This window comes from Streptomyces violaceoruber, from assembly GCF_033406955.1.
GTDB lineage: Bacteria > Actinomycetota > Actinomycetes > Streptomycetales > Streptomycetaceae > Streptomyces > Streptomyces violaceoruber.
Genome location: NZ_CP137734.1, coordinates 3,419,974 through 3,477,644, shown reverse-complemented (window position 1 = coordinate 3,477,644; position 57,671 = coordinate 3,419,974). Strand labels below are relative to the sequence as shown.

Genomic DNA, 57,671 nt, shown 5'->3' with positions numbered 1-57,671 from the left:
GCCCGCGACCCGGCTGCTCACGGCCACCACCGACGCCGAGGTGATCGCCGCCGTCCGCGAGGCCGACGACACCGGGACCCCGCTGCTGCTCATCGGCGGCGGATCCAACCTCGTCATCGGCGACAAGGGCTTCGACGGCACCGCCCTGCACATCGCCACGCGCGGCTTCCGCCTCGACGGCACGACGCTGGAGCTGGCGGCCGGCGAGATCTGGACCGACGCGGTCGCCCGCACCGTCGAGGCGGGCCTGGCGGGCGTCGAGTGCCTGGCCGGCATCCCCGGCTCGGCGGGCGCGACCCCGATCCAGAACGTCGGCGCGTACGGCCAGGAGGTGTCCGCCACGATCACCGAGGTCACGGCGTACGACCGCCGGAGCGGCGAGACGGTCGCCCTCTCCAACGCGGACTGCGCCTTCTCCTACCGCCACAGCCGCTTCAAGGCCGAGCCCGAGCGGTACGTGGTCCTGCGGGTCCGCTTCGAGCTGGAGAACGCCGACGGGCTCTCCGCGCCCCTCCGGTACGCCGAGACGGCCCGCGCCCTCGGTGTCGAGGCGGGCGACCGGGTGCCGCTGACGGCCGCCCGGGAGACGGTGCTGAGGCTGCGTGCCGGGAAGGGCATGGTGCTGGACCCGGAGGACCACGACACGTGGTCGGCCGGGTCGTTCTTCACCAACCCGATCCTCACGGACGAGGAGTTCGCCGCGTTCCGCTCCCGCGTCGCCGGACGCCTCGGTGCCGCCGTGGAGCCACCCGCCTTCCCGGCCGGGGAGGGCCGGGTCAAGACCTCCGCGGCCTGGCTGATCGACAAGGCGGGCTTCACCAAGGGGTACGGCACGGGCCCCGCGCGCATCTCCACCAAGCACACCCTCGCGCTCACCAACCGCGGCGAGGCGACGACCGAGGACCTGCTCGCGCTGGCCCGCGAGGTCGTCGCCGGGGTCCACGAGGCCTTCGGCGTCACGCTGGTCAACGAACCGGTGACGGTGGGCGTCGCCCTGTAGCCCCGCGGCCACGTGCCGCCGTTAGGTCGCGCGCCCGGCGTTACCGGGGCCCCCGGGGTGGGTGCGGGCGCGAGGGTGACGCGGCCCGGCGTTGCGGGGTGCCGCTGCGCCCACCCGTGCCGCCCCAGCGGCACGACTGCCCGCAGCTGAGCGGGATTGGACGGTCAGCCGCGTACGGCGGGGGCGGGGGATGCGGAGTGTGGGCGGGGGGGAGCCGCGTACGGCGAGGAGGGGGCGTGTCGGGGGGTGTCCGCCCGCAGCGGTTGGCGCGTCAACGCCCCGAGCCTTTTCAAGTGACCGATTCCGCGCCGTTCCGAGGACGGACACCCCCCGACGCGCCCCCGACCCACCCACCGGACAAGCCGCGCAACGTGCACCCCCACCGAACCCGCACAGGCCGCCGCAGGCACCCGCAGGCACCCCGCGCACCTACGCCACAAGCCAGTCGTCCACCCCCGCCAACAGCTTCCCCTTCACCTCCTCCGGCGCCGCCGACCCCCGCACCGACTGACGCGCCAGCTCCGCCAGCTCCGCGTCCGTGAACCCGTGGTGCTCGCGCGCGATCTCGTACTGGGCGGCCAGCCTCGACCCGAACAGCAGCGGATCGTCCGCGCCCAGCGCCATCGGCACCCCCGCCTCGAACAGCCTCCGCAGCGGCACGTCCTCCGGCTTCTCGTACACGCCCAGCGCGACGTTCGACGCCGGGCACACCTCGCACGTCACCTGCCGGTCCGCGAGCCGCTTCAGCAGCCGGGGATCCTCCGCCGCCCGCACGCCGTGCCCGATCCGGTCCGCCTCCAGGTCGTCCAGGCAGTCCCGCACCGACGCCGGACCGGTCAGCTCACCCCCGTGCGGCGCGCTCAGCAGCCCCCCGTCCCGCGCGATCGCGAACGCCCGGTCGAAGTCCCGCGCCATCCCGCGCCGTTCGTCGTTCGACAGCCCGAACCCGACCACGCCCCGCTCCGCGTACCGCACCGCCAGCCGCGCCAGCGTCCGCGCGTCCAGCGGATGCTTCATCCGGTTCGCGGCGACCAGCACCCGCATCCCGATCCCGGTGTCCCGCACGGTCGTCTCCACCGCGTCCAGGATGATCTCCAGCGCCGGAATCAGCCCGCCCAGCCGAGGCGCGTACGACGTCGGATCGACCTGGATCTCCAGCCACCCCGACCCGTCCCGCAGGTCCTCCTCCGCGGCCTCCCGCACCAGCCGCTGGATGTCCTCCGGCGTCTGCAGGCACGACCGCGCCGCGTCGTACAGCCGTTGGAAGCGGAACCAGCCCCGCTCGTCCGTCGCCCGCAGCTTCGGCGACTCCCCGCGGCCCAGGGCCTCGGTCAGCGTCTCGGGCAGCCGCACCCCGTGCTTGTCGGCCAGCTCCAGCAGGGTGGTGGGCCGCATCGACCCGGTGAAGTGCAGGTGGAGATGGGCCTTGGGCAGTTCAGAGACATCACGTACACGCTCCATTCCGTGATCCTGCCGTACGACACGCCCGGCCGGACAGCACTTTCCCCGTACGTGGTCTTGCTCGCACAAACAAACAGGGCCACCCCTCAACGCTGAGGGGTGGCCCCGCGGGACAACGGGACGGGTCAGTCCCGCGCCTCCGCCAGCAGCTTCTGGATCCGGCTCACGCCCTCGACGAGGTCCTCGTCCCCGAGCGCGTACGACAGCCGCAGGTACCCCGGCGTGCCGAACGCCTCACCGGGCACCACCGCGACCTCGGCCTCCTCCAGGATGAGCGCGGCCAGCTCGACCGAGTCCTGCGGACGCTTGCCGCGGATCTCCTTGCCGAGCAGCGCCTTCACCGACGGGTAGGCGTAGAACGCGCCCTCGGGCTCCGGGCAGAGCACGCCGTCGATCTCGTTCAGCATCCGCACGATCGTCTGGCGGCGCCGGTCGAAGGCCTCCCGCATCTTCGCCACGGCGTCCAGGTTGCCGGAGACCGCGGCCAGCGCCGCCGCCTGCGACACGTTGGCCACGTTGGACGTGGCGTGCGACTGGAGGTTGGTCGCGGCCTTGACGACGTCCTTCGGCCCGATGACCCATCCGACCCGCCAGCCGGTCATCGCGTACGTCTTCGCCACGCCGTTGACCACGATGCACTTGTCGCGCAGCTCGGGCAGCAGCGCCGGCAGGGACACGGAGACGGCGTCGCCGTACACCAGGTGCTCGTAGATCTCGTCGGTCAGCACCCACAGCCCGTGCTCGACGGCCCAGCGGCCGATGGCCTCGGTCTCGGCCTCGCCGTACACCGCCCCCGTCGGGTTCGACGGCGACACGAACAGGACGACCTTGGTCTTCTCGGTGCGCGCCGCCTCCAGCTGCTCCACCGTCACCCGGTAGCCGGTCGTCTCGTCGGCGACGACCTCGACGGGCACACCGCCGGCCAGCCGGATCGACTCCGGGTACGTCGTCCAGTACGGCGCCGGGACGATGACCTCGTCGCCCGGGTCGAGGATCGCGGCGAACGCCTCGTAGATGGCCTGCTTGCCGCCGTTGGTGACGAGGATCTGCGACGGGTCGACCTCGTAGCCGGAGTCGCGCAGCGTCTTCGCGGCGATGGCGGCCTTCAGCTCGGGCAGCCCGCCGGCCGGCGTGTAGCGGTGGAACTTCGGGTTCTTGCACGCCTCGACGGCGGCCTCGACGATGTAGTCCGGCGTCGGGAAGTCGGGCTCACCCGCGCCGAAGCCGATCACGGGACGTCCGGCGGCCTTGAGGGCCTTGGCCTTGGCGTCCACGGCGAGGGTCGCGGACTCGGAGATCGCGCCGACTCGGGCGGAGACCCGGCGCTCGGTGGGAGGGATTGCAGCGCTCATGACCCCATCGTTCCAGACCGGAAACCTCACGGGCACAGGGGTTTCACGGACTGAACCGGACCGGTCCAGGACCTGAACGCCAGTCCGGTCCCCGGCCTGAACATCAGTCCGGACATGCTTTCTGTTCGACGCCCGGCCCGTGAGCACGTACACTCTCACCTCGTTGGCCTTCAGCGGCCCGCGATCATCCGGTGCACACCAAGCATCCGGGCGGATGCGGTACGTTGGGGGACGAACAAAGGGTCGTAGCTCAATTGGTAGAGCACTGGTCTCCAAAACCAGCGGTTGGGGGTTCAAGTCCCTCCGGCCCTGCTACACACACCATCGCCAGGATGTGTGCGCATGTACGTACAGCAATGCACCGCCGTGCGGCTCCAACCGGGCGCGGCACGGCCACGACCCGGAATCAGGTGAGGACGAGTGACGGACGCCGTGGGCTCCATCGACATGCCTGATGCCCAGGACGAGGCGCCGGACTCCAAGAAGTCCCGCAAGGGCGGCAAGCGAGGCAAGAAGGGCCCGCTGAAGCGGCTCGCGCTCTTCTACCGCCAGATCGTTGCGGAGCTGCGCAAGGTCGTCTGGCCCAGTCGCAACCAGCTGACGACGTACACCACCGTGGTGATCATCTTCGTGGTCATCATGATCGGCCTGGTGACTCTGATTGACTATGGCTTCTCTCACGCCGCCAAGTACGTCTTCGGCTGAGTCGAGAGCGAAGGGCGCCGAGGTACCCGGCGCCCCTTTCGCGTGTTCCACCCCTATGTATCCAGGAAGAAGCAGCCACAGTGTCTGACCCGAACGTGAACGACGCCATCGAGCCGGTCGAGTCCGTCGAGGACGAGCTCGGCACCGTCGAGGGCGCCGACAACGAGGACACCGAGGCCTCCGCCGAGGCCGAGGCTGCCGACGACACGGTCGTCGCGGAGACGGACGAGGACGCGACGGACGCGGAGGCGGACGAGACCGCCGAGGCGACCGACGCGGAGGCCACCGAGGCCGAAGCCGACGCCGACGCAGACGCGGCGGAAGCCGAGGAGTCCGAGGAGGAGCCCGAGGCCGAGGAGCCCGAGCTCGACCCGATCGAGAAGCTCCGCCAGGAGCTGCGCGTCCTCCCCGGCGAGTGGTACGTCATCCACACCTACGCCGGTTACGAGAACCGCGTGAAGACCAACCTCGAGCAGCGCGCCGTCTCGCTCAACGTCGAGGACTACATCTTCCAGGCCGAGGTGCCGCAGGAAGAGGTCGTCCAGATCAAGAACGGCGACCGCAAGACGATCCGCCAGAACAAGCTCCCCGGCTACGTGCTGGTCCGCATGGACCTCACCAACGAGTCCTGGGGCGTCGTCCGCAACACCCCCGGCGTCACCGGCTTCGTCGGCAACGCCTACGACCCGTACCCGCTGACGCTGGACGAGATCGTCAAGATGCTCGCCCCGGAGGCCGAGGAGAAGGCCGCCCGCGAGGCCGCCGAGGCCGAGGGCAAGCCGGCGCCGCAGCGCAAGGTCGAGGTCCAGGTCCTGGACTTCGAGGTCGGCGACTCGGTCACCGTCACCGACGGCCCCTTCGCCACCCTCCAGGCCACGATCAACGAGATCAACGCCGACTCGAAGAAGGTCAAGGGCCTCGTCGAGATCTTCGGCCGCGAGACCCCGGTCGAGCTGAGCTTCGACCAGATCCAGAAGAACTAGTACCCCACCGGTACTTCGTCCTCCTCTGGACGTACTGCTTCCGACCAGGTCAGGCGCCCGCTCGCGCGGCGTCTGACCTGCTCGGTTTTTGGCCGCGCATCTATACCCGTTATCGTTGTGCGGTATGCCTGTGTCCGGGTAGCTCCCGAACGCGGGCAGGACCCGAATCGAAAGGACCCGGAGAGCTATGCCTCCCAAGAAGAAGAAGGTCACGGGGCTCATCAAGCTCCAGATCCAGGCCGGTGCCGCGAACCCGGCTCCGCCGGTCGGCCCCGCGCTGGGTCAGCACGGCGTCAACATCATGGAGTTCTGCAAGGCCTACAACGCCGCGACCGAGTCGCAGCGCGGCTGGGTCATCCCGGTGGAGATCACGGTCTACGAGGACCGCTCCTTCACCTTCATCACCAAGACGCCGCCGGCCGCCAAGATGATCCTCAAGGCCGCGGGCGTGGAGAAGGGCTCCGGCGAGCCGCACAAGACCAAGGTCGCGAAGATCACGCGTGACCAGGTCCGTGAGATCGCCACCACCAAGATGCCCGACCTCAACGCCAACGACCTGGACCAGGCGGAGAAGATCATCGCCGGTACCGCCCGTTCCATGGGCGTCACGGTCGAGGGCTGACCTCCACCCCCCGTAACCAAAGCAGTAGTGGCAGGGCCTGCTCGGCCCGCACCACGACTCCTCAGAAGCCACCAGGAGCAGTAGTGAGCAAGCGCAGCAAGTCTCTCCGCGCTGCGGACGCCAAGATCGACCGGGACAAGCTCTACGCCCCGCTCGAGGCCGTCCGTCTCGCCAAGGAGACCTCCACGAGCAAGTTCGACGGCACCGTCGAGGTCGCCTTCCGCCTGGGTGTCGACCCGCGCAAGGCCGACCAGATGGTCCGTGGCACCGTGAACCTCCCGCACGGCACCGGTAAGACCGCCCGGGTCCTGGTCTTCGCGACCGGTGACCGTGCCGAGGCCGCGACCGCCGCGGGCGCCGACATCGTCGGCTCCGACGAACTGATCGACGAGGTGTCGAAGGGCCGTCTGGACTTCGACGCCGTCGTCGCCACCCCGGACCTCATGGGCAAGGTCGGCCGCCTCGGCCGCGTGCTCGGTCCCCGTGGTCTCATGCCGAACCCCAAGACCGGCACCGTGACCCCGGACGTTGCCAAGGCTGTCAACGACATCAAGGGCGGCAAGATCGAGTTCCGCGTCGACAAGCACTCGAACCTGCACTTCATCATCGGCAAGACGTCGTTCGACGACACCAAGCTGGTGGAGAACTACGGCGCGGCGCTGGAGGAGATCCTCCGTCTGAAGCCGTCCGCCGCCAAGGGCCGCTACATCAAGAAGGCCGCCCTCAGCACCACGATGGGCCCGGGCATCCCGCTCGACTCCAACCGCACCCGCAACCTCCTCGTCGAGGAGGACCCGGCCGCGGTCTGAGCGAGCAGCTCGCCCCACCGGTTCACGGGCCCCGCACCTTCCGAGGTGCGGGGCCCGTCCCCTTTGGCCGTCCCTTTTGGCCCGTCCCCTTTTCCGGCGCCCTGGGTTAGCGTGCGGGCAACGGGTCCGCGCATGGGGCGCAGGGGCCGTACGGGGCGCAAGGGGTGGGCGGATGACGGGCACGACGGCACGCCGTACGGTCGTCTCGGTCGCGGTGTCGGCCGCGCTGGCGTGCGTCACCGCGTGCACCGGCCCCGGGGGATCCGACGACGCCGGCCATTCCACCGGCCCCACCGGCTCGGCCCGCCCGTCCGCCTCGGCTCCGGCGTCCTCCCGCGCCCCGGCCCTCACCGGGCCCTCGGCCGATGCCCTGCGGAAGGTCGAGCGGGCCACCGGGCGGGCGGGTTCGGCGCGGGTGGAGTCCACGACCGTGATGGGCCGCGAGCTGTCCCTGGAGGCCGCGGGCGCCCTCGGCTGGGACGACGGCCTCACCGGCACCCTGACGATCACCTACACGGGCGGCACGACCGCCGAGACCATGCGCCGCCTCGGCACCACCGCGATGGAGGCCCGGTACCTGCCCGACGCCTACTACGCCAGGATGGGCGACGAGTTCGCCGAGCGGGTGGGCGGCCGGCACTGGATCAAGTACGTGTACGAGGACCTGGAGGACCTCGGCGGCGGCGCGGGCGCCGGATTCGCCGACCAGATGCGCAACACCACGCCCAACCAGGCCGTGAAGCTGCTGCTGTCGGCGCAGGACGTGCGCAGGGTGGGCGAGGAGACGACGCGCGGCCGGCGCACCACGCACTGGTCCGGCACGATGGGCGGGGCCACCGCCCAGAGCGTCGACATCTGGGTCGACGACCGGGACCTGCTGGTCAAGAAGGTCGAGCGGGGCCGCACGGAGACCGGGGAGCTGACCCAGACCGCGTACTACAGCGACTACGGCGTCAGGGTCCTGGCCGAACGTCCGCCGGCCGCGGACACGGCGGACTTCAAGGAACTGCTGGCGTCACAGGGAAGCTGAAGCCCGGGCGGCGGAGAAACCACAAGATCGTTCGAACCGTTTCGGCTACGCTCGCGTCCTTGTCACAAACGAATGCTGTGGAGCGGCGGTGCGACTCCTGTGCCCCTCATGCTCCTGTGCGCACCTTGAATCCCGTGGGGGGATATCGATGAAGACTTCCGTACGTGTGCCCGTGGGCGCCGGACTCGCCGCGCTGCTGCTCGCCGCCGGGGCGGTGGGCTGCGCCAAGGAGGACAAGGCCTCCGAGTCCCCGGAGATGACGCCCGCGGCCGCCGTCGCCAAGGCGGCGAAGAACACGGAGGAGATCAACTCCCTCCACTACCGCATGACCGGCAAGGTCCCCGAGGAGGGCCGGGTCAAGGCCGAGGCCGAGATGCAGATCAAGCCGACGCTCGCGATGAGCATGAAGATGACGGCGCTCGACCAGGGGGCCGAGGGGACCGCGGAGATCCGGCTCGTCGACAAGGCCATGTACATCGGGGGCGGCCCCGAGGCGGCCAAGGAGATGGACGGCAAGAGCTGGATCAAGTTCGACCTGGCCGCGATGGGCGCCGGCGACGAGCTGAACCAGCTGGGCGGCGCCTCCCAGGCCGACAAGAACCCGGCGACCGAGTCCACCTTCCTCACCGGGGCCAAGGACGTCGAGAAGGTCGGCACCGAGACCGTCGAGGGCGTGAAGACCACCCACTACAAGGGCACGGTCACCCTCGCCGACCTGGAGAAGTCCCTCGCGGACGAGGACAAGGCCACCCGGGACAAGCGGCAGAAGAGCCTCGAGCAGTACGAGAAGATGGGCGTCGACAAGCTCACGATGGACATGTGGGTCGACGGCGACGACCAGACCAAGCAGTTCCGCATGCGCGGCGACGCCAAGAAGGGCCCGCTGGACATGACCATCACCTTCCTCGGCATCAACGAGCCCGTGAAGGTCACCGCCCCTCCGGCCGGGGAGGTCGCCGACCTGGCCGAGATGATGAAGGAGAGCCAGCAGGGCTGAGGCGCCGCGCGCCCGGCCCGCTCCGGTCGCCGCGGGGGCGGATTTGCTTGACACTGCCCCGTTCACGTACGCTTCCACAGAAGCCAAAGACCGCTGGTCGTTGCCGTGTGTTCGAAAGAGGACACGGTGGCCGAAGGATCCGCTGAACTGCGGACGACCCGCGCAGGTGACTGTGGATGAGCTCCCGGAAGTCCCCGCCCCGTGCGGATGACGATCGGTCGAGCCACGCCCCGTGCGCCTGCGCCGGGGCGTTTCGTTTTCCCCAGTCCTCCTTCGGGTCCGCGCGGTCCGAATCACCCGGAAGGAGGCCGAGGCTCTATGGCGACGCCCGAAAAGGCTGCCGCGGTTGCCGAGCTGACGGACAAGTTCCGCAGCTCCAACGCCGCCGTGCTGACCGAGTACCGCGGTCTCACCGTGGCGCAGCTCAAGACGCTGCGCCGGTCGCTCGGTGAGAACGCCCAGTACGCCGTGGTGAAGAACACGCTGACCAAGATTGCGGCCAACGAGGCCGGGATCACGCTCGACGACCAGCTCTTCGCTGGTCCGACGGCCGTCGCCTTCGTCACCGGTGACCCGGTGGAGTCGGCGAAGGGTCTGCGCGACTTCGCCAAGGACAATCCGAATCTCGTCATCAAGGGCGGTGTCCTTGACGGCAAGGCGATGTCCGCCGACGAGATCAAGAAGCTTGCGGACCTCGAGTCCCGCGAGGTTCTGCTCTCCAAGCTGGCGGGTGCCTTCAAGGGCAAGCAGTCCCAGACTGCTCAGCTCTTCCAGGCGCTTCCCTCGAAGCTCGTCCGCACCGTGGACGCGCTCCGTGCCAAGCAGGACGAGCAGGGCGGTGCCGAGTAACTCGGCTCGCTTTCTGGTCCGGGCCGCCTGAGCGCGGCGCGGATCGCAGCGGGCCGACGTACGCCCGCCACACCCCGTACATCCGGCACCTGCCGAATTAGTGGAAGGACCGCCATCATGGCGAAGCTCAGCCAGGACGACCTGCTCGCCCAGTTCGAGGAGATGACCCTCATCGAGCTCTCCGAGTTCGTGAAGGCCTTCGAGGAGAAGTTCGACGTCACCGCCGCCGCCGCGGTCGCCGTGGCCGGCCCCGCCGCCCCGGGCGCCCCGGTCGAGGCCGCTGCCGAGCAGGACGAGTTCGACGTCATCCTCACGGGTGCCGGCGACAAGAAGATCCAGGTCATCAAGGTCGTGCGCGAGCTGACCTCCCTGGGTCTCAAGGAGGCCAAGGACCTCGTGGACGGCGCCCCGAAGCCCGTCCTCGAGAAGGTCGCCAAGGACGCCGCCGAGAAGGCCGCCGAGTCCCTCAAGGGCGCCGGCGCCTCCGTCGAGGTCAAGTAAGACCGCACCGGCACCACGGATCCGGCAGGGTCTGTAACGCCGTAGCACCGAAGAGCGATCATCCATCCGGGTGGTCGCTCTTCGGCGTATCCGGGGTCCGGCGGCGGTCGCCTTGCACGAGTGGCGGTGAAGAGTAGGGTGATCTTCGTCGTGCCGTCGCCGGGGCCCTGAGAGCCCCCTGGCGACAACCGGTTTGGGCAAGGGGGGCCTTGACGAACCGCACGCAGCGCGCAATTCTCAGGGCGTCGTCACAAGGATCCGAATCCGAGGCATGGATCGACGGCGAAGAGGGCAGTATCTGGGTGCGTTGAGGGCGAGGCCTTGCCGCACAGGTGGTGAGAACAACGAGGAGCGAACACGGTCCCCGAGAACCGCACTGGACATCAGTGTGCCAAGTGGCTACACTGACCCTTTGCGCTGCCTGTTAGCTGCCCCCTGCCCGTCACCAGGGGTCTACCCTCGCCCGAGCACTGACGACCAGAGCATGTCTGACCTGGCTCTTTAGCCACATCAGGCACCCCCTGTCTCCGTGCACGGAAGAGGGGCCGGTACGCGCGTAGTGAGTCCGAGCCCTCGGAAGGACCCCCTCTTGGCCGCCTCGCGCAATGCCTCGACCGCGAATACGAACAACGCTGCCAGCACCGCCCCGCTGCGCATCTCCTTTGCAAAGATCAAGGAGCCCCTCGAGGTTCCGAACCTCCTGGCGCTGCAAACCGAGAGCTTCGACTGGCTCCTCGGCAACGACGCCTGGAAGGCTCGCGTCGAGTCGGCTCTGGAGTCCGGTCAGGACGTCCCCACCAAGTCCGGTCTGGAAGAGATCTTCGAGGAGATCTCGCCGATCGAGGACTTCTCCGGGTCGATGTCGCTGACGTTCCGCGACCACCGCTTCGAGCCTCCCAAGAACAGCATCGACGAGTGCAAGGACCGCGACTTCACGTACGCGGCCCCGCTCTTCGTCACCGCCGAGTTCACCAACAACGAGACCGGCGAGATCAAGTCCCAGACGGTCTTCATGGGCGACTTCCCGCTCATGACCAACAAGGGCACCTTCGTCATCAACGGCACCGAGCGTGTCGTCGTGTCGCAGCTGGTCCGCTCGCCGGGTGTCTACTTCGACTCCTCCATCGACAAGACGTCCGACAAGGACATCTTCTCCGCCAAGATCATCCCGTCCCGGGGTGCCTGGCTGGAGATGGAGATCGACAAGCGCGACATGGTCGGTGTGCGCATCGACCGCAAGCGCAAGCAGTCCGTGACCGTCCTCCTCAAGGCCCTCGGCTGGACCACCGAGCAGATCCTCGAGGAGTTCGGCGAGTACGAGTCCATGCGCGCCACCCTGGAGAAGGACCACACCCAGGGCCAGGACGACGCGCTGCTCGACATCTACCGCAAGCTGCGTCCGGGCGAGCCCCCCACGCGTGAGGCCGCGCAGACGCTGCTCGAGAACCTCTACTTCAACCCGAAGCGCTACGACCTCGCCAAGGTCGGCCGCTACAAGGTGAACAAGAAGCTCGGCGCGGACGAGCCGCTGGACGCCGGCGTGCTCACCACCGACGACGTCATCGCCACCATCAAGTACCTGGTGAAGCTGCACGCCGGTGAGACCGAGACGGTCGGCGAGTCGGGCCGGGAGATCGTCGTCGAGACCGACGACATCGACCACTTCGGCAACCGCCGCATCCGCAACGTCGGCGAGCTGATCCAGAACCAGGTCCGTACGGGTCTCGCCCGTATGGAGCGCGTCGTGCGCGAGCGCATGACCACCCAGGACGTCGAGGCGATCACGCCGCAGACCCTGATCAACATCCGGCCGGTCGTCGCCTCCATCAAGGAGTTCTTCGGCACCAGCCAGCTGTCCCAGTTCATGGACCAGAACAACCCGCTGTCGGGGCTGACGCACAAGCGTCGTCTGAACGCCCTCGGCCCGGGTGGTCTCTCCCGTGAGCGGGCCGGCTTCGAGGTCCGCGACGTGCACCCGTCGCACTACGGCCGCATGTGCCCGATCGAGACGCCCGAAGGCCCGAACATCGGTCTGATCGGCTCGCTCGCCTCGTACGGCCGCATCAACCCCTTCGGCTTCATCGAGACGCCGTACCGCAAGGTCGTCGAGGGCCAGGTCACCGACGACGTCGACTACCTGACCGCCGACGAGGAGGACCGCTTCGTCATCGCGCAGGCCAACGCCGCCCTGGGCGACGACATGCGGTTCGCCGAGGCCCGCGTCCTGGTCCGCCGTCGTGGCGGCGAGGTCGACTACGTCCCCGGTGACGACGTCGACTACATGGACGTCTCGCCGCGCCAGATGGTGTCGGTCGCGACCGCGATGATCCCGTTCCTCGAGCACGACGACGCCAACCGTGCCCTCATGGGCGCGAACATGATGCGTCAGGCGGTGCCGCTCATCAAGAGCGAGTCCCCGCTGGTCGGCACCGGCATGGAGTACCGCTCCGCCGCCGACGCCGGTGACGTGGTCAAGGCCGAGAAGGCGGGTGTGGTCCAGGAGGTCTCCGCGGACTACATCACCACGACCAACGACGACGGCACGTACATCACGTACCGCCTGGCCAAGTTCTCCCGGTCCAACCAGGGCACCTCGGTCAACCAGAAGGTCATCGTCGCCGAGGGCGACCGGATCATCGAGGGCCAGGTCCTGGCCGACGGTCCGGCCACCGAGAACGGCGAGATGGCGCTCGGCAAGAACCTGCTGGTCGCGTTCATGCCGTGGGAGGGTCACAACTACGAGGACGCGATCATCCTGTCGCAGCGCCTCGTGCAGGACGACGTCCTCTCCTCGATCCACATCGAGGAGCACGAGGTCGACGCCCGTGACACCAAGCTCGGCCCCGAGGAGATCACCCGGGACATCCCGAACGTCTCCGAGGAGGTCCTCGCCGACCTCGACGAGCGCGGCATCATCCGCATCGGTGCCGAGGTCGTCGCCGGCGACATCCTCGTCGGCAAGGTCACGCCCAAGGGCGAGACCGAGCTGACGCCGGAGGAGCGCCTGCTCCGCGCGATCTTCGGTGAGAAGGCCCGTGAGGTCCGCGACACCTCGCTGAAGGTCCCGCACGGCGAGATCGGCAAGGTCATCGGCGTCCGCGTCTTCGACCGCGAGGAGGGCGACGAGCTTCCCCCCGGTGTGAACCAGCTGGTGCGCGTGTACGTGGCGCAGAAGCGCAAGATCACCGACGGTGACAAGCTCGCCGGCCGCCACGGCAACAAGGGCGTCATCTCCAAGATCAACCCGATCGAGGACATGCCGTTCCTGGAGGACGGCACGCCCGTCGACATCATCCTGAACCCGCTGGGTGTCCCGTCCCGAATGAACCCGGGACAGGTCCTGGAGATCCACCTCGGCTGGCTCGCCAGCCGCGGCTGGGACGTCTCCGGCCTCGCGGAGGAGTGGGCGCAGCGCCTCCAGGTGATCGGCGCCGACAAGGTCGAGCCCGGCACCAACGTCGCCACCCCGGTCTTCGACGGTGCGCGCGAGGACGAGCTGGCCGGCCTGCTCCAGCACACCATCCCGAACCGCGACGGCGAGCGCATGGTGCTCCCGTCCGGCAAGGCGCGGCTGTTCGACGGCCGCAGCGGTGAGCCGTTCCCGGAGCCGATCTCGGTCGGCTACATGTACATCCTCAAGCTCCACCACCTGGTCGACGACAAGCTGCACGCCCGGTCGACCGGCCCGTACTCGATGATCACCCAGCAGCCGCTGGGTGGTAAGGCCCAGTTCGGTGGCCAGCGCTTCGGTGAGATGGAGGTGTGGGCGCTGGAGGCTTACGGCGCCGCGTACGCCCTCCAGGAGCTGCTGACCATCAAGTCCGACGACGTGACCGGCCGCGTGAAGGTCTACGAGGCCATCGTCAAGGGCGAGAACATCCCTGAGCCCGGCATCCCCGAGTCCTTCAAGGTGCTCATCAAGGAGATGCAGTCCCTGTGCCTCAACGTGGAGGTGCTGTCCTCGGACGGCATGTCCATCGAGATGCGTGACACCGACGAGGACGTCTTCCGCGCAGCGGAGGAGCTCGGCATCGACCTGTCGCGGCGCGAGCCGAGCAGCGTCGAAGAGGTCTGACGGGAGTCAGGCGGGGCCTGTCCTCCACAGGCCCCGCCGATCCCGCGACCCCCGTTTCAGACCACAGACTTACAACCCTGAGAGGGATTGACGCATAGTGCTCGACGTCAACTTCTTCGACGAGCTCCGGATCGGTCTGGCCACCGCTGACGACATCCGTCAGTGGAGCCACGGCGAGGTCAAGAAGCCCGAGACCATCAACTACCGCACCCTCAAGCCCGAGAAGGACGGACTCTTCTGCGAGAAGATCTTCGGTCCGACCCGGGACTGGGAGTGCTACTGCGGCAAGTACAAGCGCGTCCGCTTCAAGGGCATCATCTGTGAGCGCTGCGGCGTCGAGGTCACTCGCGCCAAGGTGCGCCGTGAGCGGATGGGCCACATCGAGCTGGCCGCTCCCGTCACCCACATCTGGTACTTCAAGGGCGTCCCGTCGCGCCTGGGCTACCTGCTCGACCTGGCGCCGAAGGACCTCGAGAAGGTCATCTACTTCGCCGCGTACATGATCACCTTCGTGGACGAGGAGCGCCGCACCCGCGACCTGCCGTCGCTGGAGGCCCACGTCTCCGTCGAGCGCCAGCAGATCGAGCAGCGCCGCGACTCCGACCTGGAGGCCCGCGCCAAGAAGCTCGAGACCGACCTGGCCGAGCTGGAGGCCGAGGGCGCCAAGGCCGACGTGCGCCGCAAGGTGCGCGAGGGTGCCGAGCGCGAGATGAAGCAGCTGCGCGACCGTGCGCAGCGCGAGATCGACCGCCTCGACGAGGTGTGGAACCGGTTCAAGAACCTCAAGGTCCAGGACCTGGAGGGCGACGAGCTGCTCTACCGCGAGCTGCGCGACCGCTTCGGCACCTACTTCGACGGCTCGATGGGCGCCGCCGCGCTCCAGAAGCGCCTGGAGTCCTTCGACCTCGACGAGGAGGCCGAGCGCCTCCGCGAGATCATCCGCACCGGCAAGGGCCAGAAGAAGACCCGTGCGCTCAAGCGCCTCAAGGTCGTCTCCGCGTTCCTGCAGACCAGCAACAGCCCCAAGGGCATGGTGCTGGACTGCGTGCCGGTCATCCCGCCGGACCTGCGTCCGATGGTGCAGCTGGACGGTGGCCGCTTCGCGACCTCCGACCTGAACGACCTGTACCGCCGCGTCATCAACCGCAACAACCGCCTGAAGCGGCTTCTCGACCTCGGCGCGCCCGAGATCATCGTGAACAACGAGAAGCGCATGCTCCAGGAGGCCGTGGACGCGCTCTTCGACAACGGCCGCCGCGGCCGCCCGGTCACGGGCCCCGGCAACCGTCCGCTGAAGTCGCTGTCCGACATGCTCAAGGGCAAGCAGGGCCGCTTCCGTCAGAACCTGCTCGGCAAGCGTGTGGACTACTCCGCGCGTTCCGTGATCGTCGTCGGTCCGCAGCTGAAGCTGCACCAGTGCGGTCTGCCGAAGGCCATGGCGCTGGAGCTCTTCAAGCCGTTCGTGATGAAGCGCCTGGTCGACCTGAACCACGCGCAGAACATCAAGAGCGCCAAGCGCATGGTCGAGCGCGGCCGCACGGTCGTGTACGACGTCCTCGAAGAGGTCATCGCCGAGCACCCGGTTCTGCTGAACCGTGCGCCGACGCTGCACCGCCTCGGCATCCAGGCCTTCGAGCCGCAGCTGGTCGAGGGCAAGGCCATCCAGATCCACCCGCTCGTCTGCACCGCGTTCAACGCGGACTTCGACGGTGACCAGATGGCCGTGCACCTGCCGCTGTCCGCGGAGGCGCAGGCCGAGGCCCGCATCCTGATGCTGTCCTCGAACAACATCCTCAAGCCGGCCGACGGCCGTCCGGTGACGATGCCGACCCAGGACATGGTCCTCGGTCTGTTCTTCCTCACCACCGACTCCGAGGGGCGCAGCCCCAAGGGCGAGGGCCGTGCCTTCGGCTCCTCCGCCGAGGCGATCATGGCCTTCGACGCCGGAGACCTGACGCTTCAGGCGAAGATCGACATCCGCTTCCCGGTGGGAACCATCCCGCCCCGCGGCTTCGAACCCCCGGCCCGCGAGGAGGGTGAGCCGGAGTGGCAGCAGGGTGACACCTTCACCCTGAAGACCACGCTGGGCCGTGCGCTCTTCAACGAGCTGCTGCCCGAGGACTACCCGTTCGTCGACTACGAGGTCGGCAAGAAGCAGCTCTCCGAGATCGTCAACGACCTCGCCGAGCGCTACCCGAAGGTCATCGTGGCGGCGACGCTCGACAACCTGAAGGCGGCCGGCTTCTTCTGGGCCACCCGTTCCGGCGTCACCGTCGCCATCTCCGACATCGTCGTTCCCGACGCGAAGAAGGAGATCGTCAAGGGCTACGAGGGCCAGGACGAGAAGGTCCAGAAGCAGTACGAGCGCGGTCTGATCACCAAGGAAGAGCGCACGCAGGAGCTCATCGCGATCTGGACCAAGGCGACCAACGAGGTCGCCGAGGCGATGAACGACAACTTCCCGAAGACCAACCCGGTCTCCATGATGGTGAACTCGGGTGCTCGCGGAAACATGATGCAGATGCGTCAGATCGCCGGTATGCGCGGTCTGGTGTCGAACGCGAAGAACGAGACGATCCCGCGTCCCATCAAGGCCTCCTTCCGTGAGGGCCTGTCCGTGCTGGAGTACTTCATCTCCACGCACGGTGCCCGTAAGGGTCTGGCGGACACCGCGCTGCGGACCGCCGACTCGGGTTACCTCACGCGTCGTCTGGTCGACGTCTCCCAGGACGTCATCATTCGCGAGGAGGACTGCGGCACCGAGCGCGGTCTCAAGCTGCCGATCGCCACGCGCGACGCGGACGGCACGCTGCGCAAGGCCGAGGACGTCGAGACCAGCGTGTACGCCCGCATGCTCGCCGAGGACGTCGTCATCGACGGCAAGGTGATCGCGCCGGCCAACGTCGACCTCGGTGACGTCCTGATCGACGCCCTGGTCGCCCACGGCGTCGAGGAGGTCAAGACCCGCTCGATCCTGACCTGTGAGTCCCAGGTCGGCACGTGCGCCATGTGCTACGGCCGCTCGCTGGCCACCGGCAAGCTGGTCGACATCGGTGAGGCGGTCGGCATCATCGCCGCCCAGTCCATCGGTGAGCCCGGCACCCAGCTGACGATGCGTACCTTCCACACCGGTGGTGTGGCCGGTGACGACATCACGCAGGGTCTGCCGCGTGTCGTCGAGCTCTTCGAGGCCCGTACCCCGAAGGGTGTCGCCCCGATCTCCGAGGCCTCCGGCCGCGTCCGGATCGAGGAGACCGAGAAGACCAAGAAGATCGTCGTCACCCCCGACGACGGCAGCGACGAGACGGCGTTCCCGATCTCGAAGCGTGCCCGTCTGCTGGTGGGCGAGGGCGACCACGTCGAGGTGGGCCAGAAGCTCACCGTGGGTGCCACCAACCCGCACGACGTGCTGCGCATCCTGGGTCAGCGTGCCGTCCAGGTCCACCTGGTCGGCGAGGTCCAGAAGGTCTACAACTCGCAGGGCGTGTCGATCCACGACAAGCACATCGAGATCATCATCCGGCAGATGCTGCGCCGCGTGACGATCATCGAGTCCGGCGACGCCGAGCTGCTGCCCGGCGAGCTGGTCGAGCGGACCAAGTTCGAGACCGAGAACCGTCGTGTGGTCCAGGAGGGCGGTCACCCGGCCTCCGGTCGTCCGCAGCTGATGGGTATCACCAAGGCCTCGCTGGCGACGGAATCCTGGCTGTCGGCCGCCTCCTTCCAGGAGACGACCCGAGTCCTGACGGACGCGGCGATCAACGCCAAGTCCGACAGCCTCATCGGCCTCAAGGAGAACGTCATCATCGGTAAGCTCATCCCGGCCGGTACGGGTCTGTCCCGCTACCGCAACATCCGGGTGGAGCCGACCGAGGAGGCCAAGGCCGCGATGTACTCGGCCGTCGGCTACGACGACATCGACTACTCGCCGTTCGGCACGGGCTCCGGCCAGGCCGTTCCGCTGGAGGACTACGACTACGGTCCGTACAACCAGTAAGCGGGCAGCTTGATACGACCGAAGGGCGGTCACCCCGAGCGGGTGGCCGCCCTTCGGCGTGCCGCCCCCCGCCGTCGGTTGCTCGGGTGCGGAGCACCTGGGGGGGGAAGTGTCTGACGACAAGCCAGTGCCGAACAACCTGCTCGTCTCCGGAGTCGCCGTGCTCCTTCTGAACCTGCTGATCTGGGGCGGGGCAGGCAGCTTCGCCGCGGCGGGAGGGCGTCCGAGGCTCCATGCCGGCCGCCGCCGTGCCCTTCGTTCTGGGCGCGGTCCTCGGGGCCCGCTTCCTGTGGTCCGCCGTGTTCTTCGCCGACGACTCCGAGAGCCGGATCGTCATGGCGGTCGTAGGACTGCTGCTCGGCGGCCTGCCGGGCGCGCTCTACGGGCGCTGGCTGTTCGGCAGGTGGGGTGCCGCGCTGCTGCTGTGGGGGGTGCGGCTGGACCGCGGTGGTCCGGTGCCGGCCTCGGGGCCCGCGCAGGAGGGCGCCCGCAACGTACTTCTCGCGCTGAGCCTGACGGGCGCGGTGCTCGGCTGTGCCGGCGGGGCGGCGCTGGTCTGACCGCCCCGCGGCTCCCCTACGGCACGCCGAGTTCGAAGATGACGTAGTGGGCGTACCAGCCGGAGGCGATCGAGGCCGTGGTGAAGAAGACGATCAGGCTCGGCAGCTTCAGGCGGCTCAGGGCCGCGGCCGGGGCCAGGAGGAGGGGGAAGGCGGGCAGCAGGTAGCGCATGGTGTTGCCGAACATCTGCTGGGTGCCCAGGACCGTGACGATCGTCGCCAGGGTGTAGGCGACCAGGACCAGCGGGGGCCTCCTGCGCAGCATCAGGGCGATGAGGAAGGGCAGCGCCAGGACCAGCTGGAGGGAGAGCAGGTCCGGGGTGGAGAAGGCGAAGGGGTAGTCGCCCCGGCCCACCGCGAGGTTGCGCAGCACGTCCCAGGTGTAGGCGCCGTAGTCGAAGAAGTGGGCCCAGCCCTCGCGCTGGAGGGTGAAGTAGGCCGTGGCCTCGCCGGTGCTCCAGCCGACCCAGGCGATGTAGGAGAGCAGGCCGAGCGGCGCGACGAGCATCGCGTACACGGGGCCGCGTACGCCGTGCTCGCGCCGGGAGGCGGGGCGGGCCAGCGTGACCAGGGCGGCCAGACCCACCGCGCCTATGAGGACGGCGGACGTGGGCCGGTTCAGGCCGGCCGTGAAGGCCAGCAGGCCCGCCGTCACCCAGCGGCCCTTCATCACGGCGTAGCAGGTCCAGGCGGCGATGGCGACGAACAGCGACTCGGAGTACACCGCCCACTCGACGCCCGCGCCCGGCGCCACCGCCCACAGCCCGGCCGCAACGGTGCCCGCCCGCGCTCCCGCGAGCAGCGAGATCACGGCGTAGATCCCCGCCGCCGCGACGAAGGAGGAGACGACGGAGACCAGGATGCCGGAGCCGTACAGGCCGAGGCCGGTGGACTCCGAGACCATGCGGATGAGCGCCGGGTAGAGCGGGAAGAACGCGACCGAGTTCTGCTGGACCGTGAACAGGCCGTCGGAATCCAGCCGGACCAGGGCGGGGCTGTAGCCGTGCTCGGCGACCTGGAGGTACCACCAGCCGTCCCAGGTGGCCAGCACGTCCCACCAGTGGGCGCCGCCGCCGAAGCGCGGGTTCTTCCCCCGGAAGTCCCCGGCGTGGGTGAGGAGGGAGGCGAAGACCCCGAGGCCGACGAGTTTCGTGACGCCGTAGAGCGCCAGCGGGGCGAGGTAGGGCCGGGCCCCGGGCGGGAGGGCGGGGAGCCGGCTCCGCCAGGAGCGTGCCGCCCCCTCGCCGCCGGCCGGCCGTTCGCCGGTGCCGTCCGGCCCGTCCGTCACCGTGTCGTCGGCAGCCGTGTCCATGGCTGTCATCCCCCTCGGGCCACCCTCAAGCGTCAATTGCTGCCATAAGATCGCACAAGAGTCGCACATCTGTACTCAAGGTCATGAGGAGGGAGGCGCGGTGCCCGAGGGACGGGACGCGGAGCGGCACGCACCGGTCGTGCTGTCGGTCGTCATTCCGATGTTCAACGAGGAAGACGTCCTGCCCGCGCTGGTCACCAGGCTCCGTCCGGTCCTCACGGAGCTGGGCGTCCCCCACGAGGTCGTCGCCGTCGACGACGGCAGCGGCGACCGCACGGCGGAGCTGCTGGACGCCTTCCGGCTGGGCTGGCCGGAACTGCGCGTCGTCGCGCTGCGGCGCAACTCCGGCCACCAGGCGGCCCTCACGGCGGGCCTCGACCGGGCCCGCGGCGCCTACGTGGTCAGCCTGGACGCCGACCTCCAGGACCCGCCGGAGAAGATCCCCGACATGCTGGCGCTGGCCCGCGCGGAGGGCCTCGACATCGTGTACGGGGTCCGTGCGGACCGCAGCAGCGACTCCGGGTTCAAGCGGTGGACGGCGGGCGTCTACTACCGGCTCATGCGGCGCCTGGCGGGCCCGTCGGTCCCCGCCCAGGCGGGCGACTTCCGGCTGCTCAGCCGGGCCGCCGTGGAGGCCCTCAAGGCCCTGCCCGACCAGCAGCGGGTGTACCGGCTGCTGGTGCCCTGGCTGGGCTTCCCGAGCGGGCAGGTGACGTACGAGCGCGCGCCGCGTACGGCGGGCCGCACGAAGTACCCGCTGGGCCGGATGATCCGCCTGGCGGTGGACAGCGTCACCGGCTTCTCCGCGGCCCCGCTGCGCATCGCCACCTGGCTGGGCGCCGGCGCCTTCGTGGTCTGCCTGGGGCTGCTGGTCTACACGCTGACCGCGTTCGCCCTGGGCCGCACGGTGCCCGGCTGGACCTCGCTGTTCACCGGCATCGTCTTCATCGGCGCCGTGCAGCTGGTCTGTGTCGGCCTGCTGGGCGAGTATGTCGGGCGCATATACACGGCGGTGCAGAACCGGCCCACCTACTTCGTCCGCCACGACACGGCGGCGACCGTACCCGTGCCCGGCCCCGCGCCCGGCTCCGCCGACACGCTCGCCGAACAGGACAAAGTGGGATAGAGCGGGCGCCGATGCCGGTGTCGCCCATTTGTTTTGACCGCAGCGAATGCGCTAGGTACGCTCATACCTTGTGCCTGGGGTGTGCCCTGGCCCCCGTGCGTGTCTACAGCCGCACCGGGGGCCGTGTGTGGCCACCGCATTTCGCGTCTCCTTCCGCCTCGCGGCGGGAGTTCGCGGCTTCGACACACCCGACCGCGTGGGTCGGTGACGTTCCAGGTTAGCTTCACCATTCGGCACACAGAAACCGGAGAAGTAGTGCCTACGATCCAGCAGCTGGTCCGGAAGGGCCGGCAGGACAAGGTCGAGAAGAACAAGACGCCCGCACTCGAGGGTTCGCCCCAGCGCCGTGGCGTCTGCACGCGTGTGTTCACGACCACCCCGAAGAAGCCGAACTCGGCCCTGCGTAAGGTCGCGCGTGTGCGTCTGACCAGTGGGATCGAGGTCACCGCTTACATTCCGGGTGAGGGGCACAACCTGCAGGAGCACTCCATCGTGCTCGTGCGCGGCGGCCGTGTGAAGGACCTGCCGGGTGTTCGCTACAAGATCATCCGCGGTTCGCTTGACACCCAGGGTGTGAAGAACCGCAAGCAGGCCCGCAGCCGCTACGGCGCCAAGAAGGAGAAGTAAGAATGCCTCGTAAGGGCCCTGCCCCGAAGCGCCCGGTCATCATCGACCCGGTCTACGGTTCTCCTCTGGTGACCTCCCTGATCAACAAGGTGCTGCTGAACGGCAAGCGCTCCACCGCCGAGCGCATCGTCTACGGCGCCATGGAGGGTCTGCGCGAAAAGACCGGCAACGACCCGGTCATCACGCTCAAGCGCGCTCTCGAGAACATCAAGCCGACCCTCGAGGTCAAGTCCCGCCGTGTCGGTGGCGCGACCTACCAGGTCCCGATCGAGGTCAAGCCGGGCCGTGCGAACACGCTCGCCCTGCGCTGGCTGGTCGGTTACTCCCGCGCCCGTCGCGAGAAGACCATGACCGAGCGTCTGCTCAACGAGCTCCTCGACGCCTCCAACGGCCTGGGTGCCGCTGTGAAGAAGCGCGAGGACACGCACAAGATGGCCGAGTCCAACAAGGCCTTCGCGCACTACCGCTGGTAGTCGCTACCCACATCGAGACCGAGAGAAGACTGAAGCCTTATGGCTACCACTTCACTTGACCTGGCCAAGGTCCGCAACATCGGGATCATGGCCCACATCGACGCGGGCAAGACGACCACCACCGAGCGGATCCTGTTCTACACCGGCGTCTCGTACAAGATCGGTGAGGTCCACGACGGCGCCGCCACGATGGACTGGATGGAGCAGGAGCAGGAGCGTGGCATCACGATCACGTCTGCTGCGACCACCTGTCACTGGCCGCTCGAGGACAACGACTACACGATCAACATCATCGACACCCCGGGGCACGTCGACTTCACCGTCGAGGTGGAGCGGTCCCTGCGTGTGCTCGACGGTGCCGTGACCGTGTTCGACGGTGTCGCCGGTGTCGAGCCCCAGTCCGAGACGGTGTGGCGTCAGGCCGACCGTTACGGCGTGCCCCGCATCTGCTTCGTGAACAAGCTGGACCGCACCGGCGCCGAGTTCCACCGCTGCGTGGACATGATCTCGGACCGCCTGGGCGCCCAGCCGCTGGTCATGCAGCTCCCGATCGGTGCCGAGGCCGACTTCCAGGGCGTCGTGGACCTGGTCCGCATGAAGGCGCTCGTGTGGTCCGCCGACGCGGCCAAGGGCGAGATGTACGACGTCGTCGACATCCCGGCCACGCACACCGAGGCCGCCGAGGAGTGGCGCGGCAAGCTGGTCGAGGCCGTCGCGGAGAACGACGAAGAGGTCATGGAGCTGTTCCTGGAGGGCCAGGAGCCCACCGAGGAGCAGTTGTACGCCGCGATCCGTCGCGTCACCATCGCCTCCGGCAAGTCCAGCGACACCACGGTCACCCCGGTGTTCTGCGGCACCGCGTTCAAGAACAAGGGCGTCCAGCCCCTGCTCGACGCGGTCGTGCGCTACCTGCCGACCCCGCTCGACGTCGAGGCCATCGAGGGCCACGACGTCAAGGACCCCGAGGTCGTCGTCAAGCGCAAGCCGTCGGAGGACGAGCCGCTCGCCGCGCTCGCGTTCAAGATCATGAGCGACCCGCACCTCGGCAAGCTCACCTTCGTCCGGGTGTACTCCGGCCGCCTGGTGTCCGGCACCGCGGTGCTGAACTCCGTCAAGGGCCGCAAGGAACGCATCGGCAAGATCTACCGCATGCACGCCAACAAGCGTGAGGAGATCGAGTCGGTGGGCGCCGGTGACATCGTCGCCGTCATGGGCCTGAAGCAGACCACCACCGGTGAGACGCTGTCCGACGACAAGAGCCCGGTCATCCTGGAGTCCATGGACTTCCCGGCCCCGGTCATCCAGGTCGCCATCGAGCCCAAGTCGAAGGGCGACCAGGAGAAGCTCGGCGTCGCGATCCAGCGCCTGGCCGAGGAGGACCCGTCCTTCCAGGTCCACACCAACGAGGAGACCGGCCAGACCATCATCGGTGGTATGGGCGAGCTGCACCTCGAGGTGCTGGTCGACCGCATGCGCCGTGAGTTCAAGGTCGAGGCCAACGTCGGTAAGCCCCAGGTCGCCTACCGTGAGACGATCCGCAAGACCGTCGAGCGCGTGGACTACACCCACAAGAAGCAGACCGGTGGTACCGGTCAGTTCGCCAAGGTGCAGATCGCGATCGAGCCGATCGAGGGCGGCGACGCCTCGTACGAGTTCGTGAACAAGGTGACCGGTGGCCGCATCCCGAAGGAGTACATCCCTTCGGTGGACGCCGGTGCGCAGGAGGCCATGCAGTTCGGCATCCTGGCCGGCTACGAGATGACGGGCGTCCGCGTCACGCTCATCGACGGTGGCTACCACGAGGTCGACTCCTCCGAGCTCGCCTTCAAGATCGCCGGTTCGCAGGCCTTCAAGGAGGCCGCGCGCAAGGCTTCGCCCGTGCTGCTCGAGCCGATGATGGCCGTCGAGGTCACCACGCCCGAGGACTACATGGGCGACGTCATCGGCGACATCAACTCCCGCCGTGGCCAGATCCAGGCCATGGAGGAGCGGATGGGTGCCCGCGTCGTGAAGGGCCTCGTGCCGCTGTCGGAGATGTTCGGCTACGTCGGAGACCTCCGCAGCAAGACGTCGGGTCGCGCAAGCTACTCGATGCAGTTCGACTCCTACGCCGAGGTTCCCCGGAACGTCGCCGAGGAGATCATCGCGAAGGCCAAGGGCGAGTAACGGGCTACTCCGTTTAACGGACCCCGTTCTCACGCTTTAGGCTTGACCCCGGAGCCTGCATGGGGCATTCCGCCGTGAACCCGGTGGAATGCCCCCGGCACCCGGGCTTTCCAGCAAAGATCACCTGGCGCCGATGAGTAAGGCGTACAGAACCACTCCACAGGAGGACCCCAGTGGCGAAGGCGAAGTTCGAGCGGACTAAGCCGCACGTCAACATCGGCACCATCGGTCACATCGACCACGGTAAGACGACCCTCACGGCCGCCATTACCAAGGTGCTGCACGACGCGTACCCGGACATCAACGAGGCGTCGGCGTTCGACCAGATCGACAAGGCTCCCGAAGAGCGCCAGCGCGGTATCACCATCTCGATCGCGCACGTCGAGTACCAGACCGAGGCGCGTCACTACGCCCACGTCGACTGCCCCGGTCACGCCGACTACATCAAGAACATGATCACGGGTGCCGCGCAGATGGACGGCGCCATCCTCGTGGTCGCCGCCACCGACGGCCCGATGCCGCAGACCAAGGAGCACGTGCTCCTGGCCCGCCAGGTCGGCGTTCCGTACATCGTGGTCGCCCTGAACAAGGCCGACATGGTGGACGACGAGGAGATCCTGGAGCTCGTCGAGCTCGAGGTGCGTGAGCTCCTCTCCGAGTACGAGTTCCCGGGCGACGACGTTCCCGTCGTCAAGGTCTCCGCTCTGAAGGCCCTCGAGGGCGACAAGGAGTGGGGCAACTCGGTCCTCGAGCTCATGAAGGCCGTGGACGAGGCCATCCCGGAGCCCGAGCGCGACGTCGACAAGCCGTTCCTGATGCCGATCGAGGACGTCTTCACCATCACCGGTCGCGGTACGGTCGTCACCGGCCGCATCGAGCGTGGTGTCCTCAAGGTCAACGAGACCGTCGACATCATCGGCATCAAGACCGAGAAGACCACCACCACGGTCACCGGCATCGAGATGTTCCGCAAGCTCCTCGACGAGGGCCAGGCCGGTGAGAACGTCGGTCTGCTGCTTCGCGGCATCAAGCGCGAGGACGTCGAGCGCGGCCAGGTCATCATCAAGCCGGGCTCGGTCACCCCGCACACCGAGTTCGAGGCCCAGGCCTACATCCTGTCGAAGGACGAGGGTGGCCGTCACACCCCCTTCTTCAACAACTACCGTCCGCAGTTCTACTTCCGTACGACGGACGTGACCGGCGTCGTGACCCTCCCCGAGGGCACCGAGATGGTCATGCCGGGTGACAACACCGAGATGAAGGTGGAGCTCATCCAGCCCGTCGCCATGGAAGAGGGCCTGAAGTTCGCCATCCGCGAGGGTGGCCGGACCGTGGGCGCCGGCCAGGTCACCAAGATCAACAAGTAAGCTCCGCTTGCTTGTCGGTCGACCCGACCTGACATGGGCTGATGCCTGAAAGGGCCCGTACGACTTCGGTCGTACGGGCCCTTTCGCCATGTGCGGTCGGGTCCAGGCCGCTGAGGCAGTCGCCCTGCCAGAGCGCCGCGGCCGTGCGCAGCCGGGCCACCGCCTCTTCCCGGCGGCCCTCGGGGCCGAGCCGTCTGGCCCCGGCCACGAGGCCGGTGAAGAGTACGGCGTCCACGGTGCCGGGCTCCGTAGTGAGAACCTTGCCGGAGGGCCGGGTCGCGATGGTCGCCGGGCGGGTCGCCCGGCCGAGGAGGGTGCGCAGCCGGGAGACGCGGATCTGCACCTGGGCGCGAGCCGTCTTCGGCGGGGCGTCGCCGCCGTTTCCCGAGTGTTCGCCTCCCCCCCCGCCTTCCCTCGCTGCCCGCGCCGTGCTTCCGCCGCACGGCCCGCCGCCGCAGCGCCCGCTTCGCCGTGTCACCCGCCGGGGCGCCCGCCGCGCCGCCGCAGCGCCAGCGCGGCCGGGACGACCGACGCGGTGGCCGCGAGTACCGCGCAGACGCCCGCTACCGTGCCGGCGGCCGCCCACGGCAGTACCGGAGGGGCGGGCACCGAGAGAAGGGCGAGCGCCGCCCACATCCCGGCCAGGTCGAGCCCGGCGACGGCCAGGCCCAGGAGGGTGCCGACCGCGACCACCGTCAGGGACTCGGCGGCCACCACGCGCAGCACCTGCCCGTCGGTGGCCCCGGCGAGGCGCAGGACCGCCTGCTCGCGGATCCGGGCGGGCGCCGCCATCAGCACGGTGTTGACCACCGAGATCCCGGTGTAGAGCAGCGCGATGCCGAGGACCAGGAGGAGGCCCGCCCGCGTCGCGCCCTCGGAACCCGGGGACGCCGCGTCGGCCCACGCGTGCCCGCTCGACACCCGCCCGCCGGACGGCGCGACCGCCGCCCGCAGCCCGGCGGCGACCGCGTCCGGGTCGGCGCCGTCGGCGAGCGCGACGTCCACCCGGTCGACGGGGGCGCCGACCGCGTTGGCCGCGGTGACGTAGACGCCGTTGTCACCGGTGCCGGTCTCCAGCACGGCCGCGATGCGCAGCACCCGCTCGGTGCCGTCCCCGAGCCAGACCCGCACGCTCCGGCCGACCGTGTGCTCCCGCCACTCCTCGTTCACGATGATCGAGCGGTCGTCGAGGTCGGCGACCCGGCCCTTTGCCACCGGCAGCCGGGCGGTCGCCGCGAGGGCCCCGGGGTCGGCGACGGCACGCGCCTGGGACCGGACGAGGGCCACGCCGTCCTCCAGGACGTACACCTCGCCCGCCGCGCTCGGGGAGATCCGCGCCCCGGGGACCGCGCGCAGGCGGTCCAGCGTCGCCGGGTCGAAGCCCGCGTCGGACGGTGCCGCGGCCACGTAGGCCGCGGTGGTCCGGGCCCGGGTCTCGGCGGCCTTCGCCCCGTCCAGCGTCGCGACGGCGCCGAGCAGGGAGCCCGTGAGCGCGACCGTGACCAGCACGGGCGCCGCGAGGGCCGCGGTGCGGCGGACCCCGGTCGCGGCGTTCTCCCGGACCAGCAGGCCCGTGGCACCCGGCAGGCGGGCCGGCAGCCGGGTGAGCAGCCGCGTCAGCGGGCGCACCACGACCGGCGCGAGCAGCGCGGCCGCGGTGATCAGCAGCATCGGCCGGGTGACGTAGGTCTTGCGGTGCAGCAGGTCGCCGGGGTCGTCCGCGAGGGCGAGGACTAGCGTCACCAGCGCGGTCAGCAGCAGCGCCAGCCCGGACAGCCACCGCCCCCGGGTCGTCGCCCCGGCGTCCGCCGCCGCCTCCCGCAGCGCTTCGACGGGGCCGGTGCGCCCCGCCCGCCAGGAGGCGGCGGCCGCCCCGCACAGGGCGACCAGGAGCCCGGTCCAGAAGGCGAGGTGATACGGCCAGGTGTGGTCGCCGAGGGTGAACCAGGCCGGGGCGAGGCCCTCGCCGACGACCCAGTGGGTCAGCGGCGGCGCCCCGTACGCGCCCAGCACGCAGCCCGTGCCGGAGGCGAGTACGCCGACCACCGCGGCCTCGGCGAGCACCGTCCGGCGCAGCTGGCCCGGCGTCGCGCCCGCGGTGCGCAGCAGCCCGAACTCCCGGCGGCGCTGGGCGACCGCGAAGGCGAAGGTGGAGGACACGACGAACACCGACACGAAGGCGGAGACGCCGCCGGCCGTGCCGAACAGGGCGTTGAGGGCGGTCAGCGCCTCTTCGTCCCGGTGCGGGTCGGCGTCCGCGTACCGCCGGTCGGCGCCGGTGAGCACCCGGACGCCCGCACCGCCCGGCACCCCGTCCCGTACGGCCTCCCGCACCGCCTCCCGTACGGCGGAAGCTTCCGCGTCCACCGCCAACTGCACGCTGAGCGGGGCGAGTTCGGCGGCCCGTGCGTCGGTGAAGAAGACGGCGTCCTCGAAGCCGAGGCCGGGTACGGTCCCCACCACCCGCAGGGTGCCCCGGTCCGTGCGCACCCGCTCGCCCGGCGCGGCCCAGCCGCCGGTGACGACGACCTCGTCGGCGGCGCGGGCCGCACGGCCGGCGTCGATCCGGTACGGAGCGAACGCGGCGGTGGACCAGGGGTGGCCGACCGGAGCGCCGGGCCCGCGTCCGCCCCGCACGCGCACCGGGAAGGACCGGTCCTCGACGACGGTGCCGAGCCGCTCCAGCCGGGCCACGACCGGCGTCGGCACGGGGCGAACCCGCGCCTGCTCCGCCGTACGGTCGCCGGAGGGCGTCGGCACCCGCAGGGTGTCCTGCCCCCGGACCACCACCGGCGCCGCGGCGAACCGTTCCGGTGCCCGCTCGGGGGCGTCCAGCGAGGCCGCCAGGGCCCGCCCCGTCACGGCCAGCAGCGCGACCCCCAGCGCCAACGCGACGAAGCTCCCGGTGAAGGTGACCCAACGGGTGCGCAGCGTGCACAGGGCGACGGTCAGCACGGCGCGGCCTCCAGGCGGGTCATGCGGGTGGCGATGCCGTCCGGTCCGGAGCCGGTCAGTTCGTCGTGGACCCGGCCGTCGACGAGGAACAGCACGCGGTCGGCGTAGGAGGCGGCCACCGGATCGTGGGTGACCATGACGACCGTGCGGCCCTCGCCGTCGGCCATGGCGCGCAGCAGGGTCAGCACCTCCCGGCCGGTGCGCGAGTCCAGCGCCCCCGTCGGTTCGTCGGCGAACAGCACCTCCGGGCGGGTGATCAGCGCGCGGGCCAGGGCGACGCGTTGCTGCTGGCCGCCGGAGAGCTCGGCCGGCCGGTGCCGGGCGCGGTCGGCCAGCCCGACCTGGCGCAGCGCCTCGCGCACCCGGCCCCGCGGCGGGCGGCGTCCGGCCAGCCGCAGGGGGAGCGCCACGTTCTGCGCGGCGGTCAGCGACGGCAGCAGGTTGAACGCCTGGAAGACGAAGCCGACGCGCTCCCGGCGCAGCAGGGTCAGCCGCCGCTGGCTCAGCCCCGTCAGCTCCGTGCCGCCGACGACGACCGATCCCGACGTGGGCCGGTCCAGTCCGGCGGCGCACTGGAGCAGGGTCGACTTGCCCGAACCCGAGGGGCCCATGACGGCGGTGAAGCTGCCGCGGCGCAGGGCGAGGGACACGTCGTCCAGGGCGGTCACGGTGCCCTCGCCCGCGCCGTACCGTCTGCTGACGGAACTCAGTCGGATCGCGTCGTCGCTGGTCATCAGTCTCCACTTCCCGATGTCCGGTGGATGCCCGGTGCGCCAACGAAACCGTGCGGGGCGGTCCCGGCGCAGTGCGGCAGGGGCTAGAGCGGGGGTATGGCCTGCCCCACCCCCGTTGCTCCGCCCAAGCCGATGGCCGCGCCGCCCGTGGCGGTCCTACGGTGAGCCGCATGCGCTCTCGCGACCTGTGGCAGGCCCTGTCCGCCCGCCGCTATCTGCTCTCCGCCTGGCCGTGGCGGGCGACCGCCTACCTGGTGACCGGGGCGGTGGCCGGCGCCGCGACCCTGGTGGGGCTGGCGGTCGCCCTCGTCGTCGGGGGTGTCCTCACCGTGGTGCTGGTGGGGTTGCCGCTGCTGGTGCTCACCGCCCTCGCCGGTATCCCCCTGGCCCGTCTGGAGCGGCAGCGGCTGCGCCTGATCGACCGCGCTCCCGCCCCCGCCCGGCCGGTACGGCAGCCGCCCGCCACCGGGCCGTGGCCCTGGCTGATCACCCGGCTGCGCGAGCGGGCGACCTGGCGGGAGCTGGGCCACGCGCTGCTGTTCGCCCTCGTCCTGTGGCCGCTGGACGCCCTGGCCGTCGCCCTCGCCCTGGGGGCGCCGCTCCACCTGGCCGGCACCCCGCTGGTGATGGCCACGGCCGGCGGGGGAGAGGAGGCGAAGGTCCTCAAGCAGTGGACGGTCACCACCTGGCCGGCCGCGTCCGGCGTCGCCGCCCTCGGGCTGCTGCTCCTCGCCCTGGGCGGCTACGCGCTGGGCCTGGCGGCGGGCGTGCGGGCCGAGCTGGCCCGGGTGCTCGTGGGCGCCCCGGGCGAGGGCGATCCGGAGGCCAGGGTCGGCGAACTCACCCGCTCACGGGCCCGGTTGGTGGACGCCTTCGAGGCCGAGCGGCGCCGCATCGAACGCGACCTGCACGACGGTGCCCAGCAGCGCCTGGTCGCCCTGACGATGGCCCTCGGCCTGGCCCGCCTGGACGCGCCGCCCGGTCCGCTGGCCGACCAGCTGGCCAAGGCGCACGGGGAGGCGGGCAGGGCCCTGGAGGAACTGCGCGAGCTGATCCACGGCATCCACCCCAAGGTCCTCGCCGACTACGGCCTGCCCGCGGCGGTCGCCGACGCCGCCGACCGCTCCGCCGTGCCCGTCGACGTCGCCCTGGAACTGCCCGGACGGCTGCCCCGGGCGGTGGAGGCCGCCGCCTACTTCGTGGTCTGCGAGGCCCTCGCCAACGTCGGCAGGCACAGCGGCGCCGACCGCGCGGAGGTGACCGGCGGCCACCGCGACGGACGGCTCCTCCTCCACGTCCGCGACGACGGCCGGGGCGGGGCCGACGCAGCGGCGGGCAGCGGGCTGACCGGACTCGCCGACCGGGTGTCGGTCCTGGATGGCAGACTCTCCCTGTCCAGCCCGCCGGGCGGACCGACCCTGCTGAGCGTGGAGATTCCTTGCGAGTGGACCGAACGCTTCGCGTAGTGCTCGCCGAGGACAGCGTGCTGCTGCGGGACGGCCTGACCGGCCTGCTGGCCCGCTTCGGCCACGAGGTCGTGGCGGCCGTCGGCGACGCGCAGGCACTCGTCGGCGCGGTCGCGGAGCACGTCCCGGACGTCGTCGTCACCGACGTGCGCATGCCGCCCGGCTTCCAGGACGAGGGCCTGCACGCGGCCGTGCGCCTGCGCGGGGAGCGGCCCACCCTGCCCGTGCTGGTCCTCAGCCAGTACGTGCAACGGGCCTACGCGGCCGAGCTGCTGGACTCCGGTGACGGCACCGGCGTCGGCTATCTGCTCAAGGACCGCGTCGGCCAGGTCGAGGAGTTCGTCGACGCGCTGGCCGAGGTCGCGGCGGGCGGCACGGTCGTCGACCCGGAGGTGGTACGCCAGTTGCTGCGCCGCCGCCGGGACCCGCTGGAGCGGCTCAGCCCGCGCGAGCGCGAGGTGCTCGCCCTGATCGCGGAGGGCCGGTCCAACGCGGCGATCGCCCGTCAACTCGTCGTCTCCGAGGCGGCCGTGGGCAAGCACATCGGCAGCATCCTCGCCAAGCTCGACCTGCCCCCGGCGACCGAGACGCACCGCAGGGTGCTGGCGGTGCTGACGTATCTGCGGGGCTGACGCGGTTCTGCGTCGCGCGGCGAACGACGGTGTACGGATTTCGTCACGAATCCTGCACGGGGCGGCACTTCCTCTCCACACGGCGGCACGATTGATCGCCGCGAGCCCCGCCCCGGCGGTCGTCCCGGCCCGCACCCACTCGGCACCGCTACCAGGAAAGTGAGCCCGTGAGTTCCGTCCCGCCCCCCGACCGTTCCGACGGCGAACCGGCCCCCTCGATCTCCGACGAGCAGTTGGAGGCGTTCCTGCGGGAGGCCGCCGACGGCGGTGGCGGCTCCGCTCCCAAGGAGCCGTCGGCGCGGGCGCGGATGGTGGCCCGGCGGTTGCGCGAGGAGGCGGAGCCGGAGCCCTGGCGGGCCCCGCAGGGCAGCCCGAGGGGCGACGGCCGCGGCCGTCGGCGCCTGGTGGGCGCGGTGGTCGGCGTGGTGGTGCTGGCGGCGCTCGCCGTCGTCGCCGTACGGCCCTCCCTGGTCCTGGACCGGCTGCCCGGCGGGGACGACGCCTCCGCGACGCCCACCCTGGCGGCCGAGTCGGCGCGGCCGACCGGCGCCCCCGGGGAGGCGGCCGGGGCGGAGCGGGCCACGCGCGAGCACCCGTTCCGCGGCTCGCCCGCCGAGCGGTGGGCCGAGGGCGCCGACGCCATCGAGGTACCGGCGGCGAAGCCGCTGTCCGGCATGAGCAAGGACGACGTGGCGTTCGCGCTGCGCCGCACAAAGGAACTCCTGGTCGCCGCCAACCTGGATCCCGCCGTACTGCGCGGGGAACGGCCGGACGAGGCACTGGACGTGCTCGACCCGAAGCAGCCGGAGCTGCTGCCCAAGCTGCGCCGCTCACTGAGCGACCCGGACGCCGACCACGACCCGCTCCGGCTCTTCACCCGCTTCGACCCGGCCGAGACCCGCCTGGCCGGTGACGTCGTGAAGGTCCGTGGCCGCATGACCCTCGCCGCGGGCGAACCGGGCGTGGTGAAGGTCGACGCGGACTACACCTTCGTCTACCCGCTGGTCCGGGCCGGCGACGCCGACGGGCCGGTCGCCCGCACGATCATCCGCCGCGTGCTCACCCTGACCCTGAACGACCCGGCGAAGTGGAACGTGACCGAGGGCAAGCTCCTGGTGGAGAAGTACTTCTCCGAGTACGGCAACACCGACTGCGACGTCTACGACGGCTACCTGCACCCCGGCTTCCCCGACGACGACGGTCCCGGCGGCGCGCGGCCCACCGGCCCCCCGACCGACCCCTACGACCGGAGCCGCCCCCTCACCGGCTCCGGTCCGGGAGGCTGCGGCCAGGTCACCCGTACCTGACGCGGACGTGACCGGGCCCGGGCGCTCTCCCTCACGCACGCCCGGACCCGTCCCCCGTTGTCCCCTGTGGGGGTCAGTGGGGTGTCACACTCGCTGCCACAGCGCCGGAACGTTCGGCGGCTCCCAGCCCGCGTAGGCCTGGTGGCCCTGGAGGCAGCGGAAGGTGGCGCCGCCGTACGTCACGGTGTCGCCCGGCTGGTAGACGGTGCCGGCCGCCCAGGTGCCGCCGGGCTCCTCGCCGCCGTCGTCACCGCCGCCGTCGTCACCGCCGGTGGTCTTGAGCGTGAGCCCGTAGTTCTGGAGCAGCGCGTTGATCGGCTGGAAGAAGGTCTCGCCGCCGGTGCGGCAGTCGCCCGAGCCGCCCGAGGTGACGCCCTGCGCCTGGCTGCCGGAGATGAAGGAGCCGCCGGAGTCACCGGGCTCCGCGCACACCGTGGTCCTGGTGACCGGGGAGATGGTGCCTTCCTGGTAGGTGACGCTGGTGTTCAGCTGCGTGACGGTGCCGCAGTGCCAGCCGGTCGTCGAGCCGGACCGGCACACGGACGCGCCGACCGGGGAGGCCGTGGAACCGGTGACCTGGACGTTCTGCCCACCGGCGCCGAGCACGTACGGGGTGGCCGTCCAGCTGGAGTTGGTGGCCACCCACGCCATGTCGCGGCCCGGGAAGATCGAGCCCTGGAAGGTGCCCTGGGCCACCCGGTTGGCGCCCGTGGTGCTGGAGCCGGCCCGGCCGCAGTGGCCCGCGGTGGCGAAGCCCTGCTGGGTGCCCTTGGTGATCGGGAAGCCGATCGAGCAGCGGCTGCTGTTGTTGATGTAGTACGCCTCGCCGCCGCGCAGGTCGTAGAAGGTGCGGGGCCGCTCGGTGCGGTTCTTCACGTGGGCGAGGGACCCGTCGACACCGGCCGCCGTCAGCAGCGAACGCGCCGCGGCCGGGCGGATCGCCTCGACGACGACGGTGTTGGTGCGCGTGTCGACGTACCAGACGGGCGCGTCGGCGGTGTTCAGACCGGCCGCCGCCGTGTCCAGGCGGGCCTTGGCCGCGTCCAGGTCGGCGAGCGAGTGGCGCACGACCTTCGCCTCGGCGCCCCGCGCCTCGATCGCGGCGACGTCGCCCGCGTCGGTCGTCGCCACGGTCAGGGTGCCGGACTCGGCACCGCGCACCCACGCGCCCGCGAAGTCGCCGCCGAGCGCGGCCCGCAGCCGGCCCGCCGTGGCGCCCGCCTCGGCCTCGTTGACGAGGCGGCGCTCCGCCTGCCGGCGGTCGAGGCCGAGGTCCCGCTGCATGGCCTTGAGCAGAGCGGGCGGCGCGGCGTCGGTGCGCAGCGTCTCGGCCGCGGTGGGGGCGGAGCCGGCGGGTGCCGTCCCGGCGCTCGCGGAGCCGCTGAGCCCGGCCACGAGCAGGGCCGCGGTCGCGGCGACGGCGGCACCCACGGCTCTGTGGTGTCGGTGTCGGTGGGGCATGGGGGAACTCCTCGGTCTCGGTGGGGAGGTGCCGAAACCGTAGGGAGGGGCGACCGGCCGGCATAAGAGGTCAGCCGTCCCTCTCCCCGGCGTTATGGAACCCGCGTGATGGAACCCGGCGTTACGGAACCCGGTGGGCCGACATCCACTCCGTGTAGCTGTCGCTGTTCGCCGCCACGCTCGCGTGCGCCATGCGCGCCTGCGCGAGCACCGCGGCGGCGGTGTCCCGCCGCTGCGTCGCCGCGTGCCAGCCGAGCAGGTGCCGCCAGGTCAGCGGGGTGTCGGCCAGGGGCCGGGTCACGATGCCGGGCGTGGTCGGGAAGGTCGCCCGGCACAGCCCGACCGCCCGCCCCACCTGCACCAGGTGCACGAGGGACGCGGTGTCCGTCTCGTACATGCGGCGCGGGGTGAAACCGGCCCGGGCGCACGACGCGGTGAAGCAGTCGCCGAAGCAGCCGTCACCGGGTACGCACGCCCACTCCTCGTCGGCCAGCGCGGTCAGGTCCACCTCCGCGCGGTGGGCCAGCGGATGGCCGTCGGTCATCATGACGAACACCGGGTCGACGGCGACCTCCCGCCACACCAGCCCCTCGCCGGCGGGCGGCGACGCGGTGCCGCAGGTCCCGGCCAGCGCGAAGTCCAGCCGCCCCTCGGCGAGCTGCCCGGCCAGCTCCCGCTCGGACCAGGAGGTGCAGGTCGTCATCCGGGCGTCCGGCGCCACACCGGCCAGCCGGTCGAGGAGGGCGCCCAGTAAGGGCCCGTGGGTGCCGCCGATCCGCAGCCGCTCCGCCGTGCGCGGCGCACGGGCGAACCGGGCCGCCTCCTGCTGGAGTTCGGTCACCGCCGGGAGCACGATCCGGCTCCGCTCCAGCACCAGTTCGCCCAGCGCGGTGGCCCGCACGCCGTGCCGGCCGCGCACGAACAGCGCCCCGCCCAGGGCCCGTTCGATCCGCTTGAGCTGTGCGCTCAACGCGGGCTGCGCGAGCCCGAGAGCCGTCGCCGCCCTGGTGAGGCTGCCGGCGTCGGCGATGGCCCGTACCGTCTTGAGATGCCGCAACTCCAGCTCCATGAGGGGAGCTTGCGACGTCTCGGGGCGGAGGGCAAGAGGCTGGTACAGACCAGTGGGAGTCGGCTCTCCCCGGCGCCCGGCCGGCTCAGATCCGGTGCACCGTGTGCAGGGTCCGCGCGTACGTTCCGGTGCCGTCGAGCAGTGACGCGCCGCCCAGGTCCGACATGGTCGGCCCGTTGACCGTCTTGCGGCTGGACAGGAAGCGGCGCCGGCCGGCGGTGTCCGCGCCCAGGTAGATGCCGACGTGGTCGGTCGTCGCCACCGCGTTGTCGTCGCCCGAGTCGGCGTTGAACAGCACGAGGTCGCCGGGCTGGAGCTGCTCGGCCGGGGGCGGCAGCGTGCCGTCGGTCCGCGCGATCCGCACGCCGGGGGAGTGGTCGGCCATGTCCCGGGACTTGCGCGGCAGACGGGTGCCGGAGGTGTCCTCGCCCGCGGCCAGCGGCACGCCCATGTGGTAGCCGTAGACCATGCGGGTGTAGCCGGAGCAGTCGAGGTTGCCGGTCTGTCTGCTGGAGGGACCGGTGTGGGCGCCGTCCGGGAAGGTCCAGCCGGTGCCCATGTACTCGTGGAAGTCGGCGCCCTCGTAGCGGTAACCCTGCGGGTCCAGATAGCCGTACCCCGCCTCGCCCATGACCTGCCGCCCCTCGGCCGGGCCGGAACCGGCGACCACGGGGGACGCCCCGGCGAGGAACATCGCGGCATGGGCCAGGACGTCCGGGGCCGGAGAGTTGGACCAGCCCCGGACCACCTGCTCCAGCTGCGGTGTCCAGACCCCGTCGAAGGGCTCGGGCAGGACCCGCACCCAGTCCGAGTGGGTGACGGCCGGCGGCTCCGCCCAGTTCGCGGCGTCCACCTGGAACCGGCCGACACGCAGGGTGACCGGCAGGTTGGTGCAGCCGCGGTTGGCGAGTGCGCGCAGGCCCACGCGGCCCTTGCCGAAGGTGTCGTCGGTGGCGTCGAAGGACCACGCGGACGGCTCGGTGCCCGCCGAGGGCCACGCCTTGGCGCGGACCCGGGTGCCCTCCCGGCGGACCCGTATCGTCCAGTCGGTGCCGGCGGGCACGCCGTCGGCGAGGGCCACGGCCGGGGCCAGTTGCGTGACCGTGTCGTCGACCTCCTTCTCCACCCGGAGCTGGACCGCGCCGGAGGTGGTGAAGGACAGCCGGGCCCGGTAGTTGTTGTGGGTGTCCTGGTAGCCGAAGGAGAGGGCGTACGAGCAGGCGTCGCCCTCCGGCACCTTGTCGAACCGCGCGACGGACCGCACGTCCACGTCGGTGACCTCGCCGTCCCGGAGGCTGGCGTGGCGACTGGCGTAGTCGGTGGTGAGGGTGATGATCCCGGCGCCCGGGACCACCGCGTAGTCGCTCTCCACCGGCCCGAGGGTGGACCAGCTCCCCCCGCCCGGGGAGGTGCCCCAGTACGCGCGGTCGCCGACGGGCAGCGAGGTGTCGGGCAGGGTGCGCGCGAAGTCGTCGACGAAGGGCTTCTTGTTCTCGGTGAACGTCCGCTCCGGCCCGGGCAGCAGCACACTGCGGGCACCGTGCGTCAGCAGCGCGACGCGTCTGCCGCCGGAGGTGACCTCGGTGCGGGCCGGAGTGCCCGGCAGCACGGTGGCGGTGAGCGCGGAGTCCAGGGTGAGGCCGCTGAAGTACGCGGGGTTCAACGGCGGCAGTGTCACGGAGGAACGGGCCGCGGTCAGACCGGCCGGAGCGGCGGACGCAGCGGCCGGGTCGACGGCCGAAGCGGCCGTCGCGGTGGCGCGTGCGGGGGAGGCGGCGGCCGCGCCGCCGAACGGAACCGTGGCGGCCGAGGCCGCGAAGGCGGCGAGCACGCCGCGCCGTGAGGTGTGGGTCATGCCGTCATGATCGCTTCCGGGGCGGGGCGTCCGGGACCGGTCGGTCCATCTCCTCCACGTTGTCTTCGAGGAGTTCGTGGACGCGGTGCAGCAGGGCCCGGCGTACGGCGTCCGGCGCCAGCACGCGCAACGGCGTGGCGAGGCTGACCAGATACCGGGCCAGCCCCTCCGCGCTCGACCCGCCGATCTCGACGACCGTGGCGTCCGGCCCGTCGGCCCGGTGCAGCCCGACCGTGGCGGGAATGGACCGCAGCGCCTGCTCCATGGGCACCGGCAGGCGGACGGTGGCCAGCACCGCGTACGGCCCGGTCGCGCTCGCGCGGGACACGAGCAGCGCCGGATCGGGCAGCGGTTCGGTGAACTCGACGGCCCGGCCGGTCGGCTGCACCCGCTCGACCCGGTCGGCCCGGAACGTCCGCCACTCGCCCCGCGCGACATCCCGGGCCACGAAGTACCAACGCCGCCCGGTGTGCACGAGCCGGTACGGGTCCACGTCCCGCACACTGGCCCGCCCTCCCCAGTCCCGGTACGCCATCCGGGCCCGCTCGCCCCGCCGGCACGCGGCCGCCAGCTCCAGCAGCGTCCCCGCCGCGACCTGCGGCTCACCGGCCCGCGGGGTCTGCACGAACGCCGCGTCCATGTCCTCGAGCCGGTCCCCCAGCCGCTTGGGCAGCACCTGCCGCAGCTTCAGCAGCGCCGACAGAGCCGCCTGGTCCCCGCCGAGCGCCCCGCTCAGCGCGGCCTCCCGCAGCCCGACGGCCACGGCGAGGGCTTCCTCGTCGTCGAGGATCAACGGCGGCGTACGCGTCCCCGGCCGCAGCCGGTACCCGCCCCACGGTCCCGGGTCGGAGTCGACGGTGTACCCCAGCTCCCGCAGCCGCGCCACGTCCCGCCGCACGGTCCGTTCCGTGACCTCCATCCGCTCGGCCAGCTCGCCGCAGGTCCAGGCGGGGCGGACGGCGAGCAGGGAGACCAGCCGCAGCAGCCGGGCGGAAGTACTGAGCACGGTTCGGAAGTCTGCCACGATCCACCGACGTGACCAGGACCGAACCTGTCCTGGTCACGTCCTACGGTCCTCCCATGACGACAACGCAGAACGCCTCGGCTCCGACTTTCCGCTACTCGGCCGTCACCTTCGACTGCTCCGACCCCGCCGCGCTGGCCCGCTTCTGGGGCGAGGCCCTCGACCTCCCCGTCGCCTTCAACACCGACGACTTCTACCTCCTCGGCGGCAAGGACGGCGCGCCCGGCCTCGGCTTCTGCCGCCTGCCCGACTACCGCCCGCCGACCTGGCCGGGCACCGACCAGGAGAAGCAGGCCCACATCGACGTCGGCGTCGACGACCTGGACGCGGGGGAGGCCCGCCTGCTCGCCCTGGGCGCCACGAAGCCCGACTTCCAGCCGTCCCCTGACCGCTGGCGGGTACTGCTGGACCCGGCGGGGCATCCGTTCTGCGTGTCTACGGTGGCGTGAGCCGGGGGAGCGCTACTCGCTCTCGAAGACGGCCTCGGCCGAGGACGCGGTGACGGCCCGTGCGAGCCAGTGACGGAGAACCTCGGTGTCGCCGCACTCCGTGATGCGCGTACGGACGCCGTCCGGGATGTCGAGGCCACGCTGTTCCAGGACCAGCAGCACGTCCTGGGCGCCCTGCTGGGCGCGGCCCTGTTCGCGGCCTTGCTCGCGGCCTTCGTCGCGGATCTCTTCGGAGATGTACGACTTGTAGAAGGAGAGGTCCACGGCCACCAGATTCCTCCAGAGGTGCCTGGCCGGGCGATTGCCCAGCCCATGTGCGGTGAATTCGACGATGGGGGCGGCAATGTCTTCGGGCGCGTCACTCAACGCGGTGGACAGGGCCTTCAGTATCGCATTGACGACCGGTTCCGCGGCGTGTGTGATGGCTGCCAGGCTGGCCAGGACGAGGTCGGCGCGGGCCTCGTCCGGATCGGTGATCACCGGCATGTTGTGGGGGCCGGCGACCACGGGCCGCAGAGTGAGGGTGGGCAATTCGGGCGGTCCGCTGGTCACCGCCCGCTGCGCCCATTTCGCCGTGGCGTGGTCCTGGCAGACGACCAGGAGGGCTGTGGGCAGCCGGTACTTCGTCCACAGATACGAGACGTAGTACGCCCAGCTCGCGGGTTTGTCCGGGTCTTTCTTTCCCTGCGCCTCCACCGCGAGGAGGAACGGTCCCCGCTCTGCGGTCTCGAAGCGCAGCAGTGTGTCCACACGGCGTTCGACGGGGCTGGCCTCGGTGAGGTCGGTCGGCAACGCCGTCGCCCCGATGGGCCTGGGAAGGTCGATTCCCAGGAAGTGGGTGACGCGGCTGAACAATCCCGGATCGTGCTGGAAGATGCGGTGCATCGCCTCGTGGGACGAGCTGACCATGGAAGTCCTTGGTTCGGTTACGGGTGGGAGGCCGCGCGGCAGTCGCGGCAGCGGTCTTCGGTCTCGGGGGCGCGGAAGCCGCGGTCGCAGCCGTCGCAGTTGCGTACCTCGTACCGCGGTGGAGGCGGACCGGCGGGCGCCCTGAACGGCGGCGGGGGCGGCAGTTGGGCGACGAGGCGGTGGGCGAGGAGGGCGGCCGGGCGGTGCAGGGGTTCGTCCGGGAGCCCGGCGGTCAGGGCGTGCCGTACGGCGCCGGGGGTGACGTCGCGCTCCAGCCAGGCGGCGACCCCCGGGACCAGGTGCGCCGTGTCCGTCGCGGAGAGCAGCAGCCGGGCGTCGCGTCGTCGCAGGTCTGCGAGGAGGTCGAGGGCCGTCTGGAACAGCGCGGGGGCGGTGCTGCTCGGCTGCGGTACGGCGGGGAGCGCCTTTTGGACCGTACGGCGCTGCGGCGGAGGCGTGCGCTTCGCGGGCGGGCACCCCGTGTCGGCCGGTTCGCGGCGCCGGTCCGCGTGCGGTTGGTTGCAGGAGACCGTGCGGGTGACGATCCGGCCGGTCTCCGTGCGGTGGCGCTCGCGGCGCAGGTAGCCGTGGGCCTCCAGTTCGCGCAGGGCGGCGGCGATACGGGTGGGCCCTTCGGGGAAGCGGGCGGCGAGCGACTTGATGTCGGCGCCCGCACCGGTGGGCAGCGACTGGAGGTGGCAGCTCAGGCCGATCGCGAGGAGCGACAACTCCTTGTGCTGGACCAGGTGGTTGCCGATCACCACGAAGCGGGTGGTGTGGCGGGTGTTCTCGTGGATGATGCCGCCGCCGTGGCGACGCGTACGGGTCGGATTGTCGGCGGGGGCTGACTGGGCGGGCGGGGGCGCGCTAGTGTTTTCGGTACCCATCGGGAAGCTCTCTTCTTCCTTGGTGGTTAGGCCCTCGCACCGGGATGCCAGTCCCAGCGGGGGCCGATGCCTTTTCAGATGTGTTTGTTTGCGCTGAGAGTAGGGGAGTTGAGGGCCCCGAAATCCAGCTCAACCGGTGATGTTCACCCGCCCGAGTGACGAAGCGCCTCGGGCGGGAGAGGTGGGGCTTGGTAGGGGTCATTTCCCCCGTTTCTTGTCTTGGTAGGGCACCGACGGCACCGGAACCTCAGAACGTGGGTTCCGATGGCGTACAGCGCAGTTCGGCCCACACGGTTTTGCGCGGGAAGCGTCCCTCCGTCACTCCCCAGCGGTGCGCCAACGCCTCGACCAGCAGCAGACCCCGGCCGGATTCGGCGTCGGAGGCCGGCTTTTGCGGGGCGGGGAGTTCCTGGCCCCGCGTGTCGGTGACCTCGATGCGGAGGGTGTCGCCGACGACGTACAGGGTGAGCCGGAAATCCCGGCCGGGGACCCGTCCGTGGTCCGCCGCGTTGTTGGCCAGCTCGGCGACGAGGAGGCGTGCCGGGTCCGGGGGCAGCCCCCAGGAACGCAGCTGCTCGGTCGCGAGCAGGCGGGCGAGGCGGGCGCCGCGTGGGGTGGGAGAGAGCTGCACGCTGAAATTGCGGACGGACGCGGTGAGTTCGGTGGTGGATTCCTGATTCACGTCACTCAGCGTGGCGATGTGTGAGTACCGTGAGAAGTCACTCAGCGGGTACGTACGGTAACTGTCCGGCGCTTGTCCAGTGGTGTCGGTGCTGTCGGGGAAGGGGCGGAGGATGGCGGTCGAGACGGACGAGTCGGGGTGGGAGGTCGACCCGGACGACGAGTGGGGCGTCGCGGTCATCACCACGGTGGGACGGCAGTTGAAGCTCCGCCGGGATGCGGCGGGGATGCGGGCCGGTGACTTCGGAGTGGCGGTCGGGTACGGGGAGGACCTGGTCTACAAGGTCGAGGGCGGCAAGCGGATTCCCCGGCAGGAGTATCTGGACAGGGCCGACGAGGTACTGGGCGCCGGTGGGCTCATCTCGGCGGCGTGGGAGGACGTGAAGAAGGTCCGGTACCCGAAGAAGGTGCGGGAGCTGGGGAAGTTGGAGGGCAAGGCGGTCGAGATCGGCCTGTATGAGTGCAACATCATCGCTGGCCTGTTGCAGACCCCGGAGCACGCGCGAGCCCTGATCGAGGCAGCGCAGCCGCCGTACTCACCCGACGACGTCGACCGTATGGTCGCCGCCCGGCTGGCTCGGCGGTCGGTCTACGAGCGCGATCCGGCTCCATCGATGCACTTCGTGCTGGAAGAGGCACCGCTGCGTAGGCAGGTTGGAGGCACAATGGTGTGGCGACAGCAGCTCGAACGTCTGCTGGAGGTCGGGCGGTTGCACAACGTCACGCTTCAAGTGATGCCGACAAACGCTGACGCCCATCCGGGGCTGGACGGCAGGATCGAGCTGCTGAAGTTCCCGGACGGTACAGCGGTGGGGCGCTCCGACGGGGCGTTCAACGGACGGCCGATCACCGACCCGAAACACCTGCGCATTGTCGAACTGCGGTATGGCACGATCCGAGCGCAGGCTCTCTCGCCCAGGGAGTCGTTGGCCTTCATCGAGACACTGCTGGGAGAAACATGATCCGCGAGGCCGAACTGGTCTGGTTCAAGAGCAGCTACAGCGGCGGGACCGACGGTAACTCCTGCGTCGAGCTGGCCGTCACCCCCGCCACCATCCACATCCGGGACTCCAAGGACACCAACGGCCCCCGCCTCACCCTCACCCCTGCCGCCTGGGCGAGCTTCCTGCCGTACGCGTCGCGGCGCTGACCTCGCTGACCTCCTGCGTGCCGACGACCGACAGCAGCTCCAGCAGCCCCGCGCTCTCGGTCCCCACCGCCGGGGTGAACCACAGGAGCCGCTGGCGGCCGTCCTCGCTGAAGAGGTTGAGGCAGTTGACCTCGACCAAACCGATCACCGGGTGCACGAGCCGCTTGCGGTCGTGGCGCCGGAACGCCACGTCGTGATCGGCCCACAGCGCGGCGAACTCGGGGGAGACGCCGAGCAGCGTACGCACCATCGCGCCGGCCTCCGTGTCCTTCGCGTCCCGCCGGGCGGCGGCGGCCCGCAGGTCGGCGACGAAGGAACGGGACTGGTACGCGTGGTCGGCCTCGGGATACAGCAGCCGGGCCGCCGGCTCGGTGAACCACCGGTGCACGAAGCTGGCGCGGGGCCCCCGGTAACCGGACTGGTCCCCGAGCAGCGCCACGGCCAGCGGATTCTGTACGAGCGTGACGTGCAGGTCGGTGATCACCTGCGCCGGGGTCGAGGTCATCCGGCCCAGCAGGTCCAGCATGCCGGGGTGGACGTGCGAGGCGGGCCCGCCCGGCACGGGCACCGGCCGGTCGGCGAGCCGGTAGAGGTAGTCCCGCTCGTCGGCGGACAGCCGTAGCGCCCGCGCCAGCGCGGCGAGCATCTGCTCGGACGGCTGGGACCCCGCGCCGCGCTCCAGCTCGTTGTAGTAGTCCACGGACGCCCCCGCGAGGTGGGCGACCTCCTCGCGGCGCAGCCCCGGCACCCGGCGGCGCGGCCCGGCCGGGAGTCCGACGTCGGCGGGGCGGATGCGCTCGCGCCGCGATCGCAGGAACGCTCCCAGCTCGGCGTACTTCACAGCGCTCATACGGTCCATTCTGCGCCGGGCCGGGCCGCCGACCCATGGGATGGCATCCCCTGGCTGCGCCGTCCGACCGGGCGCATCGTGGAGCCATGACCACGCACACGAATCAACAGACCGCCGCCGAAAGGGTCGCCGTCGTCACCGGCGGGTCCCGCGGCATCGGCCGGGCGGTCTCCCGCAAACTCGCCGAGGACGGCCTGGCCGTCGTCGTGAACTACGCCAGCGACGCCTCGGCCGCCGACGAGACGGTGACGGCGATCACCGAGGCCGGCGGACGGGCGATCGCCGTACAGGCCGACGTGGCGGAGGAGAAGGAGGTCGCCGCGCTGTTCGACCGGGCGGCGGACGAGTTCGGCGGCGTCGACGTCGTCGTGAACTCGGCCGGGCGGATGACCCTCTCGCCCATCGCCGACCTGGACCTGGCGGCGCTGGACGCCATGCACCGCACCAACATCCGCGGCACCTTCGTCGTCGCCCAGCAGGCGGCGCGGCGGCTGCGTGCCGGGGGCGCCTTCATTGGGTTCTCGACGTCCGTCGTCGGCACCCAGTTCCCCACGTACGGCGCCTACGCGGCCAGTAAGGGCGCCGTGGAGGCCATGACCATGATCCTGGCGCGTGAGCTGCGCGGCCGGGACGTCACCGTGAACACGGTCGCGCCCGGACCGACGGCGACCGACCTGTTCCTCGACGGGAAGACGCCCGAGCAGGTGGACAAGCTCGCGAAGACGCCACCGCTGGAGCGGCTGGGCACCCCGGAGGACATCGCCGCCGTGGTCGCCTTCCTCGGCAGCCCCGCCGGGCACTGGGTCAACGGCCAGATTCTGCGCGCCAACGGAGGAATGATCTGACATGCCTTTCGCCCACTTCAAGGTCCCCGCGGGCACTCTCTCGGCGGAGGACAAGAAGAAGATCGTCGAACGCACCACCGACCTCTACGCGGAGATCTACGGGGAGCGCGCCCGTCCGACCACCGTCGTCCTGGTCGACGAGGTCCCGGACGGAGGCTGGGGCGTCGCGGGCAACGTCCTCACCGCCGCGATGCTGAACGGGGACGGGTAGCGTCGACGGGAGGCCGGTGCCGCCGGGAGGCCTTCGTCTCATCCAGTGATCGGGTGCTGGCCATGGGGTTTACATGCGCGTAACACTTAAGTGTCCCGCGCGCGGCAACGGCGCCGAGCGCCTCCCACCGGTCGCTGTATGCGACCGGTGCCCGCCGTGCCAGAAAGGGCCCCTGTGACGACGCGAAGCGAGACGCAGTCCACCCTCGACCACCTCCTCACCGAGATCGAGCTGCGCAACCCGGCCCAGCCCGAGTTCCACCAGGCGGCCCACGAGGTCCTGGAGACCCTGGCGCCGGTCGTCGCGGCCCGCCCCGAGTACGCCGAGCCGGGCCTCATCGAGCGGCTGGTCGAGCCGGAGCGCCAGGTGATGTTCCGGGTGCCGTGGCAGGACGACCAGGGCCGCGTCCGCGTCAACCGGGGCTTCCGGGTCGAGTTCAACAGCGCGCTGGGCCCGTACAAGGGCGGTCTGCGCTTCCATCCGTCCGTCAACCTGGGCGTCATCAAGTTCCTGGGCTTCGAGCAGATCTTCAAGAACGCGCTGACCGGCCTCGGCATCGGCGGCGGCAAGGGCGGCAGCGACTTCGACCCGCACGGGCGCAGCGACGCGGAGGTCATGCGGTTCTGCCAGTCCTTCATGACGGAGCTGTACCGGCACATCGGCGAGCACACGGACGTCCCGGCGGGGGACATCGGCGTCGGGGGCCGCGAGATCGGCTACCTCTTCGGCCAGTACCGGCGGATCACCAACCGCTGGGAGTCCGGCGTCCTCACCGGCAAGGGCCAGGGCTGGGGCGGCTCGCTGATCCGCCCGGAGGCGACCGGCTACGGCAACGTGCTGTTCGCGGCGGCGATGCTGCGGGAGCGCGGCGAGGACCTGGAGGGCCAGACCGCGGTCGTCTCCGGCTCCGGCAACGTGGCGATCTACACCATCGAGAAGCTGACCGCCCTCGGCGCCAACGCCGTCACCTGCTCGGACTCCTCCGGCTACGTCGTCGACGAGAAGGGCATCGACCTCGACCTGCTCAAGCAGATCAAGGAGGTCGAGCGCGGCCGCGTCGACGCGTACGCCGAGCGCCGGGGCGCCTCGGCCCGCTTCGTGCCCGGCGGCAGCGTCTGGGACGTTCCGGCCGACCTTGCCCTCCCCTCCGCCACGCAGAACGAGCTGGACGAGAACGCCGCCGCCACGCTCGTCCGCAACGGCGTCAAGGCGGTCTCCGAGGGCGCGAACATGCCGACCACCCCCGAGGCCGTCCACCTGCTCCAGAAGGCGGGCGTCGCCTTCGGCCCCGGCAAGGCGGCCAACGCGGGCGGCGTCGCGGTCAGCGCCCTGGAGATGGCGCAGAACCACGCCCGTACCTCGTGGACGGCGGCGCGGGTCGAGGAGGAGCTGGCCGACATCATGACCAGCATCCACACCACCTGCCACGAGACCGCCGAGCGCTACGACGCCCCCGGCGACTACGTCACCGGCGCGAACATCGCCGGCTTCGAGCGGGTGGCCGACGCGATGCTGGCGCAGGGCGTCATCTGACGGACCCGACGGACCGGGCCCCACCGCGAGCCGGCGGGGCCCGCAGTCATACCGACGACACCGCCACCCCTATATCTGCACCCGCGACGCCAAGGTTTCACGGAACGCACGGGCAGTTTTCTTACAGCCACGAACAGAGTGGAATTACTCGGTGCGCAAAGACCGTAGCGGCGTGCTACTGTCGATATCAGTTGCAGTTGTGGTTCCCGAATTTGCAGCCCTTCCCGGCCGGTATTCGTGCCGTCGGAAGCGCTCTTTGACACCGGGTTTTCCGGCGGGGTGATCATCACGGCGACACGGCGTTCGTACAGTGCGGACGCCGGCGCACTGCCCCAAAGGAGACAAGACATGGCTACTGGCACCGTGAAGTGGTTCAACGCGGAAAAGGGATTCGGCTTCATCGAGCAGGACGGTGGCGGCGCGGACGTGTTCGCCCACTACTCGAACATCGCCGCCCAGGGCTTCCGCGAGCTGCTCGAAGGCCAGAAGGTGAACTTCGACATCGCGCAGGGCCAGAAGGGCCCGACGGCCGAGAACATCGTCCTCGCCTGACGCCGGCGCGTCATCCGGCGCGCGCACACTTTGCAGCTGGGGCCCGCATCCTTCGGGGTGCGGGCCCCAGCTGTATTCCCGTTCATCTGGCATTTCTCTTGCAATTCTCCACGTGCTCCGTGCTCCGTGCATCGTGCTCCGTGCTGCGGGAATTCCTTGATATGTGCCGCATTGCGTCAAGGAAGGTTCCGCATGAACCGCACCGGCATGAACGACCGCATGAACGACCGCCCTGCCCGCACGGGAAAGGCCCGCACGCGAGCCCTCGCGGTACAGGGTGAATTCGCCCACCCGGAAACGCTCACTCCGGCGCTGCCCGCCGCGGCGCGCTTCGCCGATCTCGACATGCCCGCGGAGCTGCTGGCCGCGCTGGAATCCCAGGGCGTGACCGTACCGTTCCCGATCCAGGCCGCGACCCTGCCGAACTCCCTCGCCGGCCGTGACGTACTCGGCCGGGGGCGTACCGGTTCCGGCAAGACCCTCGCCTTCGGGCTGGCCCTGCTGGCCCGCACGGCCGGACGGCGGGCCGAGCCCGGACAGCCGCTCGGGCTGGTCCTCGTACCCACACGTGAGCTGGCGCAGCAGGTCACCGACGCGCTCAGGCCGTACGCCCGAGCGGTGAAGCTGCGACTGACCGCGGTGGTGGGCGGGATGCCGATCGGCAGGCAGGCGTCGGCGCTGCGTGGTGGCGTCGAGGTCGTCGTCGCCACTCCGGGACGTCTCAAGGACCTCATCGACCGCGGCGACTGCCGGTTGAACCAGGTCTCCGTCACCGTCCTCGACGAGGCCGACCAGATGGCCGACATGGGCTTCATGCCGCAGGTCACCGCACTGCTCGACCAGGTGCGTCCCGACGGCCAGCGCATGCTGTTCTCCGCCACTCTCGACCGCAACGTCGATCTGCTCGTACGCCGCTACCTCAGCGACCCCGTCGTGCACTCCGTCGATCCGTCGGCCGGCGCGGTCACCACGATGGAGCACCACGTGCTCCACGTCCACGGCGCGGACAAGCACGCGGCCACCACCGAGATCGCCGCACGCGACGGCCGGGTGCTCATGTTCCTGGACACCAAGCACGCCGTCGACAGACTGACCCGGGACCTGCTCAACAGCGGGGTACGGGCCGCCGCCCTGCACGGCGGCAAGTCGCAGTCGCAGCGCACCCGTACGCTGGCGCAGTTCAAGAACGGGCACGTCACCGTGCTGGTGGCGACCAACGTCGCGGCACGCGGAATCCACGTCGACAGCCTCGACCTCGTCGTCAACGTCGACCCTCCGAGCGACCACAAGGACTATCTGCACCGGGGCGGCCGCACGGCCCGCGCCGGCGAGTCCGGGAGCGTCGTCAGCCTGGTCACATCCAACCAGCGCCGCGCCATGACCCGCCTGATGACCACGGCCGGCATCGTCCCGCAGACCACCCCGGTCCGCTCCGGCACGGAAGCCCTGCACCGCATCACCGGCGCCCAGGCCCCCTCCGGCATTCCGGTCGTCGTCACCGCACCGGTCGCCGAACGTGCCGAGCGCGGCGCCACCTCACGCGGGCGACGCCGCCCGGCTCCGGCAACCCGGCGCGGGTCCGTGCGGCGGTCCGTCACCGACGCGGCAGCCTGAACCGTCCTGATCAGAAAACCGTCCCATCTTCGCAGGAGGTACTTCGTGACGCTGCTCCAGACGCATCCCCGCCCGACGGACACCGACGCCGTGCACAGGACGGTCGCCGACGCCATGGACGCGGCCGGGCCCCAGGTCTGGGACGACATGACGGTCGAGGTGGCGCTGTCCGTCATGGCCGCCGCGCGCACGGGCCACCTCGTCGTCTGTGACCAGGACGGCCAGCACACCGGTCTGGTCACCCGGGCCCGGCTGACCGCCGTACGGAACGGTTCCGCGTACACGGACCGGGTCCGCCTGCGCGACATCACCGACGAACTCGGCAACGCCCTGGGCGTCCCCGTCCTCTCCCGCTGAACCGTCCCGCCACGGCGGGTCGCCGGGGGAGCGGATCAGTGGTCGGAGTAGCTGAAGTCGCCCACGGTCCAGGCACTGACGTCATCGAGTGCCACGCGGTACATCCCGCCCGTCTCCGGGATCCCCATCGTGCCCTGGAGGATCCGGGCGACATGGAAGTGCAGGTGGGTGGGCGGTCCGTCGTGTTTCGCGGGGGCCTCGAAGACGGCGGAGAAGTCGCCCAGGTCGGCGGAGTCCGTCAGCACTTCTGAAACCCGCTGCCTCCACACCCTCTCGGGGGCCAGGCGACCGGTGATGACAGCACCGTGGGTGACCACGGTCAAGGACATCCGGCTGCTCTGTCCGGACTCCACGAGAGCAGCGATGTCAATGAGCAGCTCGTCAGGCTTCGACATGAGGACGGATTTTATCCGCCTCTCCTCCCCGGGTGGAGCGCCCGGGGGGGCCCTACCGTGCGGGACGGCCGCTCCCGGAGCTGTCGCCCGAGGCCTCGGCGCCACCGCTTCGCAGTTCCTCGTTGATGCGCTGGGCCTCTTCGAGCTGGTCCTCCAGGATGATGATGCGGCAGGCTGCCTCGATGGCGGTCCCCTGGTCGACCATCTCGCGGGCGCGAGCGGCGATACGCAGCTGATAGCGGGAGTAGCGGCGATGGCCGCCCTCCGAGCGCAGCGGAGTGATCAGCCGCGCCTCACCGAGGGCCCGCAGGAAGGCGGGCGTGGTGCCGAGCATCTCGGCGGCTCGTCCCATGGTGTACGCGGGGTAGTCGTCGTCGTCGATCCGGCCGAGCGGTGTACCTGCGGTCATCTGCACCTCTGTTCGGGGAATGCGTCAAGGGGCCTTGGTGCCGAACGGCACCAAGGCCCCGAGGGATTTGTAACACCATCTGTCGGCTTACTGTGCCGACCTTCTGATTCCGCGCCGCCCCTTCAGAAGGGCCGGGCAGTTGAGGGATCGCGGATGCGTGACCGTGGGACCACCTTCCGTTCCGGGGCCTGCGGTACCCGGTGAGAACCTTCTCGCCCGGGCGATCCTGATGGCGTCCTCCTCCTTCTCTCGTACCTGTCGTGTTCTCGTTCTACGTGTTGCCGACGGGCAGTTCGTCTCTGCCGCGCCTCACTGACTTCTGGCTACGACAGAACACTAACCTCAACGACGGCCGCATGTCTACATCAGCGACTACAGCTTTTACCCCATGCGGGTGAGCGACTTCCTGTGACGAGGCCACAGGTACGAGCCACCGCCGGTGGTGGTGTACCCCGTCCGGCCCTGGTGGCGGCCCGGGGCGCGCGGCGAGACTTGCGCGCATGCAGAAGCTCTCCCTCGACGCCCTCGCCCGCGAGCACCTCGAACGCGCCGCCGCCACCTCCAGCGGCCGCAGCGCCACCACGGTCCACGGCGGCCACGAACTGGTCTTGCGGCAGACCCTCCTCGCCCTGACCGCCGGCACCACCCTCGCCGAGCACGAGAACCCCGGCGAGGCGACCGTCCAGGTCCTGCGCGGCCGGGTCCGCCTCACCAGCGGCGACACCTCCTGGGACGGCCGCGCGGGTGACCTCATCCTGATCCCCCCGGCCCGCCACAGCCTGGAGGCGCTGGAGGACTCGGCGGTCCTGCTGACGGTGGCCAAGACCGGCTGACCGGCGGGCCGGGGGCGCCGGTTGCACCGGAGGCGAACAGCCCGGTAACACACCACGGAGTCCGGGCGGCGGCTTGCCGAACCCCCTACCGTCCGCGTGCGCACTGTTCTCGTGCTGGGGCCGCACCCCGCGCCAGTTCTTCGTCTCCCGGGTGATCCGGCTCTACCCGGCGTGCTGGTTCGCGGTCCTGTTCACCACCGCCGCGCTGATCGCCGTACCCGGCGTGTGGGAGCGCCTCCGGCCGCGTGAGGTCCTGCTCGACCTGACCATGCTCCCGTCCGGCTCCGGCGTCCCCGACGTCGATGGCGTCTACTGGACCCTCTGGTCCGAGCTGCGCTTCCACCTGCTCCTCCCGGTCGTCGTCGCCATGGGACTGACGTACCGCAGGGTCGTGGTCCTCTGCCGCGTGTGGGGCGCGCTCGCGATGCCCGCGCCGGTCGCCCGCCTGCCCCTGCTCGAACTGGTCGCCAACCCGGACGCCGCCTGGTACTCCATCGCGGGCCTCGCCCTCCACCTCGTGCACCGCTTCGGCCAGGACCTGCTCCTGCGGGGCATCCTCGCCATGGCGTGGCTGATGGGCCAGCTGGAGCCCGGCAACCGCATCGAGGACGTCGAACGTGTCTCCGGCCGGCGCGGCAGCGTGGCGGTCGTCACGGTCTTCCTGCTCTTCATGGTCGCCGTGCCGCTCGGATACACCGATCGGATCCGCTGGAAGTGGCTCGTCACGGCGGGCGCCATGACCTACCCCCTCTACCTGGTCCACTGCGCGGCCGGCACGGCCCTCATAGCCCGCCTGCGCGACACGATGGACGCCCGCCTGCCGATCGCCGTGCTCGTCACGGGCTTCCTGCTCCTGAGCTACCTGATCCACCGCTTCGTGGAACGCCCGCTGTCCCGCCTGCTGAAGCGCGGACTGGACACGTCCTTCGCCCGACTGCGCAACGCGGACAACCGCCCCTGAGGCGTCGGCGCCCGGCCTCCCGATCGATGGGACCATGTTCGGAACATCGCATCGAACGACCTCGACGACGCACGGGGAGGCCGCGCACGACATGGCTCGTTACACGGAGGCACTGACCGTCGAACGGGGCGGTTTCCGGATCAAGGTTCCGGAATCCTGGTGGGAGTTCGACGTACGCCCGGAGTCGCGGGACGACTCCATCCGCCGCATGGTGGACGACCGCATACGCCGGTACCCGGAGCTGAAGCCCTCCCGCGCCGCCTACGTCACCTTTCTCCAGAAGGCGGCCTCCGACGCGTGGAAGTCGGGCGCGCTGTACTGCGGCTGCATGGCCGAGAGCTTCGGCGGCGACACCCCGATCACGGGCTCGGTCACGGTCTCCCTGATCGGCGGCCGCACCTCCTCCGGCGCCCCGCTCCCCACCGACCCGGCGGCGATCGCGGGCCAGCTGGCCGTCAAGGAGGCGAGGAAGCCCGGCGACTCCTGGCGCAAGGTCACCACGGTCGACATTCCCGGCGTGGGCCCCGCCGCCCGCACGCGGGGCGTGGAGGACATCCCGGTCCCGGACGACGCCCTGAACCGCACGGTCCGCGCCGTGCTCATGCAGACCTACATCCCGGTCCCCGGCCAGGAGGGCAAGGTCGCCCTGGTCGCGGGCAGCAGTCAGGTCCTCGACCTCGCGGACTCCTTCTTCGGCATCTTCGACGCGATCACGTCGACGTTCCGGTTCGCGGGCTGACGGGCGGTTCCGTCCCCAAATGCCCCGGCGAGGCGGACGCCCGGGCCGTGGGGGACGGCCGAGAATGCGGAGGTTCACCGCCCCGCCCTGGAGATCGTGGTGTCGCGTCCCCGTCGCCGGCGCCCCGCCGCAAGCTCCACCCGGGAGACCATTCAGCCGCCGGGGACGGGGCGACTGGTCGTCTGGATGGTGACGGTCACACTGCTGGTGGCGGTGGTCGGGTCGTTGGCGAACTCGGGCATGGCGCTGGTCGGGCTCCTGGTGTTCCTGCCCGCCGCGGCGGCGGCACAGTGCACGGTGCGGCAGACGGCTCTGGTCTGCGCCTGGACCGCTCTCCTCGGCTCCGCCGCCTTTCTGACCGGCGGCGGCGACGTCGCGCGCAAGGGGCTGGCCGCGGTGGGCGCGGCGTTCGCCGTCCTCGGCAGCTTTCGCGAGGCGGCCCATCGCGAGCCCACCCTCACGGGGCTCGTCGACGCCCTCGACGCCTCCGTCGTGCGGCACAACTCCTACGTGGCGCGCAGAGGTGACGACGAACGATTCGTCACCGTCCTCATCCTCAACATCGACGACGCCCGCAACGAGGTGCAGGCCATCAACTGCGGTCACGTGCCGCCGCATCTGCTCGACGCCGACTCGGTGATCACGCCGCCGTTGGACAGCGGCGCCCCGCTCGGCCTTACCGCGCTCGCGGCCGAGCCCGCCACCCCCGGCCGGTTCGCGTTTCCCGGCGGCACGGCGCTGCTGCTCACCACCGACGGACTGACCGAGTCCCGCGCGGCGGACGGTGCGTTCTACCCCCTGGACGAACGCCTCGCCGGCCCCGGCGACCTGCCGCGGAGCGACCTGCCCCGGGCCCTCAACGAGGATGCCCACGCCTACGCGGGCAAGGCAGCGCCACACGACGACGTCGCCATCCTGACCGTCCGCCGCCCGCACCGTTCATGCACACTCTCGTGAACGCTACGGCTCGGAAGGGGGGAATCGATCTTGACGGCCCAATGGAACTGGGAAACCGGCGAACGACTGCTGGCCCTGAACGACCCGAAGGAATGGGACGCCGCGTTCGACCGCGGGGAGCGAGGGCTCGGCACGGCGGCGATCGGGCTGGCCTTCAACTGCCCGCTGGAGGAGGCGTCGCCCCGGATCGTCCGGGCGATGGGGCTCCCGGACCCCGCCCAGCGAGGATTCGCCTTTACCGCGGCAGGCACCGCGGCCCGCCTCAACCGCGCATTGACGCCGGAACTGTACGCCGCACTGCGGGCAGAGGGACCGGGCCGCAGGAGCATCGCGGTGAACGCCATCGGCGACACCCTCACCTTCGTACCGTTCCGACGCCTGCCGACGTGGCTGAAGTGCTGGAGAGTGGTCTCGACGGTGCGGAACAAACTGGACGCCTGGCGGCTGACGTTCTCCTACGCGGTGACCGACGCCTGGAAGGCGGTGCGCAGACGCTGAATCCCCGTTCTCCACACGATCACCCCGCGCGTCGGAGCCGTCTTTCGCCGGGCGACCGCGCCTTGTAAGTTCACGTACGCGTACGGGTGTTGCTGATACGAGGTGTGAGCCGACGGGGGTATCGGGGATGGTGGGTCACAGGCCGAGTGACTGGCATGTCCTGGACCTGGAGAAAGACCCGACCCCCGGTGATCCGCAGCGGGTGCGGACGCTCGCGAAGACGTTGCACGACTTCGCCGACGACGTCTCGGAGGCGTTGCGTCTGGTGAAGGGCATGGCAGGGGAGTCCACCCTGGCCGAGTGGGCGGGGAAGTCGGCGACCGTCTTCAAGGAGGAGTTCGACGGGGTTCCCAAGAACTTGAAGAAGCTGGAGAAGTCGTACGGGATGTGCGGCGACGCGCTCGCGGACTTCTGGCCGAAGCTGGAGCGGGCGCAGGCGCTGGCGGACAAGGCGCTCATCAAGGCGCGGGAGGCCCGCGACGACCTCACGTCTGGGCAGTCGAAGCTGTCCTCGGCGGACTCGTGGGTGACGCGGGCGTCGAAGGAGGCGGACAAGTACAAGGACGATCCGACGGGCAGCAAGTCGGATGCCGACAAGCCGGACGAGGCGAAGGTCCGTGCCGCCACCCGGGACGTCCAGCACGCCAAGACCGCGCACGCCAACGCCCAGTCCGCCGTGAACGACGCGCAGAGCGCCCTGGACGCGGCGAAGAAGATGGCCGAGGACGCGCGCAAGATGCGCGACGACGCGGCCCGGGAGGCCAAGAACAAGATCGACGAGGCCTCCGACGCCGGCATCCAGAACCGCTCGTGGTGGGAGGACGTCGGCGACTGGTTCTCCGACAACTGGGACACCATCGTCGCGGTCTGCAAGGTGGTCGTCGCGGTCGTCGGCATCATCGCGATGGTCATCGGCGGCCCGATCCTCGGTGCGATCGTCCTGGTCGCCGCCCTCGTCGTCCTCGCCGACACGCTCTACAAATACAGCAAGGGCCAAGCGTCTCTGTGGGACGTAGGACTCGCGGCGCTGGACTGCGTCCCCGGCATGAAGGGGCTGACGTCCCTCGGCGGGCTCGCCAAGGGCTTGAAAGCTCTCGGCAAGACCGGCCTCAAGGGCATGGCCAAGGCGGCGCGCGGAGGCATGGGCAAGCTACGCCGCCAAGCGCAGCTGATGGCAGAGCGGCGGTGCAAGAGCGACCCCGTCGATGTGATCACCGGGGACATGGTCGCCTCCGCTGTGGACGTCGAACTGCTGGGCGCGCATCCCCTCACCTTTGTGCGCCACTACTGTTCCTCGTTCCGCGGGGGGCGCTGGTTCGGCCCCTCGTGGGGTTCCGTACTGGACGAGAGACTGCTGCTCGACCGTGACGGCGTTCGTCTCATCACCGCGGACGGCATGGTGCTGCAGTACCCGGTGCCGGAATCAGATGCCGCGGTGCTGCCTGTTATGGGTCCGAAGTGGCCGTTGGTCTGGTCCGGTGGCCCCGGCGGGGACATGCAAGTGCGGCGTCCGGGCGACGGAGAGACGTACCACTTCAGAACGCTTCCCGGTATGCCTCCCGCGGAACTGCGCCTGACAGGGGTCACGGACCGCAATGGCAATTCAATCGCTCTCGAGTACGAAGAGAACGGGAACCCACGCGCGGTGGTCCGAAAGGACGGGTACCGAGTGGGAATCGAGGTATCGGATGGGCACGTCACAGCGCTGCGGTTGGAGAGCGACTCGACGCTTCCTGTGCTTTGCCGCTACCGATACGATCAGCACGGGAACCTTTCGGAGATCTACAACTCCTCAGCACAGCCTCTAGTGCTCTCCTACGACCGCGAGCACCGTATCGTTGGGTGGCGGGACCGTAATGGAACCGAGTACCGGTATGAGTACGACGCCCACGGTCGCTGTGTCAGGACCATCGGTTCCGACGGGTACCAGAGCGGCACGTTCCGCTACGACCCTGCGGCCGGCGAGACGGTCCACGTCGATTCGCTGGGTCACGCCACGACTTTCCGGTACAACCGGGACCTCCGAATCACCGCCGAGATCAACGCTCTGGGAAACAGCACCGCGACAGAGTGGGACGAAGACGGCCGCGTGCTGACGGAGACGGACGCCTTGGGCCGTACAACCCGGTACACGTACGACGCTCAGGACAACCTGCGCACAGTGATCCGTCCCGACGGATCCCATGTCACGGCGGAGCACGGCGTCCTCGGACTTCCGGAACGCGTTGTGGAGGCGGATGGTTCTCAATGGTCGTTCGAATACGACACAGCAGGCAATCTGCTCTCGATCACGGACCCGGCGAACGCAACCGCACGATACACCTACGGTGAGTCAGGCCGGTTGCTGGCCGCCACGAACGCATTGGGCGCGGAGGAAGCTTATGCGTACGACTCCTTTGGACGGGTTGTCTCACATTTCGATGCCCTCGGGGCGGAGACGAAATTCACCTATGACTCCTTCGGCCGCATGGAGTCCACGACCGACTCGCTGGGGCAAGTGACTCGCTACGGTTGGACCCTTGAAGGGCTGATGGCGTGGCGTACCTCCTCAGACGGTGCGCGCGAGCACTGGACCTACGACGGTGAAGGAAACGAGACAGAGCATCACGATGCGGTGGGAGGTGTGACGACCTCTCAGTACACGCACTTCGGTCTGCTCGCCTCCCGGACACAGCCGGATGGAGCCCGGCTCTCTTTCCGGCACGACACAGAACTCAGGCTGACGTCCGTGACTGATGCGCGGAGTCGTGAATGGAGCTATACGTACGACGCGGTCGGCAATCTCGTGGGGGAAAGAGACTTTTTCGGCCGCGCTCTCGAGTATGCGTACGACGCGGCTGATCAACTCGTGACCCGGACCAATGCGCTGGGAAGATCCACCCACTACCGCCACGACTTGATGGGGAATGTCATCGAGCAACGCTCCGGGGACGGAGTAGCCAGGTATTCGTACGATGCCCTCGGAAGGATGGCGCGGGCGGAGAACGCTGACTCGGTCGTGATTCTGGAGCGGGACCCGGTCGGCCGCATCGTGGCCGAATCGTGCAATGGACGCACTCTGCGCAACAAGTACGACGCGTTGGGAAGGCGTATTCACCGGCACACTCCTGGCGGAGCATTCAGCGTGTGGGAGTACGACGCCGCCGACCGGCCGACCGCTCTGCACACGGGCAGCCAGTCGCTCACGGTCCGCTACGACGCGGCCGGCCGAGAAACGGAGCGCCGCACGGGACCCATGGCCATGGCCCAGCGCTGGGACGGGTACGACCGGCTCGTGGAGCAGCGGCTCCTCGACGTCCACAAGGAGCAGTTTGCTCTGCTGCGGCAGTACAGCTACCGCGCCGACGACCACCTCGTCGAAGTCGCCGACAGCTTCGCGGGACGCCGGCGATTCGAACTCGACGCCGGGACACATGTCACCGCAGTCCGTGCCGACCACTGGTCCGAGCAGTACGCCTATGACCCTGCCGGAGACGTCAGCCACGGCGACTGGCCGTTGTCAGCCGCGCAGGGTGACGCCCGGTCCGCGGTCGGTGATCGGGGCGAGGGGTCGCTGGGGGTGCGGAGAGCCGGTCGGACGACGTACGAGCACGACGCCCAGGGACGGATGACCAGACGCGTCACTCGTGCGCTCTCCGGCAGCCGCCGCGTCTGGCAATACGCGTGGAACGACCAGGACCAGCTGCGCGAGGTGGTCACACCCGACGGGGCCCGCTGGCAGTATCTGTACGACGGCCTGGGCAGACGCATCGCCAAGCAGCTCATGGGGGACGACGGCGGGTCGAGGGAGCGGGTCGACTTCACCTGGGACGGCACCGACCTGGCGGAGCAGGCGTCGGCCACTGAAGACCGTGTAGTGAGCTGGGACTGGTCGCCCCATACGGGCGACCCTCTGGTACAGACCGAGAGGCCATGCGGCCCGGAGCTGTCCCAGCGAGAGGTCGACACCCGTTTCTACGCCATCGTCACGGACCTCGTGGGTGCGCCCACCGAACTAGTGAGTCCGGACGGAGACATCGGGTGGCGGCTCCGCACCACGCTGTGGGGCCTCCCCGTGGACGGCTCCGGGGGCTCGACCGACTGCCCACTGCGCTTCCCCGGTCAGTATCACGATCCCGAGACCGGACTCCACTACAACTATTTCCGGTACTACGATCCCGGACTCGGACGCTATTGCAGCCTGGACCCCCTGGGTCTGGCAGGTGGACCGAACCCTGCCTGGTACACGCCCAATCCCACGGCATGGATCGATCCGTTCGGTCTGGCGCTGTGCCGCAAGAGGCCTCGCCTGGAGACCGGTGACCTCAAGAAGGGCTGGTTGCACAT

50 protein-coding genes, 1 tRNA gene and 1 pseudogene (2 of these 52 only partly in view) are annotated in these 57,671 nt (G+C 70.3%); 36 read left to right on the top strand and 16 right to left on the bottom strand.

Translation table 11 applies throughout. The annotated features are described in order from the left end of the window. Positions 1–1,000: the 3' portion of a UDP-N-acetylmuramate dehydrogenase gene (locus R2E43_RS15285; RefSeq protein WP_161270166.1), read on the top strand. The gene continues 56 nt to the left of window position 1, outside the view; 1,000 of the gene's 1,056 nt are visible here — the last part of the coding sequence; the start codon falls outside the window, past its left edge; the stop codon is at positions 998–1,000. A 429-nt stretch (positions 1,001–1,429) separates the two neighbouring features. Here the strand turns inward: R2E43_RS15285 and R2E43_RS15280 are convergent, their stop codons facing one another. Together R2E43_RS15280 and R2E43_RS15275 are read right to left on the bottom strand one after the other, a co-directional pair. Further along, entirely contained in the window at positions 1,430–2,461 is a 1,032-nt protein-coding gene (locus R2E43_RS15280) for an adenosine deaminase (protein WP_003974319.1), read from the bottom strand. Positions 2,462–2,586: 125 nt separating this feature from the next. Then, on the bottom strand, positions 2,587–3,813 hold the full coding sequence (locus tag R2E43_RS15275) for a pyridoxal phosphate-dependent aminotransferase (protein ID WP_011029790.1): 1,227 nt from the start codon (positions 3,811–3,813) through the stop codon (positions 2,587–2,589). A 239-nt stretch (positions 3,814–4,052) separates the two neighbouring features. Between R2E43_RS15275 and R2E43_RS15270 the strand changes: the two genes are divergently transcribed. The 12 genes from R2E43_RS15270 to R2E43_RS15215 all read left to right on the top strand — a co-directional run bounded on the left by R2E43_RS15270 (position 4,053) and on the right by R2E43_RS15215 (position 18,941). After that, a tRNA-Trp gene (locus R2E43_RS15270) sits at positions 4,053–4,125 on the top strand. Positions 4,126–4,233: 108 nt separating this feature from the next. Next, on the top strand, positions 4,234–4,518 hold the full coding sequence (gene secE / locus R2E43_RS15265; protein ID WP_003974317.1) for a preprotein translocase subunit SecE: 285 nt from the start codon (positions 4,234–4,236) through the stop codon (positions 4,516–4,518). Between the two features lie 80 nt (positions 4,519–4,598). Beyond that, on the top strand, positions 4,599–5,501 hold the full coding sequence (nusG, locus tag R2E43_RS15260) for a transcription termination/antitermination protein NusG (RefSeq protein ID WP_011029791.1): 903 nt from the start codon (positions 4,599–4,601) through the stop codon (positions 5,499–5,501). Positions 5,502–5,688: 187 nt separating this feature from the next. Beyond that, entirely contained in the window at positions 5,689–6,123 is a 435-nt protein-coding gene (gene rplK / locus R2E43_RS15255; protein WP_003974315.1) for a 50S ribosomal protein L11, read from the top strand. An 83-nt stretch (positions 6,124–6,206) separates the two neighbouring features. Next, positions 6,207–6,932, top strand: a complete 726-nt coding sequence (rplA, locus tag R2E43_RS15250) for a 50S ribosomal protein L1 (RefSeq protein ID WP_003974314.1) — start codon at positions 6,207–6,209, stop codon at positions 6,930–6,932. A 172-nt stretch (positions 6,933–7,104) separates the two neighbouring features. Continuing rightward, positions 7,105–7,962, top strand: coding sequence for a lipoprotein (locus R2E43_RS15245; protein WP_003974313.1), 858 nt, complete (start codon positions 7,105–7,107; stop codon positions 7,960–7,962). Between the two features lie 148 nt (positions 7,963–8,110). Next, a complete protein-coding gene (locus tag R2E43_RS15240; protein WP_003974312.1) occupies positions 8,111–8,959 on the top strand; it encodes a LolA-like protein in 849 nt (282 codons plus the stop codon). Positions 8,960–9,277: 318 nt separating this feature from the next. After that, positions 9,278–9,808 (top strand): 50S ribosomal protein L10, encoded by a 531-nt coding sequence (gene rplJ, locus R2E43_RS15235; RefSeq protein ID WP_003974311.1) that lies wholly within the window; start codon positions 9,278–9,280, stop codon positions 9,806–9,808. 117 nt (positions 9,809–9,925) lie between these two features. Further along, on the top strand, positions 9,926–10,309 hold the full coding sequence (gene rplL / locus R2E43_RS15230) for a 50S ribosomal protein L7/L12 (protein WP_003974310.1): 384 nt from the start codon (positions 9,926–9,928) through the stop codon (positions 10,307–10,309). Between the two features lie 589 nt (positions 10,310–10,898). Next, positions 10,899–14,384 (top strand): DNA-directed RNA polymerase subunit beta, encoded by a 3,486-nt coding sequence (gene rpoB, locus R2E43_RS15225; RefSeq protein ID WP_003974309.1) that lies wholly within the window; start codon positions 10,899–10,901, stop codon positions 14,382–14,384. Positions 14,385–14,481: 97 nt separating this feature from the next. Beyond that, positions 14,482–18,381, top strand: coding sequence for a DNA-directed RNA polymerase subunit beta' (locus R2E43_RS15220; RefSeq protein WP_003974308.1), 3,900 nt, complete (start codon positions 14,482–14,484; stop codon positions 18,379–18,381). 233 nt (positions 18,382–18,614) lie between these two features. After that, positions 18,615–18,941 (top strand): hypothetical protein, encoded by a 327-nt coding sequence (locus R2E43_RS15215; protein ID WP_231908957.1) that lies wholly within the window; start codon positions 18,615–18,617, stop codon positions 18,939–18,941. Between the two features lie 16 nt (positions 18,942–18,957). On the opposite strand, the gene R2E43_RS15210 is transcribed toward R2E43_RS15215, so the two are convergent. Continuing rightward, positions 18,958–20,253, bottom strand: coding sequence for a glycosyltransferase family protein (locus R2E43_RS15210; protein WP_037666416.1), 1,296 nt, complete (start codon positions 20,251–20,253; stop codon positions 18,958–18,960). 100 nt (positions 20,254–20,353) lie between these two features. On the opposite strand from R2E43_RS15210, the gene R2E43_RS15205 reads away from it, so the two are divergent. The 5 genes from R2E43_RS15205 to tuf all read left to right on the top strand — a co-directional run bounded on the left by R2E43_RS15205 (position 20,354) and on the right by tuf (position 26,012). Then, positions 20,354–21,379 (top strand): glycosyltransferase family 2 protein, encoded by a 1,026-nt coding sequence (locus R2E43_RS15205; RefSeq protein ID WP_210984266.1) that lies wholly within the window; start codon positions 20,354–20,356, stop codon positions 21,377–21,379. A 255-nt stretch (positions 21,380–21,634) separates the two neighbouring features. After that, positions 21,635–22,006, top strand: coding sequence for a 30S ribosomal protein S12 (gene rpsL, locus R2E43_RS15200; RefSeq protein ID WP_003948652.1), 372 nt, complete (start codon positions 21,635–21,637; stop codon positions 22,004–22,006). A gap of 2 nt (positions 22,007–22,008) precedes the next feature. Next, positions 22,009–22,479: a 30S ribosomal protein S7 gene (gene rpsG, locus R2E43_RS15195; protein WP_003974303.1), complete on the top strand. Its 471-nt coding sequence runs from the start codon at positions 22,009–22,011 to the stop codon at positions 22,477–22,479. A gap of 39 nt (positions 22,480–22,518) precedes the next feature. Continuing rightward, on the top strand, positions 22,519–24,645 hold the full coding sequence (fusA, locus tag R2E43_RS15190) for an elongation factor G (protein WP_003974302.1): 2,127 nt from the start codon (positions 22,519–22,521) through the stop codon (positions 24,643–24,645). Positions 24,646–24,818: 173 nt separating this feature from the next. Beyond that, on the top strand, positions 24,819–26,012 hold the full coding sequence (tuf, locus tag R2E43_RS15185) for an elongation factor Tu (protein ID WP_011029795.1): 1,194 nt from the start codon (positions 24,819–24,821) through the stop codon (positions 26,010–26,012). Here tuf and R2E43_RS15180 read toward each other — a convergent pair. The 3 genes from R2E43_RS15180 to R2E43_RS15170 all read right to left on the bottom strand — a co-directional run bounded on the left by R2E43_RS15180 (position 26,002) and on the right by R2E43_RS15170 (position 29,701). Beyond that, positions 26,002–26,355, bottom strand: coding sequence for an AfsR/SARP family transcriptional regulator (locus tag R2E43_RS15180; protein ID WP_003974300.1), 354 nt, complete (start codon positions 26,353–26,355; stop codon positions 26,002–26,004). The two genes, tuf and R2E43_RS15180, sit on opposite strands and share 11 nt — an antisense overlap. A 131-nt stretch (positions 26,356–26,486) precedes the next feature. Further along, positions 26,487–28,967, bottom strand: a complete 2,481-nt coding sequence (locus R2E43_RS15175) for an ABC transporter permease (RefSeq protein WP_332056281.1) — start codon at positions 28,965–28,967, stop codon at positions 26,487–26,489. Next, positions 28,961–29,701, bottom strand: a complete 741-nt coding sequence (locus R2E43_RS15170; protein ID WP_037666410.1) for an ABC transporter ATP-binding protein — start codon at positions 29,699–29,701, stop codon at positions 28,961–28,963. The genes R2E43_RS15175 and R2E43_RS15170 overlap by 7 nt, the downstream gene beginning before the upstream one ends. Positions 29,702–29,871: 170 nt before the next feature. On the opposite strand from R2E43_RS15170, the gene R2E43_RS15165 reads away from it, so the two are divergent. The 3 genes from R2E43_RS15165 to R2E43_RS15155 all read left to right on the top strand — a co-directional run bounded on the left by R2E43_RS15165 (position 29,872) and on the right by R2E43_RS15155 (position 33,106). Further along, complete coding sequence (locus R2E43_RS15165; protein ID WP_011029800.1) at positions 29,872–31,167, top strand: sensor histidine kinase; 1,296 nt, start codon at positions 29,872–29,874, stop codon at positions 31,165–31,167. After that, positions 31,167–31,799, top strand: a complete 633-nt coding sequence (locus tag R2E43_RS15160; RefSeq protein ID WP_011029801.1) for a response regulator — start codon at positions 31,167–31,169, stop codon at positions 31,797–31,799. Before R2E43_RS15165 ends, R2E43_RS15160 begins: the two co-directional genes overlap by 1 nt. A gap of 167 nt (positions 31,800–31,966) precedes the next feature. Continuing rightward, the gene (locus tag R2E43_RS15155) at positions 31,967–33,106 is read left to right on the top strand and encodes a hypothetical protein (protein WP_011029802.1); all 1,140 of its coding nucleotides are present in this window, start codon (positions 31,967–31,969) and stop codon (positions 33,104–33,106) included. Positions 33,107–33,190: 84 nt separating this feature from the next. Here the strand turns inward: R2E43_RS15155 and R2E43_RS15150 are convergent, their stop codons facing one another. The 4 genes from R2E43_RS15150 to R2E43_RS15135 all read right to left on the bottom strand — a co-directional run bounded on the left by R2E43_RS15150 (position 33,191) and on the right by R2E43_RS15135 (position 38,497). Next, positions 33,191–34,567 carry an alpha-lytic protease prodomain-containing protein gene (locus tag R2E43_RS15150; RefSeq protein WP_016327037.1) on the bottom strand — a complete coding sequence of 459 codons (1,377 nt, stop codon included), beginning with the start codon at positions 34,565–34,567 and terminating at the stop codon, positions 33,191–33,193. 121 nt (positions 34,568–34,688) lie between these two features. Beyond that, complete coding sequence (locus R2E43_RS15145; RefSeq protein WP_011029804.1) at positions 34,689–35,636, bottom strand: LysR family transcriptional regulator; 948 nt, start codon at positions 35,634–35,636, stop codon at positions 34,689–34,691. 85 nt (positions 35,637–35,721) lie between these two features. Further along, a complete protein-coding gene (locus R2E43_RS15140; RefSeq protein ID WP_332056280.1) occupies positions 35,722–37,491 on the bottom strand; it encodes an NlpC/P60 family protein in 1,770 nt (589 codons plus the stop codon). A 4-nt stretch (positions 37,492–37,495) separates the two neighbouring features. Further along, positions 37,496–38,497 (bottom strand): helix-turn-helix transcriptional regulator, encoded by a 1,002-nt coding sequence (locus R2E43_RS15135; protein ID WP_046247835.1) that lies wholly within the window; start codon positions 38,495–38,497, stop codon positions 37,496–37,498. A gap of 74 nt (positions 38,498–38,571) precedes the next feature. Between R2E43_RS15135 and R2E43_RS15130 the strand changes: the two genes are divergently transcribed. Continuing rightward, positions 38,572–38,964 (top strand): VOC family protein, encoded by a 393-nt coding sequence (locus R2E43_RS15130; protein ID WP_162495224.1) that lies wholly within the window; start codon positions 38,572–38,574, stop codon positions 38,962–38,964. 12 nt (positions 38,965–38,976) lie between these two features. On the opposite strand, the gene R2E43_RS15125 is transcribed toward R2E43_RS15130, so the two are convergent. From R2E43_RS15125 to R2E43_RS15115, 3 genes are all read right to left on the bottom strand, one after another. Beyond that, entirely contained in the window at positions 38,977–39,873 is an 897-nt protein-coding gene (locus tag R2E43_RS15125) for an RpnC/YadD family protein (protein ID WP_093456792.1), read from the bottom strand. Between the two features lie 17 nt (positions 39,874–39,890). Beyond that, positions 39,891–40,760 carry a helix-turn-helix domain-containing protein gene (locus R2E43_RS15120; RefSeq protein ID WP_332056279.1) on the bottom strand — a complete coding sequence of 290 codons (870 nt, stop codon included), beginning with the start codon at positions 40,758–40,760 and terminating at the stop codon, positions 39,891–39,893. Between the two features lie 247 nt (positions 40,761–41,007). Beyond that, positions 41,008–41,442, bottom strand: a complete 435-nt coding sequence (locus R2E43_RS15115; RefSeq protein ID WP_332056278.1) for an ATP-binding protein — start codon at positions 41,440–41,442, stop codon at positions 41,008–41,010. A gap of 112 nt (positions 41,443–41,554) precedes the next feature. Here R2E43_RS15115 and R2E43_RS15110 point away from each other — a divergent pair, with 112 nt between their 5' ends. Further along, positions 41,555–42,403: a helix-turn-helix domain-containing protein gene (locus R2E43_RS15110; protein WP_319123454.1), complete on the top strand. Its 849-nt coding sequence runs from the start codon at positions 41,555–41,557 to the stop codon at positions 42,401–42,403. After that, on the top strand, positions 42,400–42,591 hold the full coding sequence (locus tag R2E43_RS15105; RefSeq protein WP_326650215.1) for a DUF397 domain-containing protein: 192 nt from the start codon (positions 42,400–42,402) through the stop codon (positions 42,589–42,591). The genes R2E43_RS15110 and R2E43_RS15105 overlap by 4 nt, the downstream gene beginning before the upstream one ends. On the opposite strand, the gene R2E43_RS15100 is transcribed toward R2E43_RS15105, so the two are convergent. Continuing rightward, positions 42,542–43,450, bottom strand: coding sequence for a helix-turn-helix transcriptional regulator (locus R2E43_RS15100; RefSeq protein ID WP_381936262.1), 909 nt, complete (start codon positions 43,448–43,450; stop codon positions 42,542–42,544). The two genes, R2E43_RS15105 and R2E43_RS15100, sit on opposite strands and share 50 nt — an antisense overlap. A 77-nt stretch (positions 43,451–43,527) precedes the next feature. Here R2E43_RS15100 and R2E43_RS15095 point away from each other — a divergent pair, with 77 nt between their 5' ends. The 6 genes and pseudogenes from R2E43_RS15095 to R2E43_RS15070 form a co-directional block, all read left to right on the top strand. After that, positions 43,528–44,286: an SDR family oxidoreductase gene (locus tag R2E43_RS15095; RefSeq protein ID WP_003974282.1), complete on the top strand. Its 759-nt coding sequence runs from the start codon at positions 43,528–43,530 to the stop codon at positions 44,284–44,286. Between the two features lies 1 nt (position 44,287). Then, positions 44,288–44,497: a 4-oxalocrotonate tautomerase family protein gene (locus R2E43_RS15090; RefSeq protein WP_003974281.1), complete on the top strand. Its 210-nt coding sequence runs from the start codon at positions 44,288–44,290 to the stop codon at positions 44,495–44,497. 174 nt (positions 44,498–44,671) lie between these two features. After that, positions 44,672–46,030: an NADP-specific glutamate dehydrogenase gene (gene gdhA, locus R2E43_RS15085; RefSeq protein WP_003974280.1), complete on the top strand. Its 1,359-nt coding sequence runs from the start codon at positions 44,672–44,674 to the stop codon at positions 46,028–46,030. 348 nt (positions 46,031–46,378) lie between these two features. Next, positions 46,379–46,582, top strand: coding sequence for a cold-shock protein (locus R2E43_RS15080; protein WP_003974279.1), 204 nt, complete (start codon positions 46,379–46,381; stop codon positions 46,580–46,582). Between the two features lie 207 nt (positions 46,583–46,789). Further along, positions 46,790–48,196: a DEAD/DEAH box helicase gene (locus R2E43_RS15075; protein WP_408649141.1), complete on the top strand. Its 1,407-nt coding sequence runs from the start codon at positions 46,790–46,792 to the stop codon at positions 48,194–48,196. Positions 48,197–48,241: 45 nt separating this feature from the next. After that, positions 48,242–48,520: pseudogene (locus R2E43_RS15070) on the top strand (CBS domain-containing protein); the annotation flags it as partial. A gap of 68 nt (positions 48,521–48,588) precedes the next feature. On the opposite strand, the gene R2E43_RS15065 reads toward R2E43_RS15070, so the two are convergent. After that, a complete protein-coding gene (locus tag R2E43_RS15065; RefSeq protein ID WP_003974276.1) occupies positions 48,589–48,948 on the bottom strand; it encodes a hypothetical protein in 360 nt (119 codons plus the stop codon). Positions 48,949–49,000: 52 nt separating this feature from the next. Further along, complete coding sequence (locus tag R2E43_RS15060) at positions 49,001–49,357, bottom strand: MerR family transcriptional regulator (RefSeq protein ID WP_003974275.1); 357 nt, start codon at positions 49,355–49,357, stop codon at positions 49,001–49,003. 500 nt (positions 49,358–49,857) lie between these two features. On the opposite strand from R2E43_RS15060, the gene R2E43_RS15055 reads away from it, so the two are divergent. The 6 genes from R2E43_RS15055 to R2E43_RS15030 all read left to right on the top strand — a co-directional run. Continuing rightward, the gene (locus tag R2E43_RS15055; RefSeq protein ID WP_003974274.1) at positions 49,858–50,190 is read left to right on the top strand and encodes a cupin domain-containing protein; all 333 of its coding nucleotides are present in this window, start codon (positions 49,858–49,860) and stop codon (positions 50,188–50,190) included. A gap of 73 nt (positions 50,191–50,263) precedes the next feature. Beyond that, positions 50,264–51,151, top strand: coding sequence for an acyltransferase family protein (locus R2E43_RS15050; protein ID WP_319130354.1), 888 nt, complete (start codon positions 50,264–50,266; stop codon positions 51,149–51,151). Between the two features lie 91 nt (positions 51,152–51,242). Further along, the gene (locus tag R2E43_RS15045) at positions 51,243–51,890 is read left to right on the top strand and encodes a hypothetical protein (RefSeq protein WP_332056277.1); all 648 of its coding nucleotides are present in this window, start codon (positions 51,243–51,245) and stop codon (positions 51,888–51,890) included. A 99-nt stretch (positions 51,891–51,989) separates the two neighbouring features. Next, a complete protein-coding gene (locus R2E43_RS15040; RefSeq protein ID WP_408649112.1) occupies positions 51,990–52,847 on the top strand; it encodes a PP2C family protein-serine/threonine phosphatase in 858 nt (285 codons plus the stop codon). A 30-nt stretch (positions 52,848–52,877) separates the two neighbouring features. Further along, positions 52,878–53,345: a hypothetical protein gene (locus tag R2E43_RS15035; RefSeq protein ID WP_003974270.1), complete on the top strand. Its 468-nt coding sequence runs from the start codon at positions 52,878–52,880 to the stop codon at positions 53,343–53,345. 127 nt (positions 53,346–53,472) lie between these two features. Then, positions 53,473–57,671, top strand: partial view of an RHS repeat-associated core domain-containing protein gene (locus R2E43_RS15030; protein WP_030867643.1) — the 5' portion only. The gene runs 265 nt beyond the window's last position; the window shows 4,199 of its 4,464 coding nt (coding positions 1–4,199); it begins with the start codon at positions 53,473–53,475; the stop codon falls past the right edge of the window.

Excerpts from the sequence above, each read along its gene's own strand:
- R2E43_RS15280 (WP_003974319.1), bottom strand. The coding sequence starts at position 2,461 with ATGGAGCGTGTACGTGATGTCTCTGAACTGCCCAAGGCCCATCTCCAC.
- R2E43_RS15275 (WP_011029790.1), bottom strand. The coding sequence starts at position 3,813 with ATGAGCGCTGCAATCCCTCCCACCGAGCGCCGGGTCTCCGCCCGAGTC.
- rplK (WP_003974315.1), top strand. The coding sequence starts at position 5,689 with ATGCCTCCCAAGAAGAAGAAGGTCACGGGGCTCATCAAGCTCCAGATC.
- R2E43_RS15245 (WP_003974313.1), top strand. The coding sequence starts at position 7,105 with ATGACGGGCACGACGGCACGCCGTACGGTCGTCTCGGTCGCGGTGTCG.
- R2E43_RS15240 (WP_003974312.1), top strand. The coding sequence starts at position 8,111 with ATGAAGACTTCCGTACGTGTGCCCGTGGGCGCCGGACTCGCCGCGCTG.
- rplJ (WP_003974311.1), top strand. The coding sequence starts at position 9,278 with ATGGCGACGCCCGAAAAGGCTGCCGCGGTTGCCGAGCTGACGGACAAG.
- rplL (WP_003974310.1), top strand. The coding sequence starts at position 9,926 with ATGGCGAAGCTCAGCCAGGACGACCTGCTCGCCCAGTTCGAGGAGATG.
- R2E43_RS15215 (WP_231908957.1), top strand. The coding sequence starts at position 18,615 with ATGCCGGCCGCCGCCGTGCCCTTCGTTCTGGGCGCGGTCCTCGGGGCC.
- R2E43_RS15210 (WP_037666416.1), bottom strand. The coding sequence starts at position 20,253 with ATGGACACGGCTGCCGACGACACGGTGACGGACGGGCCGGACGGCACC.
- rpsG (WP_003974303.1), top strand. The coding sequence starts at position 22,009 with ATGCCTCGTAAGGGCCCTGCCCCGAAGCGCCCGGTCATCATCGACCCG.
- fusA (WP_003974302.1), top strand. The coding sequence starts at position 22,519 with ATGGCTACCACTTCACTTGACCTGGCCAAGGTCCGCAACATCGGGATC.
- R2E43_RS15170 (WP_037666410.1), bottom strand. The coding sequence starts at position 29,701 with ATGACCAGCGACGACGCGATCCGACTGAGTTCCGTCAGCAGACGGTAC.
- R2E43_RS15165 (WP_011029800.1), top strand. The coding sequence starts at position 29,872 with ATGCGCTCTCGCGACCTGTGGCAGGCCCTGTCCGCCCGCCGCTATCTG.
- R2E43_RS15150 (WP_016327037.1), bottom strand. The coding sequence starts at position 34,567 with ATGCCCCACCGACACCGACACCACAGAGCCGTGGGTGCCGCCGTCGCC.
- R2E43_RS15145 (WP_011029804.1), bottom strand. The coding sequence starts at position 35,636 with ATGGAGCTGGAGTTGCGGCATCTCAAGACGGTACGGGCCATCGCCGAC.
- R2E43_RS15140 (WP_332056280.1), bottom strand. The coding sequence starts at position 37,491 with ATGACCCACACCTCACGGCGCGGCGTGCTCGCCGCCTTCGCGGCCTCG.
- R2E43_RS15130 (WP_162495224.1), top strand. The coding sequence starts at position 38,572 with ATGACGACAACGCAGAACGCCTCGGCTCCGACTTTCCGCTACTCGGCC.
- R2E43_RS15125 (WP_093456792.1), bottom strand. The coding sequence starts at position 39,873 with ATGGTCAGCTCGTCCCACGAGGCGATGCACCGCATCTTCCAGCACGAT.
- R2E43_RS15120 (WP_332056279.1), bottom strand. The coding sequence starts at position 40,760 with ATGGGTACCGAAAACACTAGCGCGCCCCCGCCCGCCCAGTCAGCCCCC.
- R2E43_RS15110 (WP_319123454.1), top strand. The coding sequence starts at position 41,555 with ATGGCGGTCGAGACGGACGAGTCGGGGTGGGAGGTCGACCCGGACGAC.
- R2E43_RS15105 (WP_326650215.1), top strand. The coding sequence starts at position 42,400 with ATGATCCGCGAGGCCGAACTGGTCTGGTTCAAGAGCAGCTACAGCGGC.
- R2E43_RS15100 (WP_381936262.1), bottom strand. The coding sequence starts at position 43,450 with ATGGACCGTATGAGCGCTGTGAAGTACGCCGAGCTGGGAGCGTTCCTG.
- R2E43_RS15095 (WP_003974282.1), top strand. The coding sequence starts at position 43,528 with ATGACCACGCACACGAATCAACAGACCGCCGCCGAAAGGGTCGCCGTC.
- R2E43_RS15090 (WP_003974281.1), top strand. The coding sequence starts at position 44,288 with ATGCCTTTCGCCCACTTCAAGGTCCCCGCGGGCACTCTCTCGGCGGAG.
- R2E43_RS15080 (WP_003974279.1), top strand. The coding sequence starts at position 46,379 with ATGGCTACTGGCACCGTGAAGTGGTTCAACGCGGAAAAGGGATTCGGC.
- R2E43_RS15075 (WP_408649141.1), top strand. The coding sequence starts at position 46,790 with ATGAACGACCGCATGAACGACCGCCCTGCCCGCACGGGAAAGGCCCGC.
- R2E43_RS15065 (WP_003974276.1), bottom strand. The coding sequence starts at position 48,948 with ATGTCGAAGCCTGACGAGCTGCTCATTGACATCGCTGCTCTCGTGGAG.
- R2E43_RS15060 (WP_003974275.1), bottom strand. The coding sequence starts at position 49,357 with ATGACCGCAGGTACACCGCTCGGCCGGATCGACGACGACGACTACCCC.
- R2E43_RS15055 (WP_003974274.1), top strand. The coding sequence starts at position 49,858 with ATGCAGAAGCTCTCCCTCGACGCCCTCGCCCGCGAGCACCTCGAACGC.
- R2E43_RS15045 (WP_332056277.1), top strand. The coding sequence starts at position 51,243 with ATGGCTCGTTACACGGAGGCACTGACCGTCGAACGGGGCGGTTTCCGG.